This window comes from Chengkuizengella sp. SCS-71B, assembly GCF_040100845.1.
Classification (GTDB): domain Bacteria; phylum Bacillota; class Bacilli; order Paenibacillales; family KCTC-33759; genus Chengkuizengella.
Map to the genome: position 1 here is coordinate 1,209,915 of NZ_JAZHSH010000001.1, position 57,671 is coordinate 1,267,585.

51 protein-coding genes (2 of these 51 cut by a window edge) are annotated in these 57,671 nt (G+C 32.3%); 29 read left to right on the forward strand and 22 right to left on the reverse strand.

The window, feature by feature from the left end; genetic code table 11:
- The 5 genes from VQL36_RS06085 to VQL36_RS06105 all read left to right on the forward strand — a co-directional run.
- Positions 1 to 1,205: the 3' portion of a DNA polymerase IV gene (locus VQL36_RS06085; protein WP_349248452.1), read on the forward strand. Its footprint begins 91 nt before the window's first position; 1,205 of the gene's 1,296 nt are visible here — the last part of the coding sequence; the start codon falls outside the window, past its left edge; it ends in the stop codon at positions 1,203 to 1,205.
- A gap of 182 nt (positions 1,206 to 1,387) precedes the next feature.
- Complete coding sequence (locus VQL36_RS06090; RefSeq protein WP_349248453.1) at positions 1,388 to 1,624, forward strand: ferredoxin; 237 nt, start codon at positions 1,388 to 1,390, stop codon at positions 1,622 to 1,624.
- 254 nt (positions 1,625 to 1,878) lie between these two features.
- Positions 1,879 to 2,976 (forward strand): quinone-dependent dihydroorotate dehydrogenase, encoded by a 1,098-nt coding sequence (locus tag VQL36_RS06095; RefSeq protein ID WP_349248454.1) that lies wholly within the window; start codon positions 1,879 to 1,881, stop codon positions 2,974 to 2,976.
- 42 nt (positions 2,977 to 3,018) lie between these two features.
- On the forward strand, positions 3,019 to 3,819 hold the full coding sequence (locus VQL36_RS06100) for a GTP pyrophosphokinase family protein (RefSeq protein WP_349248455.1): 801 nt from the start codon (positions 3,019 to 3,021) through the stop codon (positions 3,817 to 3,819).
- A gap of 1 nt (position 3,820) precedes the next feature.
- On the forward strand, positions 3,821 to 4,252 hold the full coding sequence (locus tag VQL36_RS06105; protein WP_349248456.1) for a DUF309 domain-containing protein: 432 nt from the start codon (positions 3,821 to 3,823) through the stop codon (positions 4,250 to 4,252).
- A gap of 103 nt (positions 4,253 to 4,355) precedes the next feature.
- Here VQL36_RS06105 and VQL36_RS06110 read toward each other — a convergent pair whose 3' ends face one another.
- The gene (locus VQL36_RS06110) at positions 4,356 to 4,850 is read right to left on the reverse strand and encodes a thioredoxin family protein (protein ID WP_349248457.1); all 495 of its coding nucleotides are present in this window, start codon (positions 4,848 to 4,850) and stop codon (positions 4,356 to 4,358) included.
- 185 nt (positions 4,851 to 5,035) lie between these two features.
- Between VQL36_RS06110 and VQL36_RS06115 the strand changes: the two genes are divergently transcribed.
- The 5 genes from VQL36_RS06115 to VQL36_RS06135 all read left to right on the forward strand — a co-directional run bounded on the left by VQL36_RS06115 (position 5,036) and on the right by VQL36_RS06135 (position 10,721).
- On the forward strand, positions 5,036 to 6,052 hold the full coding sequence (locus tag VQL36_RS06115; protein ID WP_349248458.1) for a hypothetical protein: 1,017 nt from the start codon (positions 5,036 to 5,038) through the stop codon (positions 6,050 to 6,052).
- A gap of 423 nt (positions 6,053 to 6,475) precedes the next feature.
- Positions 6,476 to 6,943, forward strand: a complete 468-nt coding sequence (gene queD, locus VQL36_RS06120) for a 6-carboxytetrahydropterin synthase QueD (RefSeq protein ID WP_349248459.1) — start codon at positions 6,476 to 6,478, stop codon at positions 6,941 to 6,943.
- Between the two features lie 2 nt (positions 6,944 to 6,945).
- Positions 6,946 to 7,626 carry a 7-carboxy-7-deazaguanine synthase QueE gene (locus VQL36_RS06125; RefSeq protein ID WP_349248460.1) on the forward strand — a complete coding sequence of 227 codons (681 nt, stop codon included), beginning with the start codon at positions 6,946 to 6,948 and terminating at the stop codon, positions 7,624 to 7,626.
- A gap of 72 nt (positions 7,627 to 7,698) precedes the next feature.
- Positions 7,699 to 8,397: a 7-cyano-7-deazaguanine synthase QueC gene (gene queC, locus VQL36_RS06130; protein ID WP_349248461.1), complete on the forward strand. Its 699-nt coding sequence runs from the start codon at positions 7,699 to 7,701 to the stop codon at positions 8,395 to 8,397.
- 869 nt (positions 8,398 to 9,266) lie between these two features.
- Complete coding sequence (locus VQL36_RS06135; RefSeq protein WP_349248462.1) at positions 9,267 to 10,721, forward strand: SulP family inorganic anion transporter; 1,455 nt, start codon at positions 9,267 to 9,269, stop codon at positions 10,719 to 10,721.
- Positions 10,722 to 10,810: 89 nt separating this feature from the next.
- Here VQL36_RS06135 and VQL36_RS06140 read toward each other — a convergent pair whose 3' ends face one another.
- On the reverse strand, positions 10,811 to 11,236 hold the full coding sequence (locus VQL36_RS06140; RefSeq protein ID WP_349248463.1) for a universal stress protein: 426 nt from the start codon (positions 11,234 to 11,236) through the stop codon (positions 10,811 to 10,813).
- 362 nt (positions 11,237 to 11,598) lie between these two features.
- On the opposite strand from VQL36_RS06140, the gene VQL36_RS06145 reads away from it, so the two are divergent.
- Together VQL36_RS06145 and VQL36_RS06150 are read left to right on the forward strand one after the other, a co-directional pair.
- Entirely contained in the window at positions 11,599 to 12,426 is an 828-nt protein-coding gene (locus VQL36_RS06145; protein ID WP_349248464.1) for an isocitrate lyase/PEP mutase family protein, read from the forward strand.
- Between the two features lie 14 nt (positions 12,427 to 12,440).
- Positions 12,441 to 13,493, forward strand: coding sequence for a trifunctional transcriptional activator/DNA repair protein Ada/methylated-DNA--[protein]-cysteine S-methyltransferase (locus tag VQL36_RS06150; RefSeq protein WP_349248465.1), 1,053 nt, complete (start codon positions 12,441 to 12,443; stop codon positions 13,491 to 13,493).
- 146 nt (positions 13,494 to 13,639) lie between these two features.
- Here VQL36_RS06150 and VQL36_RS06155 read toward each other — a convergent pair whose 3' ends face one another.
- The gene (locus tag VQL36_RS06155) at positions 13,640 to 13,819 is read right to left on the reverse strand and encodes a hypothetical protein (protein ID WP_349248466.1); all 180 of its coding nucleotides are present in this window, start codon (positions 13,817 to 13,819) and stop codon (positions 13,640 to 13,642) included.
- Positions 13,820 to 14,021: 202 nt separating this feature from the next.
- Positions 14,022 to 14,663: a Yip1 family protein gene (locus tag VQL36_RS06160; protein WP_349248467.1), complete on the reverse strand. Its 642-nt coding sequence runs from the start codon at positions 14,661 to 14,663 to the stop codon at positions 14,022 to 14,024.
- A 516-nt stretch (positions 14,664 to 15,179) separates the two neighbouring features.
- Between VQL36_RS06160 and VQL36_RS06165 the strand changes: the two genes are divergently transcribed.
- The 3 genes from VQL36_RS06165 to VQL36_RS06175 are packed head-to-tail and all read left to right on the forward strand — an operon-like array spanning position 15,180 to position 20,831.
- Positions 15,180 to 16,313 carry a glycosyltransferase family 4 protein gene (locus VQL36_RS06165; RefSeq protein WP_349248468.1) on the forward strand — a complete coding sequence of 378 codons (1,134 nt, stop codon included), beginning with the start codon at positions 15,180 to 15,182 and terminating at the stop codon, positions 16,311 to 16,313.
- 16 nt (positions 16,314 to 16,329) lie between these two features.
- A complete protein-coding gene (locus VQL36_RS06170) occupies positions 16,330 to 17,616 on the forward strand; it encodes a metallophosphoesterase family protein (RefSeq protein ID WP_349248469.1) in 1,287 nt (428 codons plus the stop codon).
- A gap of 2 nt (positions 17,617 to 17,618) precedes the next feature.
- Positions 17,619 to 20,831, forward strand: coding sequence for an AAA family ATPase (locus tag VQL36_RS06175; RefSeq protein ID WP_349248470.1), 3,213 nt, complete (start codon positions 17,619 to 17,621; stop codon positions 20,829 to 20,831).
- On the opposite strand, the gene VQL36_RS06180 is transcribed toward VQL36_RS06175, so the two are convergent.
- The 5 genes from VQL36_RS06180 to VQL36_RS06200 all read right to left on the reverse strand — a co-directional run bounded on the left by VQL36_RS06180 (position 20,822) and on the right by VQL36_RS06200 (position 26,051).
- Complete coding sequence (locus tag VQL36_RS06180) at positions 20,822 to 21,580, reverse strand: glucose 1-dehydrogenase (protein WP_349248471.1); 759 nt, start codon at positions 21,578 to 21,580, stop codon at positions 20,822 to 20,824. The two genes, VQL36_RS06175 and VQL36_RS06180, sit on opposite strands and share 10 nt — an antisense overlap.
- 59 nt (positions 21,581 to 21,639) lie before the next feature.
- A complete protein-coding gene (locus VQL36_RS06185; RefSeq protein ID WP_349248472.1) occupies positions 21,640 to 21,885 on the reverse strand; it encodes a hypothetical protein in 246 nt (81 codons plus the stop codon).
- Between the two features lie 409 nt (positions 21,886 to 22,294).
- On the reverse strand, positions 22,295 to 23,581 hold the full coding sequence (locus tag VQL36_RS06190) for a helix-turn-helix transcriptional regulator (protein WP_349248473.1): 1,287 nt from the start codon (positions 23,579 to 23,581) through the stop codon (positions 22,295 to 22,297).
- Positions 23,582 to 24,531: 950 nt separating this feature from the next.
- Complete coding sequence (locus VQL36_RS06195) at positions 24,532 to 24,750, reverse strand: hypothetical protein (RefSeq protein WP_349248474.1); 219 nt, start codon at positions 24,748 to 24,750, stop codon at positions 24,532 to 24,534.
- A 260-nt stretch (positions 24,751 to 25,010) separates the two neighbouring features.
- The gene (locus VQL36_RS06200; protein ID WP_349248475.1) at positions 25,011 to 26,051 is read right to left on the reverse strand and encodes a hypothetical protein; all 1,041 of its coding nucleotides are present in this window, start codon (positions 26,049 to 26,051) and stop codon (positions 25,011 to 25,013) included.
- 176 nt (positions 26,052 to 26,227) lie between these two features.
- Between VQL36_RS06200 and VQL36_RS06205 the strand changes: the two genes are divergently transcribed.
- The 5 genes from VQL36_RS06205 to VQL36_RS06225 all read left to right on the forward strand — a co-directional run bounded on the left by VQL36_RS06205 (position 26,228) and on the right by VQL36_RS06225 (position 28,394).
- Positions 26,228 to 26,794 carry a xanthine phosphoribosyltransferase gene (locus VQL36_RS06205; RefSeq protein ID WP_349248476.1) on the forward strand — a complete coding sequence of 189 codons (567 nt, stop codon included), beginning with the start codon at positions 26,228 to 26,230 and terminating at the stop codon, positions 26,792 to 26,794.
- A gap of 105 nt (positions 26,795 to 26,899) precedes the next feature.
- A complete protein-coding gene (locus VQL36_RS06210) occupies positions 26,900 to 27,226 on the forward strand; it encodes a hypothetical protein (protein WP_349248477.1) in 327 nt (108 codons plus the stop codon).
- 110 nt (positions 27,227 to 27,336) lie between these two features.
- Entirely contained in the window at positions 27,337 to 27,552 is a 216-nt protein-coding gene (locus VQL36_RS06215) for a hypothetical protein (RefSeq protein WP_349248478.1), read from the forward strand.
- Positions 27,553 to 27,923: 371 nt separating this feature from the next.
- A complete protein-coding gene (locus VQL36_RS06220) occupies positions 27,924 to 28,115 on the forward strand; it encodes an aspartyl-phosphate phosphatase Spo0E family protein (protein WP_349248479.1) in 192 nt (63 codons plus the stop codon).
- A 78-nt stretch (positions 28,116 to 28,193) separates the two neighbouring features.
- Positions 28,194 to 28,394 (forward strand): YqzE family protein, encoded by a 201-nt coding sequence (locus VQL36_RS06225; RefSeq protein WP_349248480.1) that lies wholly within the window; start codon positions 28,194 to 28,196, stop codon positions 28,392 to 28,394.
- Here VQL36_RS06225 and VQL36_RS06230 read toward each other — a convergent pair.
- The 3 genes from VQL36_RS06230 to VQL36_RS06240 form a co-directional block, all read right to left on the reverse strand.
- A complete protein-coding gene (locus VQL36_RS06230) occupies positions 28,360 to 29,295 on the reverse strand; it encodes a hypothetical protein (protein WP_349248481.1) in 936 nt (311 codons plus the stop codon). The two genes, VQL36_RS06225 and VQL36_RS06230, sit on opposite strands and share 35 nt — an antisense overlap.
- Positions 29,296 to 29,399: 104 nt before the next feature.
- The gene (locus VQL36_RS06235; protein WP_349248482.1) at positions 29,400 to 30,323 is read right to left on the reverse strand and encodes a YqhG family protein; all 924 of its coding nucleotides are present in this window, start codon (positions 30,321 to 30,323) and stop codon (positions 29,400 to 29,402) included.
- Entirely contained in the window at positions 30,320 to 32,074 is a 1,755-nt protein-coding gene (locus VQL36_RS06240) for a DEAD/DEAH box helicase (protein ID WP_349248483.1), read from the reverse strand. Before VQL36_RS06240 ends, VQL36_RS06235 begins: the two co-directional genes overlap by 4 nt.
- A 290-nt stretch (positions 32,075 to 32,364) precedes the next feature.
- Here VQL36_RS06240 and VQL36_RS06245 point away from each other — a divergent pair, with 290 nt between their 5' ends.
- On the forward strand, positions 32,365 to 33,207 hold the full coding sequence (locus tag VQL36_RS06245; RefSeq protein WP_413789560.1) for a biotin/lipoate A/B protein ligase family protein: 843 nt from the start codon (positions 32,365 to 32,367) through the stop codon (positions 33,205 to 33,207).
- Positions 33,208 to 33,368: 161 nt separating this feature from the next.
- Here VQL36_RS06245 and VQL36_RS06250 read toward each other — a convergent pair whose 3' ends face one another.
- Both VQL36_RS06250 and dat read right to left on the reverse strand, forming a co-directional pair.
- The gene (locus tag VQL36_RS06250) at positions 33,369 to 34,046 is read right to left on the reverse strand and encodes a response regulator transcription factor (protein ID WP_349248485.1); all 678 of its coding nucleotides are present in this window, start codon (positions 34,044 to 34,046) and stop codon (positions 33,369 to 33,371) included.
- A gap of 167 nt (positions 34,047 to 34,213) precedes the next feature.
- Positions 34,214 to 35,044 (reverse strand): D-amino-acid transaminase, encoded by an 831-nt coding sequence (gene dat, locus VQL36_RS06255; RefSeq protein WP_349248486.1) that lies wholly within the window; start codon positions 35,042 to 35,044, stop codon positions 34,214 to 34,216.
- Positions 35,045 to 35,540: 496 nt separating this feature from the next.
- On the opposite strand from dat, the gene VQL36_RS06260 reads away from it, so the two are divergent.
- Positions 35,541 to 38,153 (forward strand): adenosylcobalamin-dependent ribonucleoside-diphosphate reductase, encoded by a 2,613-nt coding sequence (locus VQL36_RS06260; RefSeq protein ID WP_413789561.1) that lies wholly within the window; start codon positions 35,541 to 35,543, stop codon positions 38,151 to 38,153.
- A 104-nt stretch (positions 38,154 to 38,257) separates the two neighbouring features.
- Here the strand turns inward: VQL36_RS06260 and VQL36_RS06265 are convergent, their stop codons facing one another.
- Complete coding sequence (locus tag VQL36_RS06265) at positions 38,258 to 38,896, reverse strand: response regulator transcription factor (RefSeq protein WP_349248488.1); 639 nt, start codon at positions 38,894 to 38,896, stop codon at positions 38,258 to 38,260.
- A gap of 54 nt (positions 38,897 to 38,950) precedes the next feature.
- Complete coding sequence (locus VQL36_RS06270) at positions 38,951 to 40,081, reverse strand: sensor histidine kinase (protein ID WP_349248489.1); 1,131 nt, start codon at positions 40,079 to 40,081, stop codon at positions 38,951 to 38,953.
- Between the two features lie 211 nt (positions 40,082 to 40,292).
- Here VQL36_RS06270 and VQL36_RS06275 point away from each other — a divergent pair, with 211 nt between their 5' ends.
- The 3 genes from VQL36_RS06275 to VQL36_RS06285 all read left to right on the forward strand — a co-directional run bounded on the left by VQL36_RS06275 (position 40,293) and on the right by VQL36_RS06285 (position 46,030).
- Positions 40,293 to 41,894 (forward strand): alpha/beta hydrolase, encoded by a 1,602-nt coding sequence (locus VQL36_RS06275; protein ID WP_349248490.1) that lies wholly within the window; start codon positions 40,293 to 40,295, stop codon positions 41,892 to 41,894.
- A gap of 286 nt (positions 41,895 to 42,180) precedes the next feature.
- Positions 42,181 to 44,412, forward strand: a complete 2,232-nt coding sequence (locus tag VQL36_RS06280; protein ID WP_349248491.1) for a hypothetical protein — start codon at positions 42,181 to 42,183, stop codon at positions 44,410 to 44,412.
- Between the two features lie 568 nt (positions 44,413 to 44,980).
- Positions 44,981 to 46,030, forward strand: a complete 1,050-nt coding sequence (locus VQL36_RS06285; protein WP_349251134.1) for a Glu/Leu/Phe/Val dehydrogenase dimerization domain-containing protein — start codon at positions 44,981 to 44,983, stop codon at positions 46,028 to 46,030.
- Between the two features lie 130 nt (positions 46,031 to 46,160).
- Here the strand turns inward: VQL36_RS06285 and VQL36_RS06290 are convergent, their stop codons facing one another.
- Positions 46,161 to 46,427 (reverse strand): hypothetical protein, encoded by a 267-nt coding sequence (locus VQL36_RS06290; protein WP_349248492.1) that lies wholly within the window; start codon positions 46,425 to 46,427, stop codon positions 46,161 to 46,163.
- Positions 46,428 to 46,643: 216 nt separating this feature from the next.
- Between VQL36_RS06290 and VQL36_RS06295 the strand changes: the two genes are divergently transcribed.
- The 3 genes from VQL36_RS06295 (at position 46,644) to VQL36_RS06305 (ending at position 49,803) form a co-directional block, all read left to right on the forward strand.
- Complete coding sequence (locus tag VQL36_RS06295; RefSeq protein WP_413789483.1) at positions 46,644 to 48,035, forward strand: LVIVD repeat-containing protein; 1,392 nt, start codon at positions 46,644 to 46,646, stop codon at positions 48,033 to 48,035.
- A 289-nt stretch (positions 48,036 to 48,324) separates the two neighbouring features.
- Complete coding sequence (locus VQL36_RS06300; RefSeq protein ID WP_349248493.1) at positions 48,325 to 49,368, forward strand: F510_1955 family glycosylhydrolase; 1,044 nt, start codon at positions 48,325 to 48,327, stop codon at positions 49,366 to 49,368.
- Positions 49,369 to 49,626: 258 nt separating this feature from the next.
- Positions 49,627 to 49,803 carry a hypothetical protein gene (locus VQL36_RS06305; RefSeq protein WP_349248494.1) on the forward strand — a complete coding sequence of 59 codons (177 nt, stop codon included), beginning with the start codon at positions 49,627 to 49,629 and terminating at the stop codon, positions 49,801 to 49,803.
- Positions 49,804 to 49,822: 19 nt separating this feature from the next.
- Here the strand turns inward: VQL36_RS06305 and VQL36_RS06310 are convergent, their stop codons facing one another.
- Both VQL36_RS06310 and VQL36_RS06315 read right to left on the reverse strand, forming a co-directional pair.
- Entirely contained in the window at positions 49,823 to 49,996 is a 174-nt protein-coding gene (locus VQL36_RS06310; protein WP_349248495.1) for a hypothetical protein, read from the reverse strand.
- A 46-nt stretch (positions 49,997 to 50,042) separates the two neighbouring features.
- Positions 50,043 to 51,023: a hypothetical protein gene (locus VQL36_RS06315; RefSeq protein ID WP_349248496.1), complete on the reverse strand. Its 981-nt coding sequence runs from the start codon at positions 51,021 to 51,023 to the stop codon at positions 50,043 to 50,045.
- A 338-nt stretch (positions 51,024 to 51,361) separates the two neighbouring features.
- Here VQL36_RS06315 and VQL36_RS06320 point away from each other — a divergent pair, with 338 nt between their 5' ends.
- Positions 51,362 to 52,345, forward strand: coding sequence for a sodium:calcium antiporter (locus VQL36_RS06320; protein ID WP_349248497.1), 984 nt, complete (start codon positions 51,362 to 51,364; stop codon positions 52,343 to 52,345).
- A 91-nt stretch (positions 52,346 to 52,436) separates the two neighbouring features.
- Here the strand turns inward: VQL36_RS06320 and VQL36_RS06325 are convergent, their stop codons facing one another.
- The 3 genes from VQL36_RS06325 to VQL36_RS06335 form a co-directional block, all read right to left on the reverse strand.
- Complete coding sequence (locus tag VQL36_RS06325) at positions 52,437 to 54,926, reverse strand: M4 family metallopeptidase (protein ID WP_349248498.1); 2,490 nt, start codon at positions 54,924 to 54,926, stop codon at positions 52,437 to 52,439.
- A 432-nt stretch (positions 54,927 to 55,358) separates the two neighbouring features.
- A complete protein-coding gene (locus VQL36_RS06330) occupies positions 55,359 to 57,269 on the reverse strand; it encodes a glycosyl hydrolase family 18 protein (protein WP_349248499.1) in 1,911 nt (636 codons plus the stop codon).
- A 118-nt stretch (positions 57,270 to 57,387) separates the two neighbouring features.
- Positions 57,388 to 57,671 carry the 3' end of an MFS transporter gene (locus VQL36_RS06335; protein ID WP_349248500.1) on the reverse strand. Its footprint extends 925 nt past the window's final position, so 284 of the gene's 1,209 nt are visible here — the last part of the coding sequence; its start codon lies off the right edge, out of view; its stop codon occupies positions 57,388 to 57,390.

Sequence of the window (57,671 nt, forward strand, 5' to 3'; positions counted from 1 at the left end):
AAGAGCCCGAAAAGTACAAGGGGAAACCTATTGCTGTTTCAGGTAGTACTGAACTACGAAAAGGCATTATCGTTACCTCTTCATATCCGGCTCGAAATCGAGGGATAAGAACGGGGATGAATGTCAGGGAAGCTTTACAGAAATGTCCTGAACTCATATTGATTCGCCCCGATTTTGACTTGTATAGAACTTACTCACTTCGTTTTATGGATATGGCTCGAAATTTTTCACCTTTAGTACAAGTCATGTCCATAGACGAGTGTTTTTTAGATATTACAGGGTCTAAACAGTTTGGATCTCCTATAGAGATTGCAGAAACTTTGCAGAAAAGGATTCAGTCGGAATTAGCACTTCCTTGTTCCATTGGAATTGCTCCTAATAAGCTATTAGCAAAAATGGCATCAAATATGAAAAAGCCAAACGGAATTCATATTTTAAGATTACGAGATGTACCTCAAATTTTATGGTCTAAACCATGTTCTGACTTATATGGTATTGGTGAAAGAACTGCAAAAAAATTAGAAAAGTTAAATATTTATACAATTGGGCAATTAGCGGGAGCGGATGAAGAAAAATTATTTAGCCGATTCGGAACCCAGGGAATCATGTTAATTAAGGCAGCAAATGGATTAGATGATTCACCAGTAAATCTTGAACGTGAACAAAGTAAATCAGTTGGACATACGACTACCCTTCCATTTGATTACACTCAGGAAGAAGATATTAAACGTGTGTTTTTAAATCTAGCAGATCAAGTAACAAGACGTCTTAGAAAAAAGGGGCTCATTTCCAATACGATTCAAATAACAATACGTGACCCAAATATGAAAACGATCACTCGCTCTTGTACAATTTTACAACCTACTGACCAAACAGAAACTGTGTACCATGAAGCATGTAGACTTTTTCAAAATAATTGGAAGCAAAATGAACCTGTACGATTACTAGGTATTACTTTGCAAAACCTATCATTAAAGCAAGAATCTCCTCAACAATTAGATTTATTTGAATATGAAACAGCACCTAAAAAAGAAGAGTTAATCAAAACGATGGATCAAATTCGAAATAAATTTGGAGAGGACTCATTGTTAACTGCAGGGATGTTAAGTGAAGATCCATCTGCACTAATTAGAGATCATAAACATAGAGGAACCTCATTACAGACTGACTTTCTTGATACTAACAAAGATGATAATGAGGAATGATTTAGTACATAATATTTTTATAAATCCCCAAAGATGAAACAGTTCTTTATTAACCTAATTATGAATTGTTATAAAAAGGGCACAATAAATTACTGCAAAGCAATTGAACTTTCCATTAAATTATATTATATTTGTTATGGAAAGTAATATCTTGGACTTTTTATATAAAGGGAGATGAAATCATGGCAAAGTTTACTTATGTCGATAAAGAAACTTGTATAGCTTGCGGAGCTTGCGGTGCGACTGCACCTGATATTTATGATTATGATGATGAGGGTTTGGCAGAAGTAATTTATGAAGACGACAACAACAAAGGTGTAAAAGAAATTCCTGAAGATCTTCATGACGATATGCAAGATGCAGCAGATGGTTGTCCAACAGACTCCATTCAGATTGCTGACGAACCGTTTAATAATTAATCATTTAGAACCTCTTCATTTAGAAGGGGTTTTTTAAACTTTAATAAGCTCGCCAATCGGCGAGTTTATTTATTGCACATTATTGCACATTATATTGTGAAAAAAATCACAATATAATGATTAATCTATATGATGTTAGGAAAGTTAACTTTAAGCTATTTACAAAATGAACTTCTTCAATTTATAGTAGATAGAGATATAAATGAATCATGAACGGATTATCATTTACAAAATAGAGCTGTGGAGGAAATGTTATGTTTTATAAAAAAATAGTCAAACCTATATTTTTTCAAATGGACCCTGAAAAAGCACATCACATTACTATGAATGGGATGAGTTTGGCGAATAAAATACCCGGAGCGTTGTCATTATTAAATGGGTTATATGGAGTGCCTGAAAAAAAGGAACTATCTCAAAAATTGTGGAATATACATTTTTTAAATCCAGTTGGACTAGCTGCAGGATTAGATAAAAATGGTGTAGCCATACAAGGATTTTCATCTATTGGGTTTGGTTTTATGGAAGTTGGAACGGTTACACCTAAAGGACAACCTGGAAATGAGCAGCCAAGATTATTCAGATTACCTCCAGATAAAGCACTAATAAACCGCATGGGATTTAATAACCTAGGTGTGGATTCAATGGCGGAACATTTACAAAAAGTGTATACTAAAAAAGTACCGATAGCAGTTAATATTGGAAAAAATAAAATGACTCCAAATGAAGAAGCAATAACAGATTATCGAGTATGTATTCAACGTTTGTATTCCTACGGAGATTTTTTTGTTGTGAATATTAGTTCACCGAACACACCAAACCTAAGACAACTGCAGCATGGGGAAGAATTAAATCAATTGCTTGAAGCAGTAATGGATGAAATGAACATTCAACATCAACAATCTGGAAAAGAGGCAAAACCCGTACTGGTAAAGATTGCTCCAGATTTAAGTGATGAGGAATTAGAAACAACCATACAAAGTATTTTAAAACATCAAATTTCTGGTGTCATTGCAACAAACACTACGTTATCTCGTGATGGACTTTCACATTCTCATGCTCAAGAAACAGGGGGATTAAGCGGAAAAACATTATTCCATCCTTCTACTGAAATCATTCGTAAAATTTATAAAATATCCGAAGGGAAAATTCCTATCATTGGATCAGGAGGTATTTTCACAGCTGAGGATGCGTATGAGAAAATACGAGCTGGAGCGAGTTTGGTTGAAATATATACGTCATTAATTTATAAAGGTCCATCAGTTGTACGTGAAATTAATGCTGGTTTACTTAATTTATTAAAAAATGATGGTTTTACAAATATATCTGAAGCGATTGGAGCTGAACATAAGTAAACGGAAATCATGCTTCAGACTGTTGATAAATGGAGGTATTATATGGATGGAAGGGATTGGAGGAAGTTTTTATACCCCTATGAACAATCAGTAGATGAATTGAAGGTCAAATTTAAGTCCTTACGTACCGAATTAAAGCAATTAGAAGAGTTTTCACCTATAGAATTCGTTACAGGAAGAGTAAAAAAAGTTTCCAGTATTTTAGAAAAAGCAAGGAAACTTAACGTATCTATGGATCAACTGGAAACAGGAATTGAGGATATTGCTGGAATTCGTATCATGTGTCAATTTGTAGAAGATATCGAACGGGTAGTAGAGTTAATACATGAAAGACAAGATATGGATGTAGTTTATGAGAAGGATTATGTTAACAATAATAAACCTAGTGGATATCGAAGTTATCATGTGATCGTGGAATATCCTGTGCAAACCGCACTAGGTGTAAAAAAAGTGTTGGCTGAGATTCAGATTCGTACGTTAGCAATGAATTTTTGGGCTACAATTGAACATTCATTAAACTATAAATATAAAGAAAAACTGCCAAAAGAAGTAGTAACAAGGTTGGAAAAAGCCGCAGAGGCTGCTTTTAAACTTGATGAAGAGATGTCAAGCATTCGAGAAGAAATAGTAGATGCACAAAAGGATTTTGCAACAAAATCCGATCTTGTATATAAGGTGTTAAGTGAGATACAAGTATTGTTCTTTTATAGGAGAGTGAAGGAGGCAGCAGCTTTTCAATTGAGATTCAACGAGATTTGGGAAGAAGAGGATTATCAGAGTATGTGGCAGCTTTCTGAAGAAATCCATCAAGCGCTTTCCTTAGCGAAAGGAGATCAACCTTAACTTGAGTGCTTATGATTCTTTATATGTTGAGTATATATATTATTTTAATATAGAACGTGATTATTTTGAATGTCATGAAGTGTTGGAAGAGCTGTGGTTAAATGAGGGTAGGTCCCCTATCTATCAAGGGCTTTTACAGGTTGCTGTAGCTTTACATCATTTTAACAACAATAATATTACCGGAGGAATTAAACTTTTTCGTCTTGCATTAGAGAAACTGGAGATCAATGAGAGTTTAGCAGATGAATTAGGAATTGACTTAACAAAGTTAATTGAAGATAGTAGGGTTTATCTAAATAAATTGAAACAATATGAAAATGATCCATTCGATTTTTATGACCTGGATATTATCATTACAGATACTAAATTACAACAAGAAGTTGAATACTTAAAGAAAAACCCTCCCACAAAACATGATGAAATGGATGAATAACATTGCATAGTAAAATACATAAGTATAATAATTAATGGCATCTTATATGAAGCCCAACAAAAAAACCGCATAGCGGTTTTTTTGTTGGAACTGTATCGTTTGTTTATTTATAGTCAGTTAGAAATTGTCTATATTCTTCAGATCTTGCATCATCATTAATACCACCAGCTATTATATCTTTTTGTTCTCCATTTTCATAATAAATGAGTGTTGGGGTAGATTGGATGTAATCCCACCCTTGTTCAAACTCCCATACGTTATACTGATACAAATCTACACCAACTTCTGCTGCAATTGGATTAAGTTTTGGAGTGGTATATTTACAATGAGAACATGTAGGTGAAAAGAAATAGACAAAGAAACTTTCTCCATTCGCTTTCTTCTCTTCATACTGATCAGGAAGAATAATGTTTTGGTAATTCTCGTCTGATAGTTGCTCCCTTGTTTCTGGTTTTAAATCTTTAGCTGAAGTCTGATACAATCTTTTTGCGTCTTCTTCATATTTTGCAGTAGCTTGATTTTCAGAAAGTTGATTAACGAAATATAATGATGCAATTAATACAATGACAATAGAAGAATATATTATTAGCTTCTTCATAAAACACCCCTATTCTATTTTATTTATATTATTATAATATAAATTCTGGACAGAGTGAAAGGAATCCATATTTTTGTCATTTATATGTAAATGGTAATACAATGTTTTTTTATAGTGGATAGTTCATCAATAAAATGGATAATCTATGATTGTTAAGTTTTACAATATATGTGGAGGCGATTAATTTGGTCGATGTGATGATTAGACCTGACATGAGAACATCTAATGGAGAAGTAAGTGATATTTTACTACATAATAAATATGTAGGAACATGTTCAATTGTGTATCGTGAAGGGGAAAGAATTGCGGGTGCTGTTCAGCTTGAGGAACAATCATTAGATCGATTTGAAAAAGATAGAGTAACAAGTTTTGTAAAAACTTACATTCAGTCTTTGATTGATGCGTTGCATGTGGATGAGTGTGATGTCATTGTAAGTTACAGTGATTACGATCATGTTATTGCAACAGAAGGAAATGTGGGAGAAATAGAAGAGATCATTGAAGTAGATGAATACTTTAATGACAACGAAAATGAGCAAGACATACTTGAGTTCTCAGATGATGAAAATGAGAACACTCAAGGATATGAACTGATGATTGTAGGGGAAAGAAAAAATGCGGTAGAATATCATGTTTACAATGAGAATAAACAATGGATTGCAGAAGCGTTTATGAGTATATTTGGGACAGATGTAGTTGGAGAAGTGAGTTGGCTTAGAGAACCAACAGAAGATGAGTTAAATGACGTAACAGAATTGATCATCTCCGATTTTGATGAGGATGAGATGGATACTTTTATGATTGATATGACTTATCAAGGTCAGCTGCTAGAAACACTTGAACTTACACATGAGGAATTACTTGAAGATACAGAATATACAATAGCTTCAGATGATGCAGATGATGACTTTAATATTGTACTTACAAGAGATGATAATGAAATATTAACTTATGATATTTATAGGTCATTGAATCAAGGTGAGCTTCCATTTGGAAGAGCTACTATTGATATTAGTGAATTAGAAGTTGTGGGTTCTATTGATGTAATCGATCCAGGAATTCCAGAAGAAAGAGAACAAATTGCAGCATCATTGATGCAGGAAATTGATAAGATATGTGACTATAATAGCTTTAATCTTACAATGATGTATCAAAATAAACCCATTGATGAGATTATGTTAGAAAATGACCAATTTCATTAATAGTAATCAACATAATAGATCTCACTTAACCTGAGCAAATGTTACTTTCTGTCACTTTGAAACTCGCCAATCGGCGAGTTTTTTTGAAAACTTAAGAATTTATAAAATTTCAAATTCTAAGTTTCAACAAAAACTACCTCTAAAGAAAACTCGATGATTGGCAAGTCTAGACGAAGGCAGAATCGTTATTGCCCTTATACTATCTACATTTTAATTATTTAATTTATGATAGTGTAAAGAAGTATTCGGCTACCTCCTCGAGAGACTCCGATAGGAGTTTTTGTTCATCAGAAACTTTTACCAATATTCATGCCATAATTCATATGATATTCTAAAAAAAACTACAATAAAAAAATGTTACAGGCTGTTAAAAGAATGTTATGATATAATATGTTTGAATTTTTAAGATAAGGGATGAAAGTCATGAGTTATGAAATACCAAAAAAAGTACAGCTTTTGGGTACAGATATACAAAAAGAACAGTTGAAATATCACACAAAAAAAGTATTGGTTTCTAAAGAATTTACATTTGATAGTGCACATCATTTACACTGTTATGAAGGGAAATGTCAAAGTCTACATGGGCATACATATCGATTGCAGGTCATCATGTTAGGTCGAACTGACGAGAGAGGCATTGTCATAGATTTTGCAGATATAAAAAAAATAACAAAAGAAAAAGTAATAGACCCATTAGATCATAAATATTTAAATGATGTATTGCCACCAATGAATACTACGGCTGAAAATATGGTCGTTTGGATATATGAACAAATTAAAGAAGCTCTGATCGATGAAGGATGGTCACCAGAAGTGATTTTAGAAGAAATTCGTCTTTGGGAAACACCAACTAGCTATGCCTCTGTGACAAGAGCATTAATGGAGGAATGATTATGAATGAAATCAAACTTCCTATGGTTGAAATTTTTGAGACGGTGGAAGGTGAGGGGACTGGAGCAGGTTTTCCTACCATATTTGTCCGTCTTTTTGGTTGTAATTTAAGATGTACTTGGTGTGACACTCCCTATAGCTATCCACCAGAAAAAGCTGAGAAAGTAATGAGTATTGAAGAGATTGTGAATGAAGTTCGTACATATTCTTCACATCAAATTTGCCTGACAGGTGGAGAGCCATTATTATATGGAGATCATTCATTGAAACTGATAGAAGAATTAGTTAAATTAGAACAAATTAAAGACATTCATATTGAAACAAACGGAGCCATAGACTTGCAACCATTTATAAATCAAATAACATCTTCAAAAGTTAGATATGTAATGGATTATAAATTGCCTGACTCTGGTGAAATGGAAAAAATGGATGTGAAAAACCTTGAGTTACTGCGTAAACAAGATGAATTAAAATTCGTTATAGGTAGTGAACAAGATTTTTTCACAGCGAAGCAATTATTGGATACGAACCAAACAGAAGCATTACCTTTATTTAGTCCTGTTTGGGAAACGATGCCGCCTCAAAAATTAGTGGAAATGATGTTAGAACATAAATGTTCTCATATTAAGTTGAATTTACAATTGCATAAAATCATTTGGGATCCAGCTATGAGAGGTGTATAGTTACAGTCCAGATTTGGGATCTGAAACATAATTTTTTGTACGCATTTACAATTTAAACAATGAGGTGTAACAATGAACAAAAAAGCAGTAATTATTTTAAGTGGTGGATTAGATAGTACAACCTGTATGGGAATTGCAAAGGATCAAGGTTACGATTTATATCCAATCACGTTTGATTACGGACAGAGGCATAATATTGAAATTGAAAAGTCAAAAAAAGTCGCAGATTATTATGGTGTTAGAGATAAACAAAAAATCATTCCATTATCTTTTTTAAAAGATTTTGGTGGCAGTGCCTTGACAGATGATAATTTGGAAGTACCAGATGTAGTAACATCAGATGCATCAGCTGCTGAGTCCTCAGACATTCCAATTACTTATGTGCCTGGGCGTAATTTATTGTTTTTATCTATCGCTACCTCTTATGCTGAAGTTTTAGAAGCAGATGCGATTTTTATTGGTGTAAATGCGCTTGATTATAGCGGCTATCCAGATTGCAGGCCAGAGTTCATAGGTAAAATGGAAGAAGTTATTTCTTTAGCTACTAAGGTTGGGGTAGAAGGTCATAAAGTAAAAATAGAAACACCACTCATTTCTTGGAGCAAAGCTGAGATTATAAAAGAAGGTTTAAAAATAGATGTACCTTATCATCTAACTACTTCTTGTTACAATGGAGAAGAAGAGGCTTGTGGTACATGTGATAGTTGCCGTTTACGTTTAAAAGGTTTTGAAGAAGCGGGTTCTAAAGATCCTATTCCTTATGTTTTATAATATAATCCTTAATATATCTTTAAATAAAGCCTCAACTGAAAAGTAATATTAAATAGGTATTTAGTTTGAAAAAATTGATCCAAAAATATTTTGCGACAGACTCCCACCGCTATAGGTGGTATCTTCAAATCCGGTGGAGTAGAGCCTCCATCTGATTTCTTGATGTTTAAGCTTTGCTTAAACGAGTTCATTTTTAGATTTATTATGTATTCAGATTGAAATATTGAATAATAGACCAACATAAGGACCTCCTAAATCTCTAGCAACTAGTGATTTGAAGGTTCTTTCTTTATTTTAATTTATTTAATTAGCAGATATTTGTTGAACTGCCACCTTTATAGCCATTCTGACTCTTCATAAGCTCCAATTTAGAGGGAATAAATGGTCTTAATCCATGTTTTTAAGCGTTCTATATCATAATAGAGGTATTTCATGGTCTTAAATCATAAATATTTCATGAAATTAAGCCAAATGTTACGAAAAACAGCTAAATAAGACCATCAATTCCCGTTAATTTATTTTTTTTAGAAAAATCATTAAAATAAGACCACGAATTCCCGTTAATTATTTCGAAATCATCATGTTTGTTAATTCAAATCATTACTTCAATAGGTCTATGAGCAATATTTAGATATATTAAATAAATAATTCCATATTTTTTTATTTCATATCAGGAATTTAAACTAGTAAGTAAATGAGAGAATATGAAAGCTATTTAAACATAGACGTACAATAAATCGCTTACATGGTAGATTGATAGCATAGATCATTAGTAGAAATGTGTGTATAATTTGTATTTGTGAAAATCGGGTGACATTCGTTAGGCGAAAGTCAAAAACTAACAAATTTATCAGAAAAGAGGCAATGATTTGAACTTACAACAAACGTGGAAAGATTCATGGTTCTCGAATGTTAGAGGTGACGTTTTATCAGGAATGACAGTAGCCTTGGCATTAATACCTGAAGCGATAGCATTTTCTATTATTGCTGGTGTAGATCCAATGGTTGGATTATATGCATCGTTTTGTATCGCAGTAGTCATTGCATTCGTAGGTGGAAGACCAGGGATGATATCAGCAGCAACAGGTGCAATGGCATTATTAATGGTTACTTTAGTAGCAGAACATGGATTACAATATTTATTGGCAGCCACAATTTTAACTGGTATTATACAATTTTTAATGGGAATATTTAAATTAGGACGATTTGTTACTTTTATACCACAATCAGTAGTTATTGGTTTTGTGAATGCTTTAGCGATATTAATATTTATGGCTCAGCTTCCTCATTTTGTTGGGGAATCATGGCAAATGTACGCTATTGTTGCAGGTACGTTAGCCATCATATATATTTTACCTAGATTTACTAAAGCTATACCATCAGCTTTAGTGGCAATTATTGTGATGTCTATAGTGGTTATATTTAGTGGACTACAGATGAGAACGGTTGGAGATATGGGTAAAATAACATCAGAATTGCCTATATTTTTAATTCCTAATATACCTTTAAATTTAGAAACTTTAATGATTATTCTTCCTTATTCATTTCCACTTGCCCTAGTTGGAATTTTAGAATCATTGCTTACTGCAACGATCGTAGATGAAATGACGGAAACAAAAAGTGATAAAAACAAAGAAATTAGAGGCCAAGGTATTGCAAACTTTATCACTGGATTTTTTGGTGGTATGGCGGGTTGTGCGATGATAGGCCAATCCGTAATTAATGTTAAATCAGGTGGAAAAGGCAGGTTATCTGCACTAGTTGCTGGTGTGTTTCTACTGTTCCTTATCTTAGTATTAGGTGATGTTGTAGCTATGATTCCAATGGCAGCGTTAGTGGGTGTCATGATTATGGTTTCCATTGGTACATTTGATTGGCAATCGCTTAGAGAATTAAATAGAATACCTCGTAGTGATGCAGTTGTTATGATTGTAACTGTTGCTATCGTAGTAGTAACGCATGATTTAGCTAAAGGAGTCATTGCAGGGGTTATTTTAAGTGCATTGAATTTTGGCTGGCGTATGAGTCAAATTAAAACGAAGGTATCGATAGAGAATAATACGAAAACATATACTGTTACAGGTCAGTTATTTTTCGGAACAATGACACATTTTGTAGATTTGTTTGATGTAAACAACGACCCAGATCATATTATAATTGACTTCGGTCAGTCCCATGTTTGGGATCATTCAGCAGTTACAGCAATATCAAAAGTAATTATGAAATATCAACAATTAGATAAAAAAGTATCTATTGAAGGATTGAATGAAGAGAGCAAGGCAATCATTGAACAAGTCGGTCTGAGTTCTTCATCCAGTCATTAATAATGCTAGAACTTATTTATAAACAGAAAACAACCTTTCACTTGTGGAGTTGGTTGTTTTTTGTTTATATTCATGGAATGCTTTAAGAATTATTTTACGATCATTACTGGACAATGGGCATCATGTGCTACTTGATGACTTACACTTCCTAATAACATCTCACCAAGGGAATTTAAACCTCGGCTTCCGATGATAATGAGATCAAAGTTCCCTTTATGGGCTCGTTCAACAATTTCATCAGGAGCTTCTCCTAAAGCTACTTCAAACAAATATTCTACTTGTGCATTCTTAAACTTTTTCTCTACGGAATGTAAAATATGATGTGCTTCTTCCTTTAAAATAGCTTGTACATCAAAGTTCGAGTGGATTAATTTAGCTCTTGATGGAGCTTTTGATGCCACATGAAATAGAGTGATTGTTGCATTAGAAAGTTCTTTCATTAAATCAATAGCTGAATCTGCTGCACGTTTAGCGTGTTCTGAACCATCAATAGCTAACATAATTTTATTAAACATTTCGAATTCACCTTTATTATTTGATAATGTCATTATATTCAATTTCAGACCTGTATTCCATATATTTCAATATATAGTCAAAGAAAATTCACGCATTAAAGGTTTAAGTAAAATGTAATTTTAAAATAAAGTTGCACCATTTATAAAAAAGTGAATCGATTAAAAAAATTAAATCGCTTAAAAAAATTTTACAGAAATATCTGTAGGTTTAAAATAGATTCATAATATTGAGTATAGATGGTCAACCTCATGAATTAGAATGTAATTTATGGAGCTCTTAAAAAATAGGTGTTCATTTTTCGTGTACTCTATTGCAGTTAATCTACTATAATTTCAATACAAACAAGAAAAGGAGACTTAAAATGAAAACTTGTGAAAAAGTAAAGGTGTTTAGAGAGTTACATCGAAAAGATAAACCAATGGTGTTATTAAATATTTGGAGTGTGGAGTGTGCAAAGGCTTTAACTAATAGAAATATCAAATTAATTCCAACTGGAAGTTATGCTATGGCCGATAATTATGGGTATGAGGATGGAGAAAACATGCCCTTTGAAGAAATAGTTACTTATATCAGTCATATGCAACCAAATGAAAATTTTATTACTGTAGATATAGAGACTGGCTATGCAACTAATTTATATGAGTTAGAAAAAAACATAATAGCACTAATCGAAAATGGTGTAGTTGGAATAAATATAGAGGATAAAGTAAAGGGAACTTCTTCTTTATTTAATATCAATGAACAATGTCAAAGGATATCCTTTATTCGCAAAGTCTGTGAGAAAATAGGTAGTGATATTTTCATAAATGTAAGAACAGATACTTATTTTATGGGAGATATTCTGAATAATAATTTAGGCGAAGAATGTTTACATCAAACATTAACTAGAATGAAAGCTTATGGAGAAGCTGGAGCTGATGGAGTTTTTGTACCAGGATTAACCAACAAAGAACATATTCAAAGCGTCACAAATAGCTCTACAGTGGCAATAAATTTAATGTTGGATATAAAAAAAGATAATATGATGGAATACTTAAATTTAGGTGTTGCTAGGATTAGTTTTGGACCATCTCTTTATTTTTTATATAATGAATGTGTAGATAAAGATATTGATAAGTTTTATGAGAATATTTTAAATAAATTAAACAGTTATCATAAAAATAACCAAATAGAACTTTTAATGACCTAAAATGAGGATTTGAAATGATTAATAATGAATCTTTAAAAGAACAATATTACAAAGCATTGTTAGAAAGAAATTCAAAATATGATGGTATTTTCTTTGCAGGAATAACGACAACTGGAGTATTTTGTCATGCGACTTGTCCAGCGAGAAAACCTAAATATGAAAATTGTAATTTTTATGAAACGGCTGAGGAAGCACTTTTATCAGGGTTTCGTCCTTGTAGAAGATGTCATCCAATGTCTTATCCTAAAGAAATATCTCCACTAGTACATCAAATGATACATCTTGTTGAAGAGAATCCAGAAAAAAGGTGGAAGGATTCTGATTTTTCAGAGCTAGGATTTCACGCAGCTACTGCTAGGAGACAATTTAAAAAAATCTATGGAATGACATTTGTTCAATATGCAAGGGCTAGAAGAATGGGAATTGCTTTGAAATCTATAAGAACAGGTGAGAAAATAATTAATGCTCAAATAGATGTAGGGTATGACTCGTCTAGTGGATTCCGAGATGCATTTTCAAATATCATGGGTAAAGCACCATCTAATTCTCAAAAAGTAAAAATTCTTTATGCAAGCTGGATAGACACTAAATTAGGACCAATGGTAAATATAGTAGATGAAGAATTTTTATATTTACTTGAATTTGTCGATCGTAGAGGGTTAGAAAGAGAAGTCGAAAAGATACGTAATAAGTTAAATGCTTCCATCATTCCAGGGGAAACTAAAATATCAAAACAAATCGAAAATGAATTAAAAAATTATTTTAATAACAAACTAAAGAAGTTTAAAACGCCTATTATATTTTTTGGTTCTGATTTTCAAAAATCTGTATGGAACGAACTGTTAAAAATTGAAATAGGAAAAACTACTTCTTATAAGGAATTAGCTACTTTATTAAATAATCCAAAATCAGTCCGAGCAGTTGGTAATGCAAATGGGGCAAATCAATTATCGATTATAGTACCGTGTCATAGAGTCATACAATCTGACGGAAAATTTGGAGGATATGGTGGAGGACTAGAAAGGAAAAAATGGTTACTTAATCACGAAAAAAATTATAAAAATTAATTTTAAATGAAGCTAGTTATGTAGGTTTACGTGAGACTTTTGAAAATTTTTTTTTAAAAGCAATATAAAAAAACACTTGGGTTCACCAAGTGTTATGAAGTGCCTATACTTATTTTAATTTTTTTAGTCCTAAATTTTTTAATAGATTACAATTTGACTTCACTTTTATTATTTTTTAATAACATCATAAATTGTTTTAACTTAGATAATACATTCTTTTTTTTGTGGTTTTCACTTAGATTTTGAAGAAATTGTTGCTGTACCTGTTTGTTTTCTTCTTTGAATGAGGATAATGCTTGTCTTCTGTATTTGGATTCAAATAACATATAAAACAGCCTCCTTAGTTTACAAAAAAGATGTAAACGCTTTCTAAGTCACCTTTCCATTATTTTAGATGATTTAAGAATAGATGTAAAGTTGAAATCAATATTGTAGGAGAGTGGTATTATATCACTTCTATTTTTATTTTTATTTATTTTTAAAAAATAATCTCTTACTAGATGAGGAGATTAATTCATCTAGTAGAGTTTAAAGTAACAATATAAAATATACTATAAAAGTAATTATGCCAAGAGGTATAAATATTATTATCCAACCTATTATTAAAGTGCCTAACGCTTTCCAAGCTGAAAATTTATGAGCCTCAGCTAAACACTTTAAAGAAATAATAAAAGTCCATATCGAAATTGAGAAAGTTAAAATTGTAAGTGGCAGTATTAGAATTACGAATGATATTGTTGAGATTCCTAGTGAAAAATATTCAACTATTTTAAAAATCATAATCATCAAAGATGAGTAGATTGATGGGATACTAGTATAGCCAACTACATATCGAATTTCTTTTATAGTACCTTTCCCACCTAAAATACCACCTATCCATTTGAAAAATATTGGAACTAAATAGTAAACAATTGGTATACCGATAGCTGAAAAGAGAATAAAAGGCAAAAACATTGCAATGCTAAAATTATTTAGTAAAATACCTTGAATTGCGTTATTAAATAAGTTAACAAAGATTACTAAACAAATCAAAAAAAGGACTTTTCCTGCTGGTGGATTTGTATTTATTATGTATCTCATAGTAGTACGAGGTTTGAACATAATCTTTGTCCAAGGGTTTAATTTTACAACGTCTGTTTTAGATTCATCATTTTGTTGTTCTATGTCCAAGAGTGATCATTCCTTTATGTAAGTTTAAAAGCAAAATCCATTATATCATTTCTTAAGTGTCAATTTATACATAAAATTAGCAACCTTCGTATAAAAAGTGTGAAAGAAATTACAAATAGAACCACAGCAATTAAAATTATAGAGGATAATATGATTCCTGGGAGTCCAATACTGCCCATATGGTATACTCACTTTTTTTGAATAATATTACATATTTTATTACAAAATCGTGCTTATCTTGTGGTAGTGTGTTAAAAATAACCAATTAATTATAAAAAATATTTTAATTTTTATAAACTCATAAAAATTAAAATTTGTTGTTACCTATGTGTCTCAGTTAAGTTGAATAAAATCAGAACATATATTCTAAAATTGTGATAAAATAACAAAGTAAGATATCAAGAACAGAATAAAATTTTTTGTAATATAATATTTAGAGGATGTTCAGTAGGGACTTTCATTTTTGAACATTCATCATTTGAACAACATGGAGAAAGCTTAATGGGAGGAGCAAGTATGAAAATATTACAAGCGATGTTTTTTCCTCCAGAACAACCTGGTGGGGTTTCATCTATGGTTCCATACATTCAAACAAACTTTAATAAAATAGACTGGAATATGGAGATTTTTTATTTACCAAAACGAATTAGAAATAAAGGCACTGATGATGTTGAATTCACAACATTTGACTGGAAAAAACACGATGGGAACGTTATTGTAGATAAGTATATTCAGACTTTCAAAGATTATATGTGGTGGACTCAATTAAGGTTACAAGAACATTATGATTTGATTCACGCGCACCATCCTATAGCAGGTTTAGTGATGAAAAAATGTTTTCCTCAAACCCCCGTAGTGATTACCATTCATTCAAGTTATGAAAAAGAACTTTTATTAAACCAAAAAATTTCTAAAGATAGTTCAGAGCATCAATTTCTTACCTCTATATATCGTGAATTAGAATTTCATTTAGATGGGATCATTACGGTTTCTCAATCGTTTAAAAATTATCTATCAAAATTTGTGCAAAATAAGGACCATATTCAGGTCATTTATAATGGGTACGACTTTGATCGCTTTAAACCTATTACGCATGACAATAACATACCGCAAATCATTTCATTGTGTCGCTTAGTACCTGCCAAAGGCATGGATGTTCTTTTGGAGGCTTGTGCTCAATTGAAAAAAAGAGGTCACTCATTTGTTTTGCATATCATTGGGGATGGTCCGATTAGAAAAGATTTGGAGCGAATGGCAAAGGAAATGGGTGTATATGAAGAGATTATTTTTTACGGTTATATGTTGCATCCTGAGGAGTTTATACCATTTTATGATATCTTTGTCCTCCCCTCAAGAGCGGAAGCCTTCGGTTCAGTGTTTGCAGAGGCGGCTTTATCACAGCTTGCTTTAGTAGGTACAAATATAGGTGGAATTGCGGAGCAAATTGATCATGGTAAAAATGGTTTATTGGTACCTGTAGATGATGTACCATCATTAACAAACGCTTTAGAGGAATTAGTGACCTCTCCTAATTTTCGTAATGAACTGGCTAAAAATGCTTGGGAAAAAGCCAAAACAGAATACTCTATCACTAGAGTGATTGATCAGCTAAAAAACATATATATAAACCATTTGAATCAAGCCAATTAGGAGGCAGATGATTAATTTGAAATCATTTCGATTTATACATGCAGCAGATTTACATTTGGATAGTCCCTTCAAAGGGTATATGAGCATTCCTTCTAAGGAAATTACAGTCTATATTAAAAATTCTACTTTTATGGCACTTCAAGCTATGGTAGATTTGGCTATTCGAGAAAAAGTTCAATTTATGGTTTTGAGTGGGGATATTTTCGATTTGGCAGACCGTTCATTGCGTGCTCAAATTCGTTTTCAAAAAGAGATGTTAAGGTTAAGAGAGCACAGCATTCAAGTATTTATAATTCATGGTAACCACGATCCAGAGGATGGAAGTAGAGCAGATTTACAATGGCCGGAAAATGTTCATTTTTTTTCATCAGATCAAGGTGAAATGATACCTGTCTTTGATCGTAACGGTCAAGAAATAGCCCATATATATGGTATTTCTTATCCTACTAAATCTGTAACTAGCAGCTTAATTAATAAATTTAATATACAAGATGTTAATCAATATAATATTGCATTATTACATACAAATTTAGATGGCAACCCAAATCACGATAATTATGCACCTTCACAAAAAGAAGATCTTTTAAAATTAGCTGTGAATTACTGGGCGTTAGGACATATACATACGAGACAAATCGTGCATGAAGATCCACATATAGTATATCCAGGTAATATACAAGGCAGAAGTGTTCGAGAGTTAGGTGAAAGAGGATGTTATCTAGTAGACGTGGATGGGACAAGCACAACACAACTTACATTTGTTTCATTAGAAGCCATTCGTTGGATACATAATAAAATAGAGATAACTAATTTTCAAAGTGAGCAGGACCTCAAAGATGCTGTTGATCTACAACTAAAGAAGTTGAATGGGGAGAAGGGCAATAAACCTTCTATTGCTAGGTTTACTTTTGAAGGTCGTGGACCACTGCACTATTTTTTAAATGAGGATATGAATATAAAAGAATTATTATTGGATTATCAGGAATACATGATAGATACTGTAAAAGACGATGGTTCATTTGTATGGATTGAAAGTTTTAAAGTGAATACGAATCCTAAAATATCAAAAGGTCAATATATGGATGATTCACACTATTTAGGAGACTTATTACGTATTTCACAGCATTTATTGAATGATTCAAATGAGCTTCAAGCTTTTAAAGAAGAAGCTTTGTTATCTATGAAGTCTCATTTGAAAGCAGGAAGATATCTTCGAGACATGGATACTGAACAGCAGAGAATTGAATGGTTAAAAACAGCGGAAGATCTCGTTCTCCATCTGATACTAGAAGAGGGGGAATAATGATGAGAATCAAGCAACTACAAATCGAAGGTTTTGGTATATTTAATCAACGAAATTTTGAATTAAATGAGCCAATAACTTTATTTTATGGACATAATGAGGCTGGGAAAAGTACAACAATGGGTTTTATAAGGAATATGTTGTTTGGTTTTCCTACTAGAGCGTATTTACAACAAAGGTATGAACCAGTTACTGGTGGAGTACATGGTGGATTTATACAGTTTGAGGACGAAAGTGGGGAGAACCTGCGAATTGAAAGAATTCATGGAAAGAAAGATACCATCTTCGTTAGTGATGGATCTAACTTAACAGAGAAAGAAATGCAGCAGAGACTAGGTGGGATTTCACAGCAGTTATTTCAGGATTTATTTGCTTTTGGTTTATCTGAACTACAAGAGATTAGCACCTTACAATCAGAAGAAATGAGCAGTTATTTATTTCATTCTGGTATGGGCATACATGCAAATAAGATTATGGAAGCAGAAAAGAAACTGATAGGAGAAATGGAAATACTATTTAAACCCCGAGGTAAAAATCAGCTTATTATCAATCGATTAAAATCACTGGAAACAATAAATAACAAACTAAGAGAAAATAGTGGAGACATTGAAAAGTACAATGCCCATCAACAATCTTTAAGTAGGATTAATGATGAAATTCACTCAGTAGAACTATCTATAAACGAAAAACAAAATCAACTAAAATGGTTAAACCTCTGCTTGAAAGCTCGGGATACGTGGCTAAGAAAGCAAGAACTTAATGAGGAATTGGATCGCTTACCTAAGTTTGAACATTTTCCAGTAGATGCAAAAAATAGATTAGAAAAAATTGTTGAAGTTCAAGAAAACTTAAAAATAGAAAAGAACCGTTTTATTTCGAAAAAAAGAAAGTTAGAGGAAGAAATTCAAAAGTTAAATACCAATAAAGCATTGATCGATTCATTACCTCAACTAGAAATGTTAAATGAACAATTAGGAACGTACGAAAACGAAAAATCCTTAACATATGAATTGAAAATTGAAAATGAACAATTGAATGAAAGACTACAAAAGAGTTTACGAAATATAAACAAAAACTGGACAGTAAATCAACTTAAATCTTTTTCTACATCCATAGCTGCTAGAGACAAGGTACACCATTTTAAAACGTTATTACATAAATATCAGACAATAAAAGAGAAATTACAGGTTGAGGTTGAGCAGTTAACTGGAAAGATTGAATCAGACAAACAGTTAATAGAAAAAATGAAAATATTCATTTCCCCACTTTTGAAAAAGAATCATCATATCTTAGCTGAAATGAATATGAATAATTCCCAACAGTTACATACAATGAATGCTGAATTCAAGATGGAAATGAATCGACTTCAATTACTGGAAAAAGAGCTTCATTTATTAGAAACAAGGAAAACGGATTTACTGCAAAACATAAATGTGCTGAAAACGATGAAAAAAGATCGAAAAAATAAAAGTTTCAATTGGATTTTGATCAGTTTAAATGTTATAGGTCCGTCCGTTTTATATGTTTATGATATGATAACTTTTGCCGTGATTAGTTTTTTTAGCATATTAAGTGCTCAAGGGTTATTTTATTTGATTTCTAACAATAGTAAATCAAATCATTCTCTAGATGATTCTATTAGTAAACAGCAAACGTCCTTAAATGAGCTTCAGGATGAAATGAATCAAAAAGAGCAGATGTACATAAAAACAAAACAATTGTGCAGCCAATTCCAAATGAGACTATCATCAGTTCAAAAAGAAGTTGCCACTTCAATAGAATCAAATGGTTATCAGAATCAAACTTCTGAATATGAAATGAAATTCAATGAGCTTATGATGATAATGGATCAAAAAATAAAAGAAGTAGAGCAAAATGATGTCCAAATTAAACAGACAGAAACAGAAATTGAACATTTAATGAGTAGTATTAGTTTGTTGAAAAATTCAGGTTTAGAAAAGCAGGACTTACTCAAAAAGAAAGAACAAGAGATGGAACTTCTTTTAGAAAAATGGAAACATTGGTTATCTCAAGTTCATTTATCCGAGAATCTCTCCCCAGAATCTGTTTTTGAAATATTTCAACAAGTGGATCAAGCGATGATTATAGTTGCAAATATAGAAAAAAATGAAGTGAAAATAAAGCGATTGGAAGAAACGACTGGACAGTTTGAACATAAAGTGAATGCATTTGTTCCATACGAAAAAGGTTACGGTATTGGACAAGCCTTAAAACAAATGAGAATGGAAGCAAATTTAGAAGTAAAGAAAAATGATAAAAAGAAAAATATTATGTTGCAACATGAGGAAATTGTTGAAGAGACTGAAAGAATTAAAGATGTTTTAAAGCAAATGGATGAGAAGAAACATCTTTTATTTAGCGAGGCACAAGCTTCTGATGAAGAGTCATTTTTATCCAATGTATATTACCATGATCAGAGAAATCAACTAGAGCAAGAATTACGTCGTATTCAATTTTCTCTTCAAGATTGGGTTAGAGAAGAACAATTGCAAAAGTTGGAGCTAGAGCTAAAGAAAAATCATGCGATAGAGACGATGATGGAATCAAAAAATGAATTATCCGATCAACTCACAGAAATACAAAATCGTTTGGTTGAACTGAGAGATCAAAAAGGAAGAACGAGTCATCAGCTTGAGAAATTAGAATCAGATATGGATCATGCTGAACATATGCTTGCTTATGAAGGGGAATTAACAAAGGTAAGAGAACTTTCCAATCAATGGGCTATTCATTCTTTTGCATTACATTTAATTAAAAAAGCAAAAGCAAAGTATGAACAAGAACGTCAACCAGAAGTATTAATGAAAGCATCATCCTACTTTGAAAAAATGACAAATGGAGCTTTTAGAAGAGTAATGGTTCCTTTTGGAGAAAAACGAATGGTTGTAGAGAGAGGAAACGGGGCACAAATAGAAACTTCCTTTTTAAGTAGAGGTACAGCAGAGTTATTATATTTAGCAATGCGTTTCGCACTTGCACATGAATTTGGGAAAAAAGTGGCACTTCCTTTAATCATGGATGATATATTTGTCAATTTTGATGGGGATAGACTTAAATCTACGCTTTCGGTTTTAAATGAAATTTCTAACCATCATCAACTCATACTGTTCACTTGTCATGAGCATATTCGTAAAGCTATGAATGATATGTTTTCTCAGATTCAGAATATAGATTTGAATTTAGATCAATCATAAATCATTTTAATCGTCATTCCACCGTCTATTACTAGATTTTGTCCAGTAATAAAACTTGCTTTTTCCTCTGCAAGGAACAAACATGCGGTTGCAATGTCTTCTGGTTTTCCAACTCTGCCTACGGGATGTTGAAGTTTATCTTTTTCTGTGTGAATTGGATCTTCAGCATCCTTTGAAAATAACCAATCACGAGTTTCAATCCATCCTGGACTAATGGCATTCACTCGAATTCCGTATTCCCCTAAACTAACAGCCATGGCATGTGTTAATGCCAAAATCCCGCCTTTAGATGCCGAATAAGCTTCTGTATTTTTCTCTGACATGAGCGCTCTTGTTGAGGAAATATTAATGATGGAAGTGTGTTTCTTATGTATCATACGTTTGGCAAACTGTTGTGAACAAAAAAAAGTGCCTCGTAAATTTACAGATAATACTCGATCAAAGTCGTCAAGTGAACATTCTAATACAGGACTATTTTTTTCAATTCCAGCGTTATTTATGAGAACATCGGGTACACCCATATCTTCTATGGTTAGATTTACCCATCTTATAACATCCCTCTCATTAGCAATATCAGTAGGAACAAACATAGCTTTTCCGCCTAGTTGTTGAATAAATCGAATAACTTCAAGCCCAGCTTCTTTATTTGTATCCGCAATAGAAATATAGTATCCTTCTTTTGCAAATGAAATGGCTAGTGCTCTACCAATCCCTTGAGCCCCACCTGTAATCGCTGCTATCCTTGGCATATCATCCACCTCAGATTATTTTTATTCCATTATATAGTATTCTGAGATGAATACAAATTTTATGACCAAGTTTCTATCACAGTAGGGTGAGCATCATGCAGGGACTCTAATCTATTTAATTGTTTTGGAACCGCATCACGTACTTCTGATAAAGTATCCTTAACATATACAAAGGGTGAAGGTTCATTACGATCATAAAGCCTAGCAACGTATTTTAAAGGATGACCCTTAGGGTTTTGAGATATAACAATCATGGGAATTTCACATACGTTTATAGAAAATTTACTTACTTGTACATTTTTCATCATTTTCTCACATTCCTTTTCAGTTTAATAATAATTTTATTTTAAAATAATTTGACTAAATTACTTTAAATAAAATTTTTAAACAAAATTGGAAAAATTTAAATAAAATTATAATTTAGTATCCTTTTTTTTATAACTTTAAGGAATAAACAATTAATATTAAATTCTTGGCAAAAAAAAGAAACATAAACTATAGAGTTATATGTTTCATAGATAAAGCTAATTTCAATTATTTTTTCTATTTTTTATGTATATAACTGTAAGTCTTTCTTTACTACCAACCTGCATCCTCAGAAAAGAATAAGATCTCAGAAAATTCTATAGAAACAATTCCTGATAAAAGAAGAGTAACGATAAATAAGGACTTAATGATTCCTTTTTTCTTCATAGTCTATCCCTCCTTTCATTATTAATTTGAGGTCTTCATTTTGTAATCATGATAGGTTTCTAGTTTCTGAATAGTTGAAAAAACATCCATCGCCTCTTTGTTAAGCGAATGAATATTCATTATCAGCCTTAAACAATCACTTTCTTTGGCGATATGATCTACCTTTGCATATCTTGATGCTGCTTCCAAATAACAATTTATCCCTAACTCAATTCTTTCTGTTAGGACGCAATAGTCTCCTTTCAGTTTGAAATAATGAGCTAATTCGGCCTTCTTAACGGGTGTAACATATTTTATAGATAATAGTTTTTCTTCTAGTTGGATAAGTTCTTCAATATCTGATAGATTTTTTGTCTGTAAGTATAAGGTGATTAAACGATTCACAACATGAAGTAAAGTGAAATCCCCACAATGTTTTAAGTTCTCTTGAAGTATTATTATAGCCTCCTGATGATTTCCATTTGCAGAATGTAGCCTCGCTTCTGTTAATTTTACATTGTCTTTTACCTCTGGAAGTGAGTATTCCTTATATTGATTCAAGTATTCTTTTGTTTGATCATAATAACCTAAGTAATAATAACAATTACATAAAAAATAGATGGTGTTCGCCTGCATTCTAGTATCACAGATCGTTGCGTTCAGTGCTTTTCTACCCATATCTATACCTTCTTCAAATAAACACAAATAGTATGCATGAACACCTAATTTATAATACATTAAACCTTTCTCTTCACTAGTAAGGAAGTCCTCAAAAAACAAAACACCTCTGCCTGATGCATACGTCGATCGAAATTTAGTAAAATCATCTCGTTCAATCAAATAAGTTTGTAATAAACCTTTTGCGATATAAGGCATGATTCCATGTGCTCGTGAGTAATCAATAATCACTTGATAGAGAGCAAGTTTAATAGAAGGTTCATCAATATTTGATATCATATTATAGAGCCTTTCTACCAAATCTATGCTGTCTTCAAAAGATGATTGAAGGGCTTTCATAGCTACTTTTGTAATAATAGGAATACTTTCTTCTACGTGAATTAATTTCTTTAAAATAGAGAATAAAACCTCAGCTCTCTCTTCAATCTCTATATATCGCTCGATCATTTTTTCATAAGGAATATTTAATACAAAGCCAATTTTTTGAATCGTTACCAAGGTAGGACGTTTAACTTGTCCTGATTCAATTCTAGATATACTAGCCTTATCCACACTAGTTAATTGTTCTAATTGTACTAGTGTCATTTCTGCTTGTTTCCGATGATGTCGAATGAGTTCCCCCAATGATGAACTTTCTTTGGTGGTTATCATTCATTTCCACCCTTTCCACGTAAACATATATTTAATAGAGTTCATTGTTGTTTAAAAATAAAAATTTTGAGGTAAAAACCAATAAGAGGTAAAATCTTGTAATTATTTGTCATTTAATAGTTTATCATTTGATTGAAAAAATTTCAATATATATTCGACCTTTGGGAGAAGCAGGTTGTAATTACATTGTTGTCTATATGTTTGTACTATGGCTATGAAGTATTATTAATTTTTGGGAGATAAGGAGATATTATAATTTTGGAAAGAGATAATTATGTTAGAAGAAGATTTAGAAGAATGTTTACTCTAAAAGAAATTTAGCCAACAGAGGGTATGAGTTATTAAACCTTTTTATTAAAAATGAAGGGATAATAATTACAAAAAACAAATTATTTCTTTATTGTGGAATGATGGAGTTGATGAAGGAAGTGTTAGTGTTTTGACACACGCCTTAGAAAAAAATTAGACAGAGCAGCAGAAAAAATTCAGGTAGAAACAATGTGGATATATTTTCAAAAGATCAGATATCTAATAACAAGATAAGATCTACGTAATTTTATTTTAAAGGATAGTAGGATAAGTAAAACAAAGAATAAAGTATTTATGAAAAAAGATTAAGAAATAAAAACGAACAAAAAATATTACAAAGATCTTAACTTAATGTTTTCTTTTTTTCTCTAAATATAACTTCACTATTCTAAGACCATCACTTTTAGTGGCATATCCTCCTCCTATGAAATTGTTATATCTCATGGGTATGATTGTAAATAGAAATTGGATAAATGAACAAATCATTAGTTGCTTTAATGTATAATTTAATATATATATATTTGATGTACTGTCTAACAAGTTATAACAGATTAAACTTAATATAAATGAAAAAATAGGACCTGATAAAAAAAATATTATTTTGTAATTTAAATCTCTAAAAAATGATCAGAATACGTACATCATCCAGACCATCCACTAAATGGGTAAATTGTTAATTTGATTCGACCCAAAATAATATTTAAAGATTTATTTCCTTTTCCTAATATAATATTAACTTTATTATTTGGGTTAAAAGTGGCTACTATTGCATGTCCAAGCTCATGTATTAATGTTGCAACAGGAGCAAACACTGTAATAATTAGTATAAATGTTACTAGTACCTTTAAAAGATCATCCATTGATTAATTCCATCTCTTTCATTTTCTAGTAAAAATCTGTGATACAATTTTCTAAAAGCTAATCCACCTGTGCTATCCGTTCAAGAGAATGATATATTTGCAGCGATATATTTTACTGATTTGGTAAATACGAGAAATACACTACTTCTTCAGACATTTAACTAAGGCATTTATACCTCTGTAATTAGAAGGAGGGAACATTAAATTCACATTATGTATAAGGAATTAATTATTATTTCTTAATGATTACCCCATTGATTTCAACTAACCTTAGAAGGTTTAGTCCTCATCATCATCCACAACCAACCTAAACTAAGGAATCCGAACAGAGGATATAAGGTGGTTAATAAAGTGCTGAAGCCAATCTGACTAATAAAATAACCAAGAATTAGAATGGATATGATAATCGCTTGATGATGTAGAGAAGTTCTTTGTCTAATTTGAAGTGTTAATCCATAGATATTTGCTATAAAAGTGGTGAAGATTTCAGCATAAATAATGATTAAAAATAAAAACTGAATGGCTCTTCCTAAATCAACAATAAGCATTCCCATAGGGATTTGAAATTGAGTTATGCCGGGCATCTGAGCAGATAAGGCAAAATGTCCTGCAAGAAGCATCAAACCAATGCCAATCCCTCCTAAAATCCCTCCCCAATATACTACTTTTTTATCTCTTATTTTTGATCCTATAGGGACTAAAACCGCTTGTGCAAGTGATAGGTTGAAACCGATATATAAAAATGGTGAGAGCCAAACACGTAACATATTTGGTTCCGTTGATCGAAAAATCCAATTGCCTGCACTAGGGGATTGAATCGTAGTAAAAATAATGATCATCGTAAATAATAATATTAATGGCACTACGATAGAATTTACAATTAAGATGGCATTAATACCTTTCATAAGTACGAAATAGGCAAGAAAAATGGTAAAAAATAAACCTATTTGATAAGAAATATGGAAATGTTCATGAAATATAGAGCCGCCCCCAGCTAACATGACCGAAGTCATAGCAAACAAAATGACTAACATTAAAAAACTTATCCACCTGCCAAAACGTTCACCAAATAACAATTTATTGAGATCTTCATAGGATTCTGCACCAATATCGTGAGCAAATATCATGATTTTTGTCCCAAGCCAAACAAACATGATACTTGTAATTAAAATAGTTAATGTTGCAATGGAACCAAATTGGGTGAAAAAGGTTAATATTTCTTGTCCAGTTGCAAACCCTGCTCCAACAATGGTTCCCATGTAAGTGAAGGCAATCTGAATGATTTTTTTATATTGTTCCATTAAAACTGTTCCCGCCTCTCGTACAACCTGTATAATATATCTTATGAGTACAAGTAGTATAATAGAAGCATATGGCTGGATATCTCACAGAGATATTGACGACTTTAAATAAAATGAATGAAATATGATAAAATAGTGTAAAACATCGGTAGAATTGAATTTATGGAGGGTTCGATATGGATTATTTAAAACAACGAATCATAAGTGAAGGGAAAATTGTTTCTAACCAAGTATTAAACTTAGACTCTATATTAAATCATCAAGTTGATCCTAAATTAATCCAACAATTAGGTAGAGAATTTGCATCAAGATTTAACGATCAAGGGATAACAAAAGTACTTACAATCGAATCCTCTGGCATATCCATTGCTTATGCAACCGCTCTGGAACTGGAAATACCATTGATTTTTGCTCGTAGAAAAAAAACATTAATGTCAGATGACTATTATTGTGAGCGCGTGCCATCTTTTACAAAGGGAATAGTTACAGATATCTTAGTTTCAAGTGAATTTATACAACCAGAAGATCGAATTTTAATTATTGATGATATTATCGCTAATGGAGATGCGTTGAAGGGACTTATAAACATCATTCAAAAATCTGGTGCACATTTAGTAGGCGCTGGAATCGTAGTTGAAAAAGTTTTCCAAACTGGGGCTAAAGATATTCGTGAACAGGATATACGCATTGAATCATTGGTGAAAATCATTTCTTTAGATAACGGGAATATAATTTTGGAGTAATGTTATATATCTTCTAAAATGAAGAATTTTCATTTTTTTACACCTTTTCTATCTCACTTTTTTCATTTATAATAATGATAAGATAGTGAGGGGAGGCAAAACGTTATGGGGAAAGAAAATGATTTATTAGTGTATTTTGTGGAAAAGTTATTAGGGGCTAAAACACATTTTGAACGTGCTCTTGACTGTAAACATACCGAATTTGATGATTTGTATCCCTATATGATTGAACATCCTCAATTTTTCTGGTATAAAAGATACGTTGCTTGGTCAGAATTATTGACAATTGTCAGTCTTTGCGAAGATCTTTCATTTGACTGGAGAAGCCATTTTACAAAACAGCAGGTTCAGTACATTGAAGAACGAGTAATGTCAAGTAAAGTACTAGACGAATGGTTCGAGAAAAACGATTCTAAGAAGCACGTTGGTTAACTCATTCAAAAAGATGAACATCACTCAATATATAATTAATAAAAAGGTCTAAATGAATCCATTTAGACCTTTTTTAAAAACCTGTTATTTTTACTTAGGAGCGGTTAAGTATGATAAACGATGAACAATTAAATGAATACCGTATAAGTGGTATTTTAATAAGAGTCATTCGTGACAATGATGAAAAAAATGATGTTAAAGGAAATGTTGTTGCATGGGATTCTGAGGTTGTGATGATACGAAAACGAAATAGAAAGATAGTTAAACTATCACGAGAATATTTATATCAGCCTTTTGAAAATGAAAGAATATCCATGGAACCTTAAATCTTAAACAGGGTCATGGTCATCGTTTTCCCATTTTCTAGAATAGGCTTTATTTGTTACGTAAATTAATAATATAGTCATAATAATCGTCATTATGATAGCTAGAGTCATAGTACCTATCAAATGAATAACCTCCTTTAGCAAAAGTGGTATACACTTCATAATACTAAATATATAGGAAAAAAAATAGTTTATCATGCAATCTTGTATGTCTTTTTTTCGAAATTTATATCCTAAATAAAGCTTGAAAAAACGAAACTTGAAAAAATTAAAAAAAATTTAACACAAACGACAATTTTCTCCATTTTTCTACATGCGAGTTATTATATAATAGATTCAGTCATTTTTTGAGAATAGGAGTAGAATGATAGATGCATGAAAAACAAATAAATAAAAAAATTGAAGAATTGCGACAACAACTTACTATTTTAATTAATAACAAGGGAGATTTTGTAGACGATCATGTCATAGCAGTTAGTCAACAGTTGGATACATTTATTATTCAATTACAAACAATAAAGAAATTGAAAAAAACATTTCCAAACAATCATCAATCAGCTTGAATAAATTATTTTTCTCCATTTTTGGGTACAATAATATTAATCAATGGGTATAAACAAACCTGAAAGGAGAAAATAAAAATGGCAAAAAACTCTGGTGAAGATTTATTGAAGGAAATCACTGAGAAAGTGGTAAGGTATATGAGCACACCAAAGGAGCTTCGAAATAAAGATCATGAAGAACGACACAAAGAAGCTTGGAAAACAAAATGGTTTGGTATGCTTCCTTTCGCAATGGACATGCTAATTAAAAAAACTGCCCATAAGGATAAAGGGACATGAAGTGTATATATCTTACCCCATTTTGGTCTAAGGCGATATAAAGTTCACCTTCATTCCACTGATGATACCCAATGACTGCTAAAGGCATTCGAATGGCCTTTTCAAACAGTTTTTCAGTATATGTTACTTCCTCTTCATTTTGTAATGTTTTTTGAAAATCTTCGTAACTATTTACAGGTTGTGGATCATTAGAAACCCATTTTAATTTTTCAAACGGATCAAAGATTTCTTTTTCTAAACTATATTGTATATATGATGTTGTACCTGCATATAAGGTGTAATTTATTTCTCGTGGCGTTTTATTGATGGCTTCAGAATCAATAGGATAGATTTCACCTGACTTAGCATCGATATAAAAAGTATAAGGATCGATGTTTACTTTCCATATCGCTTCAAGTGCATTTGGGTATATTCGTTCTGCAAACTGATCAATTTCCCACTCTTTTATTTCTGGAATGTTTAAATCTTTAAGATGAGTAACATCAAAAGTTGTTTGCAATGTGTTTAAACTAAACAATGGATACTCTCCAGCACCATATTCAACTAATTTATAGTTTCCTTTTGAGTCTGCTCCTACCACAAGATAACCAATTTCCTTCTTGTTGTTTTTATTGATTAAAATAACCAAGCGAGTATGTGTTCCAGGTCCTAATGCATAACTTTTCCAAGAAGCGTTTTTCCATTCATGGAAACCTTCTTGCTTTTTTAAAGATTTAATCCAGTTGTTGATATTTTGTTCAAAATTTTCTTGGGGATGTATATCTGGATTCGTTGTAGCGTAACTAAACGCAGGTTGATTGCTAATCACAAAACATATTAGTAAAACAAGAATCATACATAATCGAATAGATTTCAACATCGTTTTCACCAGCCATTTATTTTTTTTAGTATGCTTGTCCATTTATTTTATAAAAATAAAATAAAAAAGTTTGTAACTCTATGTCTGTTTAATAAGCACTTTTTTTATGTTTTTTTGTAAGAAAAAAATAGATCACAAAGAATAAATTAACGATCTTCACACAAAAGGGAAAAAAAACCGCAGTTGATGGCGGATACTTGAATTTTAGGTTCGTATTGTGATCTTATTTCTTGTATACGATTTTCATATAAATTTTTTACTTCCTGTTTGTCTCCTTCCTCGGCAGCTTCTATTAGATCTGAATAATAAGTTTGTATTCTTAAGATTTCTTCATTTAGTCGATTCTGTGCCTCTATTGCCCACTTTTGATCAACATGTTTTACTTTCTGGATAATATATTTTTGTAATTCAGAAACTGCTCTCTCTAAAGAAATTGTGGGTCGAACATGGGTGTTTGGAGGCATTTTTGTTGTTAATTTAATTTGTAAGGTGGTGTCATGAAAATCAGTTTTAATTTCCCCTGTTGATAAACAAATGCCAAGAGAGTGGATTTCCGATCGTTTTAAATCACTTGTGAATTCTACTTTGTAGTTTACTCCTAACCAGGACATATAAGCCGTTGGTTCTGAAACAGAGGTCTCATTGGGAACTTCATATAGGTTTACGTATTTACCATTTTGCTGGACAACTTGGAATAACTGTTCTAATTTTAAACTCCCAAAAGTCATATCCTGTTCAATGGTTCTTTGTGTACCAGATAAAGGAGAGATACCTAAAAATCGCCCAAGAATGGTATCTGAATTTGTTTGGTTTTCTTCTTTTTGAAGTTTATTTTTAGTTTCGGTTTGCTGCTCATAATTTTCCTTATCAAAAATAAAGGTTAGTCTCATTGTCTCCGGAGGAGCTCCTGTCCGTTCAACAAAATTCCAATAATAATGGCGATTAGTAAGCTCTCTATCTGCCTGAGGGGATAACTGAACAACGACATGATCAGATCCTCTTTCAATGATGTGACATTGCTTTGATTCTAAATATCGCATGACATAATGATCTACTTGTTCTTTATTCATGGGCTCACCTCAGTTTTCGGTTGATCAATGGTTTGGTTGTTGTGTATTTCACCTTTAGTTTTGGTGAAGGTATCACCTAAGTCGCTTAACTTTGACCGTATTTCACTTTCATTCTGTGATTCCAATATAATTTTATATAAATTTTTCTCAATAGATGATTTTTTCTCTAAACTTTCTAATATGATGTCAAGTCCTCCGATAACAGATTCAAAGAGATTTATTTTTTCATGTAATAAGTGTAAAATATGTTCTTCTATAGTTCCTTTTGTAGATAAATTATAAATATGTACATCATTTTTTTGTCCGAGTCTATGTACTCTTCCGATTCTTTGCTCAACACGCATTGGGTTCCATGGCAAATCATAATTAATAACATGATTGCAAAACTGGAGATTTATCCCTTCTCCTCCGGCTTCTGTCGCAACCATGACTTGAGCTCTTTTACGGAACAAATCCATCATCCAGTCTTTTTTTCCTCTATTCATTCCACCTCGATATGGAACAGAAATGATTTGATGTTCTTTAAAATATCTTAATAAATATTCTTGTGTAGCTCTATACTCTGTAAAAATAATGACCTTATCATCAATCTGTTGAATAAGATCAAGACTGCTTTTGGCTTTTGTATGACTATTTATTTTTTTAATTTTATCAACAAGTTCCCAAATTATTGCACGTACTGGCGAGTTTTCACTTGTTTTTTTAAATAAATTAACAAGGGTAATGAATACAGCATCTCGACTGCTGCATACTTCCCGCTGTAGAGTGATTAAAGAGAATAAATGACTAATTCCACCTTCACTTTCCTCTGCTCTTTTTCTAACAAAATCAGTAACGGATTGATATAAATCAAATTCTTCATCGGATAGAGTGAGAGAGATATTTTTAACATTTCTCTTTGTAAGATCAAGATGACCATCGCTTCTTCGATTACGTATCATAACGTTAGATAACTCATCCCTCAACTGATTTTCGTTTTTTGGTATTCTTTTATCTATTACATAGTTAGATTTAAATTGACTATCATCTCCTAGTTGACCTGGTTTTAGAATTGTGATTAAGTTGTATAATTCCTTAAGATCATTTTGGATAGGAGTTGCTGTAAGTAATAAGCAGTATTTTTTTCTAACCGAATTAATAAATTGATAGTTTGTTGTCTTTTTATTTTTTAATTTGTGTGCTTCATCAACGATTAACATGTCATACTCCTTATCCAAAACGATATCTCGATGTGGATTGCGTTTTGCAGTATCTACTGAAGCAACGACAATATCATATTGATCCCACATGTAAGCTTTTTTCTGTGCAACTGCAGGAATATTAAACTTTTGATTTAATTCTCTAACCCATTGCAATACTAGAGATGCGGGAACAAGAATGAGCACTTTTTTGACAAGTTGTCTAATCAAATATTCTTTTAAAATCAAACCTGCTTCAATTGTTTTACCAAGTCCAACTTCATCAGCTAAAATGGCTCTGCCTCTCATCTCAGTAAGTACTTTTTTGGCAGTTGAAATTTGATGAGGCATAGGTTCTATATTTGAGAGTTGATTCAGACATTGTAATTCATCAAAATCTCTAACTAGCTTCGTATTCTCTGATTCGTATGCAAGTTGATATAATGTCCAATCATCCCAGGGACCATTAGATTCAAAGCGACTCTCGATGTTCCCTACCCAAGATTGGTCAAAATGAATCTGAAGGTGTTCATTTAGTGTATGAATATGTTTTGGTTGATCCTTTGAATTCAAATTACGCACCCTCCAATTATTCGTACTTTTTAACTTCACTCTCAAAGTAATATGAGATGTGTTTACTTTTATCCATAATATAGTGTTGGCACAGAGTTTTCTTAGTATGCACCAATTCAAAGACTTTCATAACTATGTTTGAGATTTTGAGTTTGATATAATAAAAAGAAAACTCTCCGATTGGCGAACCTTATGGTGAAGATATAGGAGTAGTTGTCGGTACAGGAATTACTGATGCCGATGTTCACTTTGTAATTTTAGTGTTTTATAAATAGGAGAGGATCATGAACATGAAAAATAAATGGCGTTTTATTCAGTCAGATGTGTATTCATCAGCAGAGAATATGGCAATAGATGAAGCAATTTTAAGAGCACACAGTGAAGGAAAGGTTCCTCCCACATTACGATTCTATAGATGGGAACCGGCTACCTTATCAATAGGTTATTTTCAGAAATCAGAGGAAATAGATTTAGATGCTGTTAAAGAGAAAGGGGTAGGTTTCGTTCGACGACAAACAGGTGGGAGAGCTGTTTTACATGATCAAGAATTAACTTACAGCATGATTGTTTCAGAGGATTATCCAGGTCTGCCTAAAACAGTAAACGAGGCTTACAGAGTACTAAGTCAAGGTTTGTTGTTTGGTTTTCAGTCACTTGATTTAAAGGCTGAAATGGTGAACTTAACCACAGAAGAGGAAAAGCAAAAGTATGAAGAAGCAAGTTCTTCAGCTTGTTTTGACTCGCCTTCTTGGTATGAGCTTGTTGTAGAAGGACGTAAAATTGCAGGAAGTGCTCAAACAAGGCAAAAGGGTGTTGTATTGCAACATGGATCTATTTTGTTAGAAATGGATATTGATTTATTATTTGATTTACTTCAATATTCCAACCCTAAAATAACGGAACGATTAAAACAATCCTTTGCAAAAAAAGCAGTGGCAATTAATGATTTAAGACGTGATTTATCTTTAGAGCCAGTAAGTCTTTTAGATGTAGACGCAGCTTTTAAAAAAGGCATCGCTAAAGGGTTAGAGATTGAACTCGAAGATAGCCAATTAACTCCGTATGAGTTAGAGCTTGTTGCTCAATTGGTAAAAGAGAAGTATGGGAATGACGAGTGGAATTTTAGAAAATAATAGAAAGACGTATGGAATAACATCCATTCGTCTATATGAAATTAATTTTCGAATAATTCTGAAAAATAAAAAAAGGTTATCTCCACATTGATAGAGGGAAATTTAAAACTTGAATTAAACAAATTTACAAAAACATAAATTACTAAACCAGGAGAAAATACTTATCCTCTAGTTAAGTTTTTATGATTTAATAGATCATTTTTCAAAACAAACACGACTAACTGGATTCTATTACATAGATCTAACTTTTTTAAGATTTTTGAAATTTCATTTTTTACAGTCCCTTCAGATATGTAAAGGTTTCTGGCAATCTCTTTGTTTTCCATACCATTAATAATGTGTTCAATGATACTAATTTCTCTATCTGTCAAATTTACATCAACTAATTCAGCAGGGAAGTTATGGTTACTATTTATATTTTGGAGCTGGTGCATTAATTGAATCGTTGATTTTTTGTACATTACACTAAGACCCACTGCAGCACTTTTTATAGCCATAATTAATTCGTCTGAGTTCGTTTCTTTCAGCATATATCCATTTGCACCATGGATGAAAGCATTAATAATATTTGAATGATTCGTGTTTTCAGTTAAAATGATCACTTGTGTTGACTCAAACTTTGTTTTTATATTTCGTATGGCTTCCATGACATCAAAGTCAGATGTAATGTCATTCATTAGTACTACATCAGGATAATGGTATTCGCACAAATTCATCATTTCATCTTTACTAGAAGCTAGTGCGATTACTTCTATTTCTTGATCTTTTTCCAATATGTGTTTTATTCCTTCTATGATGATTTTCTGATTTTCTGATGAGGTTATCATCACTCTAATCACTAAACCACCTCAAAATTGGATTTATCAATGTGGGGACAACATAATTAAAAATTCATAATATTTATAATATTTATTATAAATATACAAATATTTATTTCAATATAAATTGTATTATTTTAGTAAATATAAAATTCAATGTAAATCATTTTAAACATTAGTTCTGTATATTAACTAGTTATAAGCTTTTCATAAAGATTTTGCAGCTCTCTGGTGATTTTCCCAGGTTTACCATCTGACACGATTAGTTGGTCTATGCTGATAATTGGTGTGATTTCTACAGTTGTTCCAGTTATGAATACTTCGTCTGCTCTGTTTAATTGTTTTAAATCAAAAGGATGTTCTTTAATGGGAAATCCTGCTTTAGCAGCTAACTTGAGGACAACTGCTCTAGTAACTCCGTTTAAGATAAGATGGTTAACTGGATGCGTATGGATCTCTCCATCATGAACTATCATGATGTTGGAGGCACTGCATTCCGTAATAACGCCGTCTCTGTGAAAAATGGTTTCTTCTGCACTGTGATTTACTGCATTTTGTTTGGCAAGCGTGTTAGGAAGTAAATTTAATGATTTAATATCACATCTTAACCAACGGATGTCCTCTTGGGTAATGGCTTTAATACCTGATTGCATTTTATCTAAGGGTCTATTTACTTCGTTGCAATAAGCCAATACTACAGGTTTGATGTCTTTAGGTATTACATGGGAACGTGGGGCAACACCTCTTGTAATTTGAAGATATAATGTACCTTCATGTACAAATGATTTTTGGACTAATTGTAATAATTTATCATTGATTTCTTCAATTGTGTAAGGGAATTGGATTTGGATTTCTTCACAACTTCTTTTTAAACGTTGTAAGTGTTTTTCAGTTTCAAATATTTTCCCATTGTATATACGAAAAACTTCATAAACACCATCACCAAAATAATACCCTCTATCTTCATGCGAAATGTGTACTTCTTCTTTATTTAGAAATAAATCATTATATAAAAGCATAAGAGCACCCCTTTCTTATGATTGAACAATCTAAGTTAATCCATGAACTGGATTTAAGCTTATCAGAATGGAAAAGTTATTGTCAAAATGTTTTTTTGGAGATAAAAAAGAGAAGTAATGTCGAATAATATAAGTACTAAATTTTTTAAAAAAGGTAGATAGAATGAGAAAATAGAAGAAAAAAGGACAAAAACTCATTATATTTATCTGATTTGGGTGGTCAAAAAGTAGTAACACAACATATAGTGTTGTATAATGGTATTCGCACACAATATGTAGTGCTTTTTGAAGGGAAGTAATTTCTAAATTTATCTATTTTTACCTTCAAAAAAGATACATACAACATTATTTAAACTAGCTTCTAAAAAAAAGATACAGTATTTAAATAAAAAACAATTGTTGCATCGATAGACTTATTTCGATTTAATTCTGTATTTTTTAAACATTATATTAGTTTTATTTTTTTACTTTAGGGGAGGTTGTATTTTTGGAAACAATGAAGGTTAAACGTTTAGAAGGTCTTAGTGAAAAAATATTCTTGGATCGTTATGCGATGAAGGATGCAGACACCAATCATACTAAGGTTGGAGACACAGTGTTAGCACTTGTAAAAGATGATCCAAAATTTCCTACGAAAGAAGTAGGCGAGGTGATCAGTAGAGACGGTGAGAATGTTCAAGTTAAACTTCGAAGTGGTGAGATTGTTGACTCAACTATTCATAAATTAACACTTACTGTGGAAAAAACACCTGATGAAATGTGGGAGCGATTGGCACAAGCTATGGCTTCTGCAGAAGCTACTCCGGAAAAACAAAAGGAATGGACCGAAAAGTTTAAATATATTTTAGATGATTGGAAACTTGTTCCAGGTGGACGTATTGCTGCGGGTGCTGGAGCAAGTGATGAATTAACTTTATTTAATTGTTATGTAATTCCATCTCCTCACGATAGCAGAGGTGGAATCATGGAAACCTTAACTGAAATGACAGAAATCATGTCTCGAGGTGGTGGAGTAGGAATCAATTTATCTTCACTACGTCCACGCCGTGCGATTGTAAAAGGGGTTAATGGTTCATCTAGTGGAGCGGTTTCTTGGGGAGGATTATTCAGTTATACGACAGGTTTAATTGAACAAGGAGGCAGTCGTAGAGGTGCTTTAATGTTAATGATTAATGACTGGCATCCTGATCTTGTTGATTTTATTACAGTAAAACAAAAGATGGGTGAAATCACAAATGCTAATCTATCTGTTTGTTTAAGCAATGGTTTTATGAAGGCTGTAAAAGAAGATTTAGAATGGGATTTAGTGTTTCCTGATACAGATGATCCAGAGTATGACGAGTTATGGAGAGGTGACTTAGAAGAATGGAAAAACTTAGGTAAGAAAGTTATTCTTCATCAAACCGTAAAAGCTCGTGAAGTGTGGCATACGATCATTGAGTCTGCTTGGAAATCAGCAGAACCAGGGGTTGTGTTTATGGAACATTATAATGATATGTCCAATAGCTGGTATTTCAATCAGATTATTTGTACAAATCCATGTGGTGAGCAAGGGTTACCAGCATGGGGTGTATGTAATTTATCCGCAGTGAACTTATCTAAGTTTTATGATGAGGAAAATGAAGATGTAAACTGGGATGAACTTGGTAAAGTTGTTCGTTATTCCACACGTTTTCTGGATAATGTTATTGATACCACACCTTATCATTTTGAAGAAAATGAACAGAACCAAAAGGGTGAACGTCGAGTTGGTTTAGGAACAATGGGACTAGCTGAATTGATGATCAAGCTAAAAATTCGTTATGGAAGCCCAGAATCGTTAGAGTTTTTAGACAAAATATATGGATTTATGGCTAAGGAAGCCTACCTTGCGTCTTCTGAAATTGCTGGGGAAAAAGGGTCATTTACACATTTCATTGAAGATAAATTTTTACAAAGTGGATTTATGAAAGATATGGTTGAGGCATTTCCTGAAGTAGGAGAGTCCATAAAAGAGAATGGAATGCGTAATGTAACTGTAATTACACAAGCACCAACTGGAAGTACAGGAACAATGGTAGGAACATCTACTGGAATTGAACCTTATTTTGCTTTTGAGTATTATCGACAAAGCCGATTAGGTTATGATAAACAACTTGTACCTATTGCACAAGAGTACCAAGATCAAAATCCAGGTCAACCTTTGCCAGATTATTATATTACATCTATGCAAATGTCAGCAGATGACCATATCAGGGTTCAAGCTGCTATTCAAAAATGGGTAGATAGCTCTATTTCTAAAACAGCAAACTGTCCTGCAGACTTTACAGTTGAAGAGACGAAAAAGTTATATGAATATGCATTTGATTTAGGTTGTAAAGGGGTTACGATTTATAGAGATGGAAGTCGTGACGTACAAGTACTTTCAACTGCAGATAAGGACGAAAAAGAAGAAAAGGACGTTGAAGTAGGTGCAACTGAAGAAAGTACAGAGAGAATAGAAGCGCAAACTTCAGAGGACCTTGGTCAATTAAAAGAATCTTTAAAAGTAAATATAGATTCAAAAACAGAACAAGTATTTGATAAACAATATATTAAACGCCCACAAGTATTAAAAGGTTCAACTTATAAATTTAATACACCGTTTGGAATGGCGTATATCACCATCAATGATATCAATGGTGTGGCTGGTGAGATCTTTTTGAATGTTGGGAAAGCAGGTTCTGATGTATTTGCCATGTCTGAGGCATTAGGAAGAGTATGCTCTCTATTCCTTCGATATGGTGATCATGGCAATAAAGAACAACTATTAATTAAACATTTAAAAGGAATTGGTGGTTCAGGTGCGATTGGTTTTGGAGCTAATCGAGTAGAGTCCATTGCGGATGCTGTTGCTAAAGCATTAGAGATCCATATTGAAGAAGCTGAACAAACAACGTCAGTGATCGAAAACAACGAAAATGCAGCTTCAATAGAAGTGGAGGCAGTGGAAACAGTTGCTGAAACAATAGAAAAAGATGTAGCAGTTATAGAATCCAAAGATCTATGTCCTTCCTGCGGCTCGGCAAGTTTAGTGAATTCAGAAGGGTGTAAAAACTGTACGAGCTGTGGATATAGCCGTTGTAACTGAGTTTAAGGAAATTAAAAATGAATTAAAAGTTAGAACTGAGAATATCTAATGATTAGATATTCTTGGTTCTTTTTTTGTGATCAAATCATCGAGCATTATTCCGATTAGAAATATAAATTTTTGAAATAAACAATCGCTTTTGCTCTATCATGAATGTCAATCATCTCGTATATTTTGCTAATATAATTTTTGACCGTCCCTTCTGTAAGAAATAGTTGTTTAGCAATTTCTCTGTTTGTCATTCCATCACATAATAATCGTATGATTTCAAGTTCACGATTAGAAAATGGATGGCGATCACCTTGCATAGCTACTTTAGATGGGTTTAAATGTTTGGAAAGCTTGCTAGCTAGTTTCCCTGGTAAAATAACATTGCCAGCCATTGCATCTTGAATAATGTGATAAAGTTGGTGCCCTTCAATATCTTTTAAAATATATCCTGAGGCACCATACTGCAAAGCTTTCATTAGATCAGCATCATCATCGAATGTAGTTAATATAATGACAAAAATATGAGGAAAATTTAGCTTGATCCGTCTGGTGCATTCGACACCGTCCATTACAGGCATACGAACGTCCATTAGGACAATATCTGGTTGCAACCGTTCTACAAGTTCAAATCCAACCTCGCCATTAAAAGCTGTACCAACCACCTCAAATTGATTATTTAATTGTAAAATCGTTTTTAACCCATCTACCATTAGTTGTTGATCATCTAGTATTACAATTTTAATTTTATCCATCTTCATGCTCCTAGTTGTTCTTATATTTTTTATCATGATTGTGAGCTTATTGTCTTAACCTATAGGCAATTCAATATGTATGGAGAAGTTTTCACCAGGAGCAACAGTAACATGAAAATTTCCTCCTAACCCCTCTACTCTCTCTTTCATATTGTTCAATCCAAATCCCATGTGTATCATAGCCGGTACGGCTCCAAAATTAGTTAACGCCAACTGAATAACTTGACCCTTTTCTTTAATCAATAGTGTAAATCTTTTACTATTTGCATGCTTTAAGCCATTCGTAAATCCTTCTTGAATGGCATTATACAACACTCTTTCTTGTATCGGCAGCAAAGGGGTTTCAATCTGTATTATATATTCTATTTCAACGAAGCAGTGTTTCATTGTATTATGAACAAATAATTCAATGGAAGATATAAAGCCTAGAGGGTGGTGCCCATCCTTTAACATATTTATAGAGGTACGCAAGTCAGCAAGTCCCTTTTTTACTTGTTTTCTCGCTGTATCTAATTTTTCCAACGATAAATTTGGATCTTTATCTTTGAGCATTTTGCTTGCTTCTAATTCAATTAAAGCAACGGTCAACGTATGCCCAACGGTATCATGTATTTCACCAGCGATACGATTGCGCTCTTCCACTAAAATCATCTCTTCCAGTTCCTTATTTTTCATTTCTAACTCCTGCATCAGTTTCTTTAGTGCAGCAGCATTCATAATTTGGCTTTTAGCTAGATAAACAAAGGATAGGATTATACTGTAAACAAGCACAGAATTAATAATGAAATACAAAATATCCATTGAGCTTGTATACGATTGTTTTTCTATTTCCATCCCTACATACATCACAAATGTGACAAAAGAATACGGTAATGTGAAATGATATGGATACTTAATAATTAAATCGGCGACTAGAATAAAAAACAATCCTTGCGATATGTTCGTATGATCAACATAACTAATTAAGAGTAAAGGAAGGATTTCCATGCTTGCAACAATATAACTCCATTTGTTTTTTTCAAACTTAGAGTATATCATCGTCCGCAAACTTGTTATTGTAAGTGATGCAGCAATAGCAAAGAGAATATACAGTTGATTAGCAGGATTTTTTAAATAGATAATCAATAGAAGCAGAATAAATATGATTCCAAGTGTATACGATTGTATTTTGCTGTGAAAACGCATTGTCCACCTTCTTTCATTGATCCATTTCCAATCCTAGCTAGGGATCACCTTCTATTTCTCCACTAGAAGGAGTAAAACCTCTTATTCTATCGGTACGATTTTACTTCCTTTTTTTAAAAAATATGACTTAAATTATGACCACAGTCAGTTATCATATGACCTATTTTAATTTTACACTGTTTCCATCCAATAGAAATGGGAGGCAATCAAAATGAAAGATAAAATATGGATCATTGGTTTATCTATAATTTTTATGATCTTGATGATCTTTAGTGTATTTGTGATTTTCCTGAATAAGTCAAGTGATGATTCAATTCCCACCATTCCGCAAACCGCTAAAGCAGGGGATCTCATTTATAAAAAAAAGTTGACTTATTCATACGGAAAAAATGAATATGATGCAGAGTATGGCATACTTATCGTACCTGAAAATCGCTCGAAGCTGGATTCAAAATTAATAGGTATACCAGTCGTTAAAATAAATGCGGTAAACGAGTCATCATTAGCACCTATATTTATTTTAGAAGGAGGACCAGGAAACTCAAATATGCAGTTACAAGGCCCCGAAGAGCTGCTATTATCACATGACATGGTACTTGTTGGATATCGAGGAATGGATGGTAGTACAAATTTAAGGAGCAAGAAGCTGGAAAATGCATTAAGAGCAGACGATTTGCTGTCTGAAGAGGGACTTTCACAAATCGAAAATATTACAAAAGAAGTAATTCGAGATTACCAAGCTCAAGGCATAGATTTATCTGGATATACCCCTTTCGAAGTTGTACATGATTTGGATGCAGCTAGACGCGCATTGGGATACGATAAGATCAATCTGTACAGTGTCAGCTATGGCACAAGACTCGCACAATATTACGATAAATATTTTTCGGAACATATTCAATATGCTGCGTTGTTAGGTATCAATCCACCTGGTGCTTTCATGTGGGAACCTGATGTGATGGATTCGGTTCTTGAGCAATATGAAACACTTTGGAAATCTGAAACTAGTCATTATAAAACAGACAAAAGTCTAATACAAATGATGGATACCGCTTTTGATGACGCCCCAGACCGATGGCTTTTTTTTAACATTAATAAAGATAAAATTCGTGTCGCTTCCTTCTTTTTATTGATGGAGACAGAAACTTCTCCTTATGTATTCGATGCATATCAAGCCGCTGCAAACGGAGACTACAGTGGTTTCGCTGCGTTGACTTTGGCTTGTGATTGGCTCTTACCTACCGCCAGCAATTGGGGAGATATGTTAGCAAAAGGTGTGATGGATTATGATAAATCTAGAAACTATAGAAAAATAGAAACAGATGCACACACGATTGGCTCACCGGTGTCTAAACTGCTTTTTGGTGGATTTGCCCAGTCCTGGCCAAAGTATCCCATCGCTGAGGAATTGAAGCGTGTACATCCCTCTTCCACTCGTACACTGTTGATCAATGGGAATCTAGATATGTCAACACCTGCAGTAAATGCGGAAAACGATCTCATCCCGCACCTTTCCAATGCAACCTATATTAAGCTACATCATATGGGACATACCGTAACAGAAGCACAGCCGCAAGCAATGGAAAGATTGCTTACTTCTTTTTACCGTACTGGAATCGCTGATGATTCATTATTTGTGGAAGAAACGTTCAGCTTTCATTCCAAATTCAATTTTACTACGATTGTCAAAACGATTGTTTTCGTACTATTCTGTATTCCTATTATGATCATTATAGCTATCTACTTCATTATTAAGAAAATTAGATCCAAGCAAAACAGCATTGAACAGGAAACATTAGACAGTAAAACTTAAGTGATTACTTCTTAAACTCAAGCAAAATTCATATATGACCTTATCGCTAAGAATTTATTCTTGCCCTGAAAGAAAAAAAGGTTATTTTCTAAAAAATTTTTTATTCCCAAATCTAATTATAAAGACGACTCAGGACACCATATGATTTCATACTTGATAATCCCCATCAAAGAAGAATGAGTATGAATATCTAATAAACACTATCATTTAATGCTATCCTTTTTTGTAAATAAAAGTATATAATGTGAAGAGAAATCTTATTTATAGTTTAAAGGGGAAAAGAAAGATGAAAAATATAAGAACAATCGGCATTGTAACACTTATGGTTGTCGCACTAGCTCTAACCTCATATTACATATTTGAAAATCAAAAAAATTCTTATGATCAAACTGTTACTTCACAGGAATCACCTGAGACAGAGATATCTGATAACCCAGATCAGAATAGTGAAGTTGAAAACCACCAAACGCTTTCTATAGAAGAAATAAAGGATCAAACATGTTTACCAGCCCAAAAATTAACAAATAACAAAGAGGACAATCTCTTACAATTCTTAAATACACCATCAGAAAATGCAGCCTTAAGTGGAATACAATCTATTTCAACAAATACAGCCCATGATTTTGAAGTTTATGGTTCGAAAGAGGGTACATCCTATGCATTAGATAATGAAGGAAGAGTTTTTATTTGGGGAAGCGGTATTAATATTTCCTATCCACGGTTAATGACTGAGTTTCCGAAAGTGAAAGAAATGGCTGGAGGATTTATTTTAAGTGAAGACAATGATATATGGTATTTAAATTGGGACTGGGGGTTGCGGAAACCTGTAGTACTACCTAAAATAGTAACCTCATTGTCAAACATAAAAGAAATGAAGGAAGTAAACTACAGTGATTTATATGTTTTAACAGAGAATGGCAAAGTTTTTTTAATAGAAGGAAGCTATGGGGATCCTTCTGGAGAAGAGTTTGAAATGATTGAGGTTAAAGGATTAGAGAATATAGAACAAATCTATATTTCAAATGATTTATTGTTTGCACAGAAGAGTGATGGAACACTATGGAAAGTTTCGCAATATACAGAAGACGATAAGGATCAAACAGCTGTGCGAGTAATTATACCTGAAAAAGTAGTGAATGTTTCAGAAGGAGTAGACTATGCAAAGACATTCATTCAATTGGAATCGGGAAATTGGGTATCATATAAACACGGGAATGATCAAAACGAAGAACCTATCATTTCTCCACTAGAGAATATGAGCGATGATTTAATAAAAATAGTACATAATAAACATGGCGTTATAGCTTTGAAAAAAGACGGAACGGTATGGGGTTGGGGAGATGAAAACTATAATTTAGTCCCTGATCAAAATCAAACGGTAGAAGAACCTATACAAATACAAGAATTACACAATATTGTAGATGTGCAAATGGGAGCACATCATGTATTAGTACTTAATGAACAAGGTGAGGTGTATTCTTGGGGCAACAATATGAATGGACAATTAGGTCGGTTTCCACTAACTTATGATCAATTTAGGACCATAGGTTCGTTTAATGACAATATTGAGCAAATTATACCTGTTATACCATCTATGAATAGACCCTATAGTTTTTTCGTTTTTAATAAGGGAGAGGTTTGGGGTATAACGTCAGAGTTGGACATAGAAAGGTTCCAATTCAATTCAGAAATTGATCACATGACTATGTTTTATTATGATTTGGCTGTGCTAACAAAGGAAGGGAATATCATTTTTAGAGACTTTAATGAGGAGTGTACTTTATTAAAGTTTAATCGACCCATTAAAAAAATAAATGGAAGTCTCTTGCAAATTGAGGAAGGGAATCTTTACAAACTGATATTGAAAGAAAATGGAAAGGGGTTTGAAATTAAAGGAGTAAATTTTGCTAAAGAATCACTGCAACATATTAATTTGCAAGACATAAAACAACTTGAAGATTTCCCAATTTTAATGATTGTTACGGAGGATGGGAAGTTATTTTATGAAAGTGAAATGCAAGGAGAGGACATGGTAATATTGAAACAACTTGAAGACATTTCTCCTATACAAGAAATTAAAACAATGGAAAGAGCGTATTTTCATTCATTTTTTGATAATGATTCATCTGAGCCTATTGGACTGGCAATTGATAAAGATAGAAATGTTTATCTTTTAGATCTTAATTTAGACAATACAGGAAAAGGTAGAATTATTATTAAATCGAATATGCAATTGGATAAAATTGTTGATAATATTAGCTCCTTCACAGGGAGTTTATGGATTAAAGACACAGGTGAATTTCAAGATCAATTATATCAAGAAATTAAATATGATAGTGTTGTTGAAAACCCAGAGGAGATTGTATTAGCAGAGTCTAATTATAGCTACTTTATTGAAGGTCCAGGATTACATTATCATGTGATTGTGATGGAAAATGGTGATATGAAAATACTAGGAGATAATCCATTTTTGTTTTATAATTATACGGCACAAATTGGAAAAGTACTTATTGAATAAAGGTTTCGTAGTAGTTTTCATAAAATAAATATAGGACTGAGAGAATCTAATTTAGATAACCCTCAGTCTTTTTTTAGTACTAATAAAAAGCCCTATTTAATAGTTGAAAACCCTTTTTTACTATTTTGGTGGAAAAACATCTATACCATGTACATATCAACTACATATTATAGTATAGGTTAGTTAGGGAGTATTTTAGTACTTTTCATTCTACTTGTTATTGTACTTAGTATTTGTATATGTGTTTAAAACATTGATAAGGCGTTTCAACTCGTTGGAATAGCCTTATTTAATAGAATAATGAAGAATAAATGATAAAAATGTCATATTATGATAAGAGAAATAGAATTAAATACCAGAAGTATTTTTGTTTTTAAATAAAGAGAAATTTTCTTGTTTTTAACCTTTGACAAAACGTTCATGAAACATTACGCTGTAAGTAAGGTAAGTAATATAATGAATACTCCATTTTCACAATTTTTTCAATAATAACTAAAATTTTTTATTTTTGTTTGGCAAACGAGTTATAAATGAAACGGAGGAATATGGATTGGAAATCTTTAATTATATGGAGAAATTTGATTACGAGCAAGTTGTTTTCTGTCAAGATAAAGAGTCAGGTCTAAAAGCTATTATTTCAATACACGATACTACACTTGGACCAGCATTAGGTGGGTGTAGAATGTGGCCTTATGTCAAAGAAGAGGATGCTATTCTTGATGTTTTACGTTTATCAAGAGGTATGACATATAAAGCAGCTGCAGGAGGATTGAATCTTGGAGGAGGGAAGTCCGTTATAATCGGTGATCCTAAAACGGACAAGAACCCTGATATGTTTCGTGTTTTTGGGCGATTTATAGAAAGTCTCAGTGGCAGATATATTACTGCAGAGGATGTTGGGACAACCGAAGATGATATGAATAATATACATAAAGAAACAAATCATGTGACAGGTGTTACGCTTTCATCTAGAGACGCAGGTGGAAATCCATCTCCTTCAACGGGATACGGTGTATACCAAGGTCTAAAAGCTGCTGCAAATGAAAAGTTTGGTACAGATAATTTAGAAGGTAAAGTTATTACTGTACAAGGCTTAGGAAATGTAGCGTATGCTTTATGTAAGTATCTGCATAAAGATGGAGCAAAACTAGTTGTTACAGATATTAATCGTGATCGTGTGAATAAAGCGGTTGAAGAATTCGATGCAAAAGCTGTAGATCCAGAGGATATTTATGGTGTGAGTTGTGATATCTTTTCTCCTAATGCGTTAGGTGCTGTTATAAATGATGAAACGATTCCACAAATAAAAGCAAAAGTGATAGCTGGAGGTGCAAATAATCAATTACAACAGGATAAACATGGAGATAGATTACATGAAATGGGAATTCTCTATGCCCCAGATTATATTATAAATGTGGGTGGACTTATTCATGTAGCAGATGAATTAAAAGGTGAATTTAATCTTAATCGAGTGATGAGCAAAGTAGAACATATTTATCAAAATATGCAAAAGGTAATAGAAATATCAAAACGAGATCAAATTCCTACTTATTTAGCTGCGGATCGTTTAGCTGAAGAAAGAATAGCATCAGCTGGAAAAATCAAGTTAATGAAATAGCAGAATATTAGAAAATAGTAATCTCCTAAAAATGAAAAACGGTTTATCCAGTTTTACGGGATAAATCGTTTTTTTCAATTGCATCCCCTTTTTGATTCCCGGTTCATCTTCATTTTCAGATTTTATGTTTCTACTTCTTAAGTGGTACATTTTTCTTATTACAATTGAGATTGTATACATGGGAATAAGAAGATGACTTACCTTTTATTCCATTTCCAACTTCATTACCACCTGCATTTAAATTTTCTTCAACGATAAACATACCATCACCAAATTCAGTACCATTATCAGAAAAATTTTTATCAGCTTCACACATACCTCTTCCAACGTCAAATCCTTCCCTATATAATTCTTTTTTCCCTTTAAACGTATTGTTTTCAGAATCTTTTTTTCCCACTATTGTCAACTCCCTTTAAATAATTTTTTAGTCTTAACCCTTTGACAATGGTTTCTTTTTTACTTTCATTCTAAATATGGAAAATAAATATTTAAATTATCCCCGTAGAAAGTTATATTTTATACTTGGATTTTTTGTAATAAATGTAAAAAAATATTTAATATAATGTTATAATAGAAATGTTATAAAATATTCTAATTATTGGAGGTATTTCCATTGTTGACAAAAAAATGGGTAAAATCTGTCTTGGTTAGTGTACTAGCATTATCTTTGGTTATTCCAGCTCAAGTATTAGGACATGATGAATTGGGTGATATCAATCTCGAAAAAGGAGAGAGAACGAATTTTGATGATATTACTGCGCCTATATTAAATGGTAGTAAAAACTTGAAATTTTTACATGAAGTAGCTGCACCTGAAATGGAAATTGTTAGAGCAGATGGGTTAGAAAACTCCTATGCAGATGTGTATGCTCACAAAGGATATGCATACGTTGGAACACATACTCGAAATGGTGGGAATGGCGGAGTAAGAGTATTTGATCTAAAAGACCCTGCTAATCCTGTAGAAGTCTCTGTTTTTGCAAACAATGAATTTCCTTTAACATGGCAAGAAAAAGTGATAGTGAAATCAGTAAATACTCCTTATTTTCACGGTGATCTTGCTGTAGTCTCAGTTCAGCAGTTAGATCGTACACACCCAGATTCAAAAGGCGGGTTTTTATTATACGATGTAACTAATCCGGTTGAACCTCAAAAGTTAGGTTTTTGGGAAGTTGCAAAAAATACGAGAGGAACGCATGAATTATATTTGACCATGCAGGGGAATCGGGCCCTTGTATTAGCAGCAAGTCCATATACAGACTACTATACACATGGTGAACAACGTGATTTTCAAATTGTAGATGTTAGTGATCCAACTAATCCTGAGACATTATGGCAGTTTGATCCTAGAATACTTCCTGAAGTTGATGAATCATTTGACGGTTATTATTGGGATTCACCAGATGGAAAAGTACGACCTGTATTTAATCATAGTACAATGGCTGATACCACTGGGAACTACGCATATGTCTCTATGTGGGATTTAGGGACCATTATATTCGATATTCAAGATCCTGAGAATCCTAAATACTTAGGACGTACTGAGTTTGCTTCTGATCAGCAAGGCTCTGCTCACTCCTCCACACTTGCAAACGGGGGTACGGTATTAATTGAAACCCGTGAGGTTTATGCCCCTGTTCGTGATGGATATGAAGAAGCCTACGGATATACTCGTATTTTTGACATAAAGGATAAATCAAATCCAAAATTACTAAGTGAATTTAAAACAGATTTAACATATGATATTCCTGAAGAAAATAATGTTACTTTTGCAAAAACTGTTCATGATCCCAAGGTGAGAGGTAATACACTTTATCTCTCATATTATGCAGGAGGGGTTATATCTGTAGATATTACGGATGTTAGTAATCCAATTGAAATTGCTCGCTATACACCAGAATCTGCTTATGTGTGGGGAGTGTTTGTGGATCAAAATTACATTCTTGCATCTGATATGAGAAGTGGATTAAAAGTGTTACTAAAAAATAATAGTCAAAATAAATAAGTCTGTTAACAAAATTATTGTTAACTTTTTAATAAGAGAGGGACTATTTTATTTGAGGTCTCTCTCTTTTTTGTATTTTAAGGATATTAATAAGAATGAAATTTTTAATTTCTACTTAGTTTCTGCACAATTTCCTGTTAAAATAACTATATCTCTATGTGACGATTCAACAATAACGATCTTGTGAAGATATCATAAGCTTATGGTTACTTATTTACAATTTGTTTGATGGATATTAAATATGACTAAAATGATAATGCAATGATTATTGATGGTAGGAGATGATGTCATGAAGAAATTTTTAATCGTAATAGGAATGTTTATTTTTATTTTAACAGGGTGTGCGAACACAGATCAGGTTCAAGAATCTGAATCTAATTCTGGAAAGCAAAATGAAGAAAAAAATCAAAATGAAACGAAAGATAATAAATCAGATGATAGAGAGGCTTCATCTGAAGAAGAGCAAGATGATTCCGAAAGATCTACCCCACAAATGGATATTGTTGAGTTCGGACATGTTCACGGTATGGGTTTTAATTCTGAAGGAAGCCGATTACTTCTCTCATCACATACAGGTTTAAAAGTATATGAAGATGGAATTTGGAGTGAAGGAAAAGGAGAAGGTCATGATTATATGGGATTTGCAATGGCAAAAGATAGTTTTTTTTCTAGTGGACATCCAGCTCTAGGGTCTGAATTAAAAAATCCATTGGGAATAGTAAAAAGCTCAGATGAAGGAAAGAGTTTAGAACAGTTAACTTTGTATGGAGAAGTAGATTTTCATGTGACGGGTGTATCCTATAATACGGGTACTCTTTACGTTATAAATTTTGCACAAAATAGTGTTATGAAAAATAAAGGATTATATTATACCCAAAATGAAACTCAGACATGGAAAAGAAGTCTTTTAGAAGGTTACCCTTCTCAGTTAAAACCTGATGCACTAGCTGTTCATCCAGATGAAGATTCCATAGTAGCAATTGCTACTGAAAATGGACTATATTTATCAATAAATTACGGTGACTCTTTTGAAAAATCATTCGATGGATATCAAATAACAGCTGCATACTTTGATTTTGATGACCAATTATGGGTAGGAACATATAATGGACAAGCTGGACTTCAGCGCATGGATCTGAATACAGGTAAAATAACTATAGTGAATATTCCAGATATGCCAAAGGACGCAATACAGTATATAACACTAAACCCAGAAAATACTTTAGAAATGATTATAGCTACCTATAATGTCGATATGTATAAAAGCGTAGACGGGGGTGAAAGCTGGGTTACCATTGCTGAACAAGGAAAACCTACATCAAATCTTGACTAAATCGATATGAAAAAGATTCATATTAAAGAAACGCAGAAGAATAAACGTTAAGTTAAATTATGTTTGTTTATAAGTCAATATCTCAATGAAGGATGCTTCCATATGGCATCTTTTTCTTTTTTTAATACAAAAAAGAAAAAGATAGCTGCTATTTTGCATATAATTGGGCAGAATATCCAAAAAAGTGAATAGGCTCACGTTAAAACGTTTCTCAGAATAAATTGTAGTAAATAATGGTCTATAAATGAGGTGATATCATTGGCAATGGCTGAAGTTTATAAAAGACTTTTAAAAGGGGAAAAGTTCAAAAAAATTAGTGATCTTAATTTAAAGGAATTAGACATAAAAGATCCTTCAGAATTGGTAGGTTCTAATCCAGTTTTGCAGGAAGCTGCAAGAAAACACGCTAGAAATCTGAAGTACAAAAAAAAATAAACTCAAAATGTTTATGAGTTTACTTAAATCCCAAGATTTTTTTAACAAGTGGTTCGTTTTTATTAACATGAACTGTTTTTACGATTTGCCCCGTAGCTATGTATTCAGAATGATTTGTTTTATGATTTCTATTTAATAGCTTTCTTTTTGCACGTTTTTTAATATCTGTAGGTTCAATTGGAGTTCTTGACATCATAATCACCCCTTTATTTAATGATATAAAAAAACTAGTTGTAGAGTCAAGTGGAATCACTAGCGATTTCCGGAGGAGTCGTTAAAGCAACCATATACTCAATATTCTCAACGTTTTTACTAATATTATGATGTAATAGTTCAACTAGATGTTTATCTAATACATCAAATTCATATGTATAACTACTTAAAACTGTAACCAACTCCTGATTATTATAAGCATAATGCATTAGTAAATAATTCTTTTTAAATAAATTATCGTTGTTTATTTTGTTTTTTATCATCACTTTTTCTGTTTCTTTTGATTCTTTTATTAATTCATCAAACATTTTTGGGAAATTAGTCGTATGGATTTCATAAATAAAATGAGAATCAAATTCCTTCTGATATCCTTCTTTTATTTCCTCTAAGAAGTGCTCTAATACTTCTCTAAAATCTATTGAAGGGACTGGTGTTTCATCATTTAAAAATTGTAATGTTGTAGCCTCTGCATCATTGCTAGATAAGTATGCCATTAATTTAGCCTTACCACCTGTGATTTCAATGGTTTGGATGGCCGCTTTCTCCACGTTTTCTACTTCAATTTCCATTCGAAATAATTTAATTCTTCTCAATCTCCTAAATCCGACTGGAATGATTAGAAAGATTATCATCCAAATGACTAATAAAGAAATGCCTCTAAAGATGATTCTATTTAAATCAGATTGTATGATTGATTTCAAAAATGATTGCCACTCAGTCTCTTGATCTGGGTTTGCGAGATTGACATGTATTTGCATTTCCGAATCTATTTTTAATGTATTTCCATCTATATTATCTATATTTTCCTCCATTATAGGCTTCTCTGATAGTAGGAAAAACGACAATGGATCTACTTTGTAAGTATTATAGCCGAGTAATACAGCTGATATAATCATCCATCCTCCAATAAGAATAATACCAGCAGCATATAAATAGGGGATGAATGAATCAACCCACATAAAAAAGGTTCGTTTTTCATATTGTAATGAATTCATATTTTTAAACATCTCAACTTCCTCTACTTAAGTTTCTATTTATTAGTTGATAAATTTACGACTTGTTTATCCAATGTATTCGGCTTTTTCAACATAATTCCTTCCAAAAAAATCATTAATTTGAAATTTAAAACATGTTTATTTTGAAAATGCATCATTTTACAACGGAAAAATGTTAAAAAATTAGAGTCTCCATTTGATTTCACGATGTTTAAGCTTTGCTTAAACGAGTTCACTTATAATAAAACTTGGATGTGATAAAATTGGCATATGTATTTTTAGGTTGGAAATAATATACATGGAATAGAAGCTAATTTAAACAAAAATTCACAAAGACTGAGGATGATTTTATGATATATTTCCTTTTTTTTATTGCAGCAAGTTGTACAATCTTTTTGGCGATTAAGATCTCAAAATATGTGGATGTGATTAAAGAAAAATCGTCAGTAAATGGAGTTTTATTAGGGCTTATGCTTGGTGGGGCTACATCCTTACCAGAAATCACAACAAGTGTTACATCTATTGTGATTAATAATCCAGATATTGCCACCGGAAACGTGTTAGGTAGCAATTTGTTCAATTTTATGATTTTAGCAGTAGTAGATATCATATTTAGAAAGACCCAAATATTTAACTATTCAAACAAACAAAATACGATGACGAACATCCTCGTAATGCTGCTTTTAATCTTTATTTCAGTTTCTATTTATTTTAAAATATCTTATCACATTTTTGGTATTGGTTTGGATTCAATTGTGATAGTTCTTGTGTATAGTTTAGGGATGTGGATTATCTCTAGAGTGGAAAATACCCCTACAACACAACCGATAAATGATTCCAAGAAGTATGAAAAATTCACTTTAAAAAGGGCGATTATATCCTTTGTCTTTGCGGCTATATTCATTTTAGTATTTGGCTCAGTGTTAACTATCTCAGCTGATAAAATTGCAACGTTGACTGGAATTGATGCTTCATTTATTGGTACGTTTTTAGTAGCAGCAAGTACAAGTTTACCAGAAGCGATTTGTATTATCGTTGCAATTCGACTTTTAAATTATAATTTAGCGATTGGATCTATTTTAGGAAGTAATACTTTTAATATTTTAATTTTAATATTTACAGATGTATTGTATAGAAAGGGCAGTTTATTATATCATTCTAGTCCAAGTCACTTATACACTGTTCTTGGTACATTCGTACTTGCAGTAATATGTATGTATGGATTGATTAGGAAGCAGTCAAAAAATGGTTTTACATATGTTTTACCGAGTATATTGGTAGTGATAAGTTATTTTGTTGTTAGTTATTTGATGTTCATTCAAGCTCAACAATAAAGAAAACAAAAACCCTGTGCGACTGCACAGGGTTTTTTTTCTCACTCTAAATATAACGAGGGAATTGTTATACTTAGTATTTAAATTGACATTATTCTTGATTCATTTTTTCTGGTCCATGATCAGGAGCGATATAATCTTCCGCAGTTGCTTTATCAGCATTTTGGATTAACTCATCAAATGTTTGAACTTCATTCATAAAACCTGCTGCTAAAGCTCCATCGCTGAAATAGGCAACTTGATCAATTGTGAAACCGTATTCTGTAATACTAAAGTCCGTTTCTAAAGTAGCACTGATTTCATCCCCATCTACAGTAACCCAGAACGCACTTTGAGATCCATCATAACTTGCTACCGTACTTCCATTTTTATCTTTAATATGAACAAAATCATAATTTGCTTCTGTTGAAAAAGATGAAAAATGAATGGCAACTTGCTGTGCACCAGGTTTTGAATAAGTATAAGTTTCCGTATGATTATTTGGATAAGGATGAGGTGTATCATAACTTACATTCTCGTAGAACCACTCGCCTAGTTGTTCCTCTGGAAAAGTAGCGCTTAAGATATAAGAGTTGGTACTATTAGCACCGTTGTAACCAACAACTTGAAGATAGAATGTATCTGCACCTGAAGCTGTATATAGGATAGATTCACTTGATGTGCTCCCATTAATGGATTTATCCAATTCAACTCCGCTGCTATTGAATAAATAAAGGTCATAATCTAAAGGTAAACTTGTTAAGTCTATGGATATATTTCCAGATCCTCCAGTTGTAAAGGTGTAGAAGTCTACATCACTTGAAGTAGAAATATATGAAGTGTAGGACACACCACTTGAAATTGAATATGCATCACTTAAAGTATTGTTAGGTTCAAATGTATCATCAGTTGGTGTTGTAGTAGAATCACCAATACCTACAGCTGCTAAACCATCTGCAATAGCATTGTATTCTACACTATTTTCACCATATAAATCAGTAGCTGATTGCAATAATGCATTACGAGCATCATCAAATTGTGAAAACTGTGTTAAATATGAAGTTAATGCTCTGTAATAAATTTTTCCTGATTTTTCAAAGCCTATGTTTGTAGCGACATTATAAAATGCTTTGTTGGTAATGGAGCTATTAATGTGTACTCCTCCCCAATCACCTTCCCTTGTGTTAGGTAGTACTCTAAAGTCATCCATATGATCAGGGTAACCAAAAATTGTAGGATCTTCCATACTTCTGATAGCATCATTACCATTAATGAAAATATCTTCTCCTAGTAACCATTCAGTTGAACCTTCATACTCTACCTCGGCTAAGATACCGAACACATCAGAGAAGGATTCATTTAATGCACCAGATTGAAATTCATATTCTAAATTTGCTGTAGTATCAGTTACAGCATGTGTTAATTCGTGAGCTACAACATCTAAAGAAGCTGATAAAGCGTGTGAATTAATCCCATCTCCATCACCGTAAACCATTTGTGCACCTGTCCAGAAAGCGTTTTCTACGTTATTTCCTAAATGTACACTTGAAATGATATCAGATCCATTATTATCATAACTGTTGCGATTATGGTTATTTAAAAAATAATCATAAACAACACCAGCATAAAAGTGTGCATCAACAGCAGCGCGTTGACGAGATGAACTAAAATTATTATTATCGTCTGTCACATAAACACCTGGGCTCGGGTTGAATTCATTTAGAGGATTCATTGTGTTTTGTGCATCATAAGTTCTAATTACACCATCCATTGGTTTTGTTGTATCATGCAAATAATATAAACCGTCAGATAAGTAAGTATTAAGTGTTTTTGTGTCTCCAAACACACCTGTTCCAGTACCTGTTTCAGCTGCTTCTACAATTCTATTTACTGATCTTAATACTTTACCTTTTTTAGCATCAATATAGAAAAACTCTCTACCAAGATAAGGCTCCAAAAATTGTAACTCTACTACGTATACAGGCTGCCATTTGTTTTCATGTTGATATAAGAACAGTTCAGAAGTTGGCTCTGCTGTGAAAGTATTATCATCAGGCGTAAAACTTAAATTTTTCTTTGCTACATGAATAGCATCTTTATTAGAAAGTTTTACTGATTTACTCCATTTTTTCTTCTCTAGTTTCGGTTCTGCTTGTCCATTAATCGCTGTAATAATTCCATCTTTATCTGTATGAATGATTAATTCAGCACCATAAACTGGAATACCATCTACAGATTGTTTTGTACGATAATGAGTCATACCAAGCTCATCTGTTTCTGCTTTTTTTACTTCAAACTCACCACCATCTATCAGAAAAACATCTTTATTTTCATTTAGAAAATCTAAAACATCAATGTTTTTATCAGACAACTCTCCAGAAATAAATCGAGGAATTCCTTTTTTCTCATCCCAAGAGACCTTAAACTCTTTCTTCGATTTATCTGATTTTTCAAGCATCTTATTGAGTTTTTGGAGTTGTTTTGATTTGTCCTCCTTCACCTTGTTAGGTTCTGCATTAACATTGCTTGAAATAGGCAAAAGAAATACGCCAAGTGTAAGAGCTATGGATAATATCAATGAAACCAATTTACTTTTTTTCATAGTTTCCACCTTTCTTAGAATGATTCAAGATTTTTTGTGTATGTGACTACTAAGTTATTAAACCTACTAAATCACCCCTTTCACTTGGAAATAGAATAAATATGATCCTTTAGATTTAATATCACCCCCTTGTAAGAATATACATTTTTCAATTTTCTGACTTTTGATTAATAGACTAAAAAACCAAATAAGTCATCATTATCTAGTATACATATATATTAAAAGTTGTAAATAAGCATTAATAACTATAAATATTTGTGAATAATTTCACTTTGTTAAATCTCTAAGAAATAATTCCTAGTTCATTTTTTTAGTTTTTTTGTTTGGTTGGATTGAGTAGATTATTTTTAAATTATGTTAAAATTTAGTTCTTAAAGGACTTGAATTCATTCAAGTCCTTTTCAAAACCCTTTTTATTAGATGTAAAGATGGTTATTTCGTCTGTACAATCGTGTTCCAGAAACTAGCCGGTTCTTGACCTAATCTCCAAGCAGCGACTCCACCTAAAGAATATTTTTTAGCTAATTCTAATCTTGCTTTTACTGTTTGTTCATCCTCTAACCAGAATACATAAGTAAAACCGTCTTTTTTGTATTCAATTTTATACTGATTAAATCTCTCATCCCAAGTTGAAGTATATTCGTTTTCTTTTAATAGATCTTCTACACCAAATGAATATATAGCACGATTTCCTACAAGAGTACCACTGCTGTCAAACTTCCACTCTCGGATATAAAATGGTATACCTAAAATTAATTGCTCTCTGGACATTCCATAGGATAGGAATTCCTCAATTCCTTCCTCTGCCCATTGAAGACCTGAAACAGAGCCTGCCACATCACTTTCCCTATAGTGTTGGTCGTATGCCATAATGACAATGTAATCTACGATTTTTGATAATGCTTCGTGGTCGAATGCAGTTTTATGATTCCATGCTAAACTACCTCTTGGTAAATCAATAGAAATAGTTAGATTTTTCATATGCGCTGCTTCGGTTAGTTTTTTGATGAAGGAAGTATATGCTGCTCGATCAGAACCATATAGTGTTTCAAAATCAATATTAAGCCCATCTACACCAATTTCTGAACTCTTGGTTATTAATTTATTAATAAAATTATTTTGAGCAGTCTCATTTGCCAAAAAAGAAGATGTCAATTTACCATCAAATTGATTATGAACTAATGGATGCACCTCAATCCCCTTTTTGTGTAACATTTTTACAGTTTCTGCATCTGAAGTATCCTCAAATTCACCATTCTCATTTTTTAATTTAAACCATGTAGGAGAATCAATATCCAATCCTACGGCTTGATTAACGTGATCTAGAATGGTAGACCGATTAGATGATCCATTCCAACCCCAGACCTTAAGACGTGAGCTGTTGTCCCATAATACCTTTTCTCTTCTATCTATGATTTTGGTATGTTCCTCTGTTAAAGCAAATTGGACAGCTTCCTGAACAGTATTAAATTTGTTTAAACTATTATCTTGTTGAAGAACCTCAAAGTTAGGTTCATTAAACCAAAGCTCAGTACCTTGATGTTCAATAGAAGTACGTACAAAGTATTTAGCATAAGCAATAGCTTGATCTAAATGATAGAAGGAATTAATCTCCCTACCGCTTTGTTTAACTACAAAGGTTTTTTCATTAGAATATACTTCTTTGTTCGTTTTTGTGTTCACGATGATGGAATCTTCTATCTTTAGCGCTTCGTTTATAGCATCTTCAAGATATGACATTTTAATAGGGAGTTCTAATGATGGTGCACTGATCTCGTAGATTGGACTTTGAGCTCTTAAAGTATCTTTTTTTTCCGCTGAGAGATCATCCCAAATCCATTTGTTTGAAGTGAGGTCGATAATATGAACATTTCCCCATTTATAAGTTTCTTTTTTCGCATCCTCTAGGGTTTCAAAGGTCCATTCAGGTAAAGTTTTATTATCTCCTTGAATAAGTATGTAATTTGCAAAGTTATCCCATACAATTCCTGATTCCTGAAGGTTCTTGATGATCGCCTGTTTATGTTTTTGAGCTTCTGTTAGTGCTTCTTCATAAGTATTATATTTTTTTTGAAGGGGTATCCCTTTTACAATGACTTCATATTGGGGGAAATTGCTATAAACCCATTCACGTGTAGTAATGTCTTCTACATAACTATTGGAAAAACTATTAGCATACATTTTAGCTTGATTCAGGTTAGAAAACTCTTTAAGCTGGTTGTCGTTTTGATAGACTCGGTATTTCGTAGTTAAATCTTGTGCAATGACGGTGGTTAAGGGGGAAATCTGTAAAATGAATACGGTCATAAGTAATAAAGTTAAGCTTCTTTTCATATAAATCATCTATCATTCCTCTTTCTGCTAGATTCTATTAATTTAGACGAATGATAAGAGAAAGAGTTGCGTAAAAATTTGTAGTTTTTATTTTTAATGATAGAGTGAAAATAGATAGAATCAGATTTTATTTGGCTTTGATGTATTGTTTTCCAATAAACGCTGTTACAATAGAGACAATTAGTAGAAGACTTAATATGGATACGGCAGGAATTGCTCCTATTTTGGGAATCATTACCGTAAAAACTCCTAATAAGGTAATCTGCAATGCAAGACCTATTGATCGAAATAAACTTTCAACACGTCCCATCTTATCGTTAGGAATAATTTCCATCATCAGTATATTTCGAGTTATCCTTGTAATAGCATGTCCTAAACCAAATGTGATAGAGATTAACAAGAACAATATAA

What these genes read in the sequence shown, in the direction of transcription:
- VQL36_RS06090 (WP_349248453.1), top strand. Translation starts at nt 1,388, where the DNA reads ATGGCAAAGTTTACTTATGTCGATAAAGAAACTTGTATAGCTTGCGGA.
- VQL36_RS06095 (WP_349248454.1), top strand. Translation starts at nt 1,879, where the DNA reads ATGTTTTATAAAAAAATAGTCAAACCTATATTTTTTCAAATGGACCCT.
- VQL36_RS06100 (WP_349248455.1), top strand. Translation starts at nt 3,019, where the DNA reads ATGGATGGAAGGGATTGGAGGAAGTTTTTATACCCCTATGAACAATCA.
- VQL36_RS06110 (WP_349248457.1), bottom strand. Translation starts at nt 4,850, where the DNA reads ATGAAGAAGCTAATAATATATTCTTCTATTGTCATTGTATTAATTGCA.
- queD (WP_349248459.1), top strand. Translation starts at nt 6,476, where the DNA reads ATGAGTTATGAAATACCAAAAAAAGTACAGCTTTTGGGTACAGATATA.
- VQL36_RS06125 (WP_349248460.1), top strand. Translation starts at nt 6,946, where the DNA reads ATGAATGAAATCAAACTTCCTATGGTTGAAATTTTTGAGACGGTGGAA.
- queC (WP_349248461.1), top strand. Translation starts at nt 7,699, where the DNA reads ATGAACAAAAAAGCAGTAATTATTTTAAGTGGTGGATTAGATAGTACA.
- VQL36_RS06140 (WP_349248463.1), bottom strand. Translation starts at nt 11,236, where the DNA reads ATGTTTAATAAAATTATGTTAGCTATTGATGGTTCAGAACACGCTAAA.
- VQL36_RS06145 (WP_349248464.1), top strand. Translation starts at nt 11,599, where the DNA reads ATGAAAACTTGTGAAAAAGTAAAGGTGTTTAGAGAGTTACATCGAAAA.
- VQL36_RS06150 (WP_349248465.1), top strand. Translation starts at nt 12,441, where the DNA reads ATGATTAATAATGAATCTTTAAAAGAACAATATTACAAAGCATTGTTA.
- VQL36_RS06155 (WP_349248466.1), bottom strand. Translation starts at nt 13,819, where the DNA reads ATGTTATTTGAATCCAAATACAGAAGACAAGCATTATCCTCATTCAAA.
- VQL36_RS06165 (WP_349248468.1), top strand. Translation starts at nt 15,180, where the DNA reads ATGAAAATATTACAAGCGATGTTTTTTCCTCCAGAACAACCTGGTGGG.
- VQL36_RS06175 (WP_349248470.1), top strand. Translation starts at nt 17,619, where the DNA reads ATGAGAATCAAGCAACTACAAATCGAAGGTTTTGGTATATTTAATCAA.
- VQL36_RS06180 (WP_349248471.1), bottom strand. Translation starts at nt 21,580, where the DNA reads ATGCCAAGGATAGCAGCGATTACAGGTGGGGCTCAAGGGATTGGTAGA.
- VQL36_RS06185 (WP_349248472.1), bottom strand. Translation starts at nt 21,885, where the DNA reads ATGAAAAATGTACAAGTAAGTAAATTTTCTATAAACGTATGTGAAATT.
- VQL36_RS06190 (WP_349248473.1), bottom strand. Translation starts at nt 23,581, where the DNA reads ATGATAACCACCAAAGAAAGTTCATCATTGGGGGAACTCATTCGACAT.
- VQL36_RS06195 (WP_349248474.1), bottom strand. Translation starts at nt 24,750, where the DNA reads ATGGATGATCTTTTAAAGGTACTAGTAACATTTATACTAATTATTACA.
- VQL36_RS06200 (WP_349248475.1), bottom strand. Translation starts at nt 26,051, where the DNA reads ATGGAACAATATAAAAAAATCATTCAGATTGCCTTCACTTACATGGGA.
- VQL36_RS06205 (WP_349248476.1), top strand. Translation starts at nt 26,228, where the DNA reads ATGGATTATTTAAAACAACGAATCATAAGTGAAGGGAAAATTGTTTCT.
- VQL36_RS06210 (WP_349248477.1), top strand. Translation starts at nt 26,900, where the DNA reads ATGGGGAAAGAAAATGATTTATTAGTGTATTTTGTGGAAAAGTTATTA.
- VQL36_RS06215 (WP_349248478.1), top strand. Translation starts at nt 27,337, where the DNA reads ATGATAAACGATGAACAATTAAATGAATACCGTATAAGTGGTATTTTA.
- VQL36_RS06220 (WP_349248479.1), top strand. Translation starts at nt 27,924, where the DNA reads ATGCATGAAAAACAAATAAATAAAAAAATTGAAGAATTGCGACAACAA.
- VQL36_RS06225 (WP_349248480.1), top strand. Translation starts at nt 28,194, where the DNA reads ATGGCAAAAAACTCTGGTGAAGATTTATTGAAGGAAATCACTGAGAAA.
- VQL36_RS06230 (WP_349248481.1), bottom strand. Translation starts at nt 29,295, where the DNA reads ATGGACAAGCATACTAAAAAAAATAAATGGCTGGTGAAAACGATGTTG.
- VQL36_RS06235 (WP_349248482.1), bottom strand. Translation starts at nt 30,323, where the DNA reads ATGAATAAAGAACAAGTAGATCATTATGTCATGCGATATTTAGAATCA.
- VQL36_RS06245 (WP_413789560.1), top strand. Translation starts at nt 32,365, where the DNA reads ATGAAAAATAAATGGCGTTTTATTCAGTCAGATGTGTATTCATCAGCA.
- dat (WP_349248486.1), bottom strand. Translation starts at nt 35,044, where the DNA reads ATGCTTTTATATAATGATTTATTTCTAAATAAAGAAGAAGTACACATT.
- VQL36_RS06260 (WP_413789561.1), top strand. Translation starts at nt 35,541, where the DNA reads ATGAAGGTTAAACGTTTAGAAGGTCTTAGTGAAAAAATATTCTTGGAT.
- VQL36_RS06265 (WP_349248488.1), bottom strand. Translation starts at nt 38,896, where the DNA reads ATGGATAAAATTAAAATTGTAATACTAGATGATCAACAACTAATGGTA.
- VQL36_RS06270 (WP_349248489.1), bottom strand. Translation starts at nt 40,081, where the DNA reads ATGCGTTTTCACAGCAAAATACAATCGTATACACTTGGAATCATATTT.
- VQL36_RS06275 (WP_349248490.1), top strand. Translation starts at nt 40,293, where the DNA reads ATGAAAGATAAAATATGGATCATTGGTTTATCTATAATTTTTATGATC.
- VQL36_RS06280 (WP_349248491.1), top strand. Translation starts at nt 42,181, where the DNA reads ATGAAAAATATAAGAACAATCGGCATTGTAACACTTATGGTTGTCGCA.
- VQL36_RS06285 (WP_349251134.1), top strand. Translation starts at nt 44,981, where the DNA reads ATGGAGAAATTTGATTACGAGCAAGTTGTTTTCTGTCAAGATAAAGAG.
- VQL36_RS06300 (WP_349248493.1), top strand. Translation starts at nt 48,325, where the DNA reads ATGAAGAAATTTTTAATCGTAATAGGAATGTTTATTTTTATTTTAACA.
- VQL36_RS06310 (WP_349248495.1), bottom strand. Translation starts at nt 49,996, where the DNA reads ATGTCAAGAACTCCAATTGAACCTACAGATATTAAAAAACGTGCAAAA.
- VQL36_RS06315 (WP_349248496.1), bottom strand. Translation starts at nt 51,023, where the DNA reads ATGTTTAAAAATATGAATTCATTACAATATGAAAAACGAACCTTTTTT.
- VQL36_RS06320 (WP_349248497.1), top strand. Translation starts at nt 51,362, where the DNA reads ATGATATATTTCCTTTTTTTTATTGCAGCAAGTTGTACAATCTTTTTG.
- VQL36_RS06325 (WP_349248498.1), bottom strand. Translation starts at nt 54,926, where the DNA reads ATGAAAAAAAGTAAATTGGTTTCATTGATATTATCCATAGCTCTTACA.
- VQL36_RS06330 (WP_349248499.1), bottom strand. Translation starts at nt 57,269, where the DNA reads ATGATTTATATGAAAAGAAGCTTAACTTTATTACTTATGACCGTATTC.